The organism is Arthrobacter sp. NPDC058288 (genome assembly GCF_042880995.1).
In the GTDB taxonomy this organism is placed as follows: domain Bacteria; phylum Actinomycetota; class Actinomycetes; order Actinomycetales; family Micrococcaceae; genus Arthrobacter.
The window spans coordinates 55,870-112,749 of record NZ_JBHVYH010000006.1; the positions used below are offsets into that span (position 1 = coordinate 55,870).

The 56,880-nt window shown below is 67.5% G+C and carries 51 protein-coding genes (2 of these 51 cut by a window edge); 34 read left to right on the forward strand and 17 right to left on the reverse strand.

The window, feature by feature from the left end:
* Positions 1 to 936: the 3' end of an IucA/IucC family protein gene (locus ACFVWT_RS15765; protein WP_390249379.1), read on the forward strand. The gene continues 972 nt to the left of window position 1, outside the view; the window shows 936 of its 1,908 coding nt (coding positions 973-1,908); the start codon falls outside the window, past its left edge; it ends in the stop codon at positions 934 to 936.
* A gap of 9 nt (positions 937 to 945) precedes the next feature.
* Entirely contained in the window at positions 946 to 1,722 is a 777-nt protein-coding gene (locus tag ACFVWT_RS15770) for an SDR family NAD(P)-dependent oxidoreductase (RefSeq protein WP_390249381.1), read from the forward strand.
* Here ACFVWT_RS15770 and ACFVWT_RS15775 read toward each other — a convergent pair whose 3' ends face one another.
* The gene (locus ACFVWT_RS15775) at positions 1,723 to 2,787 is read right to left on the reverse strand and encodes an FUSC family protein (RefSeq protein WP_390249383.1); all 1,065 of its coding nucleotides are present in this window, start codon (positions 2,785 to 2,787) and stop codon (positions 1,723 to 1,725) included.
* A 153-nt stretch (positions 2,788 to 2,940) separates the two neighbouring features.
* The gene (locus ACFVWT_RS15780) at positions 2,941 to 4,533 is read right to left on the reverse strand and encodes an MFS transporter (protein ID WP_390249385.1); all 1,593 of its coding nucleotides are present in this window, start codon (positions 4,531 to 4,533) and stop codon (positions 2,941 to 2,943) included.
* A gap of 487 nt (positions 4,534 to 5,020) precedes the next feature.
* Between ACFVWT_RS15780 and ACFVWT_RS15785 the strand changes: the two genes are divergently transcribed.
* Both ACFVWT_RS15785 and ACFVWT_RS15790 read left to right on the forward strand, forming a co-directional pair.
* Positions 5,021 to 5,260: a hypothetical protein gene (locus ACFVWT_RS15785; RefSeq protein ID WP_390249387.1), complete on the forward strand. Its 240-nt coding sequence runs from the start codon at positions 5,021 to 5,023 to the stop codon at positions 5,258 to 5,260.
* A gap of 74 nt (positions 5,261 to 5,334) precedes the next feature.
* A complete protein-coding gene (locus ACFVWT_RS15790) occupies positions 5,335 to 5,589 on the forward strand; it encodes a hypothetical protein (protein WP_390249389.1) in 255 nt (84 codons plus the stop codon).
* 104 nt (positions 5,590 to 5,693) lie between these two features.
* On the opposite strand, the gene ACFVWT_RS15795 is transcribed toward ACFVWT_RS15790, so the two are convergent.
* Positions 5,694 to 8,234 (reverse strand): ATP-dependent DNA ligase, encoded by a 2,541-nt coding sequence (locus ACFVWT_RS15795; protein WP_390249391.1) that lies wholly within the window; start codon positions 8,232 to 8,234, stop codon positions 5,694 to 5,696.
* Between the two features lie 40 nt (positions 8,235 to 8,274).
* On the opposite strand from ACFVWT_RS15795, the gene ACFVWT_RS15800 reads away from it, so the two are divergent.
* On the forward strand, positions 8,275 to 9,309 hold the full coding sequence (locus ACFVWT_RS15800; protein WP_390249393.1) for a Ku protein: 1,035 nt from the start codon (positions 8,275 to 8,277) through the stop codon (positions 9,307 to 9,309).
* A 26-nt stretch (positions 9,310 to 9,335) separates the two neighbouring features.
* Here ACFVWT_RS15800 and ACFVWT_RS15805 read toward each other — a convergent pair whose 3' ends face one another.
* The 7 genes from ACFVWT_RS15805 to ACFVWT_RS15835 form a co-directional block, all read right to left on the reverse strand.
* Entirely contained in the window at positions 9,336 to 9,602 is a 267-nt protein-coding gene (locus ACFVWT_RS15805; protein ID WP_390249395.1) for a Rho termination factor N-terminal domain-containing protein, read from the reverse strand.
* 2 nt (positions 9,603 to 9,604) lie between these two features.
* The gene (locus ACFVWT_RS15810; protein ID WP_390249397.1) at positions 9,605 to 10,237 is read right to left on the reverse strand and encodes an SRPBCC family protein; all 633 of its coding nucleotides are present in this window, start codon (positions 10,235 to 10,237) and stop codon (positions 9,605 to 9,607) included.
* A 293-nt stretch (positions 10,238 to 10,530) separates the two neighbouring features.
* Positions 10,531 to 10,809 carry an HPr family phosphocarrier protein gene (locus tag ACFVWT_RS15815; protein ID WP_390249399.1) on the reverse strand — a complete coding sequence of 93 codons (279 nt, stop codon included), beginning with the start codon at positions 10,807 to 10,809 and terminating at the stop codon, positions 10,531 to 10,533.
* Between the two features lie 56 nt (positions 10,810 to 10,865).
* Complete coding sequence (locus ACFVWT_RS15820) at positions 10,866 to 12,935, reverse strand: fructose-specific PTS transporter subunit EIIC (protein WP_390249401.1); 2,070 nt, start codon at positions 12,933 to 12,935, stop codon at positions 10,866 to 10,868.
* Positions 12,936 to 12,937: 2 nt separating this feature from the next.
* A complete protein-coding gene (locus ACFVWT_RS15825; RefSeq protein ID WP_390249403.1) occupies positions 12,938 to 13,936 on the reverse strand; it encodes a 1-phosphofructokinase family hexose kinase in 999 nt (332 codons plus the stop codon).
* A complete protein-coding gene (locus ACFVWT_RS15830; protein WP_390249405.1) occupies positions 13,933 to 14,742 on the reverse strand; it encodes a DeoR/GlpR family DNA-binding transcription regulator in 810 nt (269 codons plus the stop codon). The genes ACFVWT_RS15825 and ACFVWT_RS15830 overlap by 4 nt, the downstream gene beginning before the upstream one ends.
* 349 nt (positions 14,743 to 15,091) lie before the next feature.
* The gene (locus ACFVWT_RS15835) at positions 15,092 to 15,349 is read right to left on the reverse strand and encodes a DUF6458 family protein (RefSeq protein WP_390249407.1); all 258 of its coding nucleotides are present in this window, start codon (positions 15,347 to 15,349) and stop codon (positions 15,092 to 15,094) included.
* 369 nt (positions 15,350 to 15,718) lie between these two features.
* On the opposite strand from ACFVWT_RS15835, the gene ACFVWT_RS15840 reads away from it, so the two are divergent.
* The 5 genes from ACFVWT_RS15840 (at position 15,719) to ACFVWT_RS15860 (ending at position 22,121) form a co-directional block, all read left to right on the forward strand.
* Complete coding sequence (locus tag ACFVWT_RS15840) at positions 15,719 to 16,939, forward strand: beta-ketoacyl-[acyl-carrier-protein] synthase family protein (RefSeq protein WP_390249409.1); 1,221 nt, start codon at positions 15,719 to 15,721, stop codon at positions 16,937 to 16,939.
* 29 nt (positions 16,940 to 16,968) lie between these two features.
* A complete protein-coding gene (locus ACFVWT_RS15845) occupies positions 16,969 to 17,586 on the forward strand; it encodes an alpha/beta hydrolase (protein WP_390249411.1) in 618 nt (205 codons plus the stop codon).
* Positions 17,587 to 17,761: 175 nt separating this feature from the next.
* Entirely contained in the window at positions 17,762 to 18,772 is a 1,011-nt protein-coding gene (locus ACFVWT_RS15850) for a LacI family DNA-binding transcriptional regulator (protein ID WP_390249413.1), read from the forward strand.
* Between the two features lie 175 nt (positions 18,773 to 18,947).
* On the forward strand, positions 18,948 to 19,700 hold the full coding sequence (locus tag ACFVWT_RS15855) for an HAD family hydrolase (RefSeq protein ID WP_390249415.1): 753 nt from the start codon (positions 18,948 to 18,950) through the stop codon (positions 19,698 to 19,700).
* 60 nt (positions 19,701 to 19,760) lie between these two features.
* Positions 19,761 to 22,121, forward strand: a complete 2,361-nt coding sequence (locus ACFVWT_RS15860; RefSeq protein WP_390249417.1) for a glycoside hydrolase family 65 protein — start codon at positions 19,761 to 19,763, stop codon at positions 22,119 to 22,121.
* Positions 22,122 to 22,214: 93 nt separating this feature from the next.
* Here the strand turns inward: ACFVWT_RS15860 and ACFVWT_RS15865 are convergent, their stop codons facing one another.
* Positions 22,215 to 23,513 carry an MFS transporter gene (locus tag ACFVWT_RS15865; protein WP_390249419.1) on the reverse strand — a complete coding sequence of 433 codons (1,299 nt, stop codon included), beginning with the start codon at positions 23,511 to 23,513 and terminating at the stop codon, positions 22,215 to 22,217.
* A gap of 85 nt (positions 23,514 to 23,598) precedes the next feature.
* On the opposite strand from ACFVWT_RS15865, the gene ACFVWT_RS15870 reads away from it, so the two are divergent.
* From ACFVWT_RS15870 to ACFVWT_RS15905, 8 genes are all read left to right on the forward strand, one after another.
* Positions 23,599 to 24,189, forward strand: a complete 591-nt coding sequence (locus ACFVWT_RS15870) for a hypothetical protein (RefSeq protein WP_390249422.1) — start codon at positions 23,599 to 23,601, stop codon at positions 24,187 to 24,189.
* 116 nt (positions 24,190 to 24,305) lie between these two features.
* A complete protein-coding gene (locus ACFVWT_RS15875; protein ID WP_390249424.1) occupies positions 24,306 to 25,196 on the forward strand; it encodes a hypothetical protein in 891 nt (296 codons plus the stop codon).
* Positions 25,180 to 25,929, forward strand: a complete 750-nt coding sequence (locus ACFVWT_RS15880; protein WP_390249426.1) for a LamB/YcsF family protein — start codon at positions 25,180 to 25,182, stop codon at positions 25,927 to 25,929. The genes ACFVWT_RS15875 and ACFVWT_RS15880 overlap by 17 nt, the downstream gene beginning before the upstream one ends.
* A gap of 176 nt (positions 25,930 to 26,105) precedes the next feature.
* Positions 26,106 to 29,816, forward strand: a complete 3,711-nt coding sequence (locus ACFVWT_RS15885; protein ID WP_390249428.1) for a nitrate reductase subunit alpha — start codon at positions 26,106 to 26,108, stop codon at positions 29,814 to 29,816.
* Positions 29,816 to 31,507, forward strand: coding sequence for a nitrate reductase subunit beta (narH, locus tag ACFVWT_RS15890; RefSeq protein ID WP_390249431.1), 1,692 nt, complete (start codon positions 29,816 to 29,818; stop codon positions 31,505 to 31,507). The genes ACFVWT_RS15885 and narH overlap by 1 nt, the downstream gene beginning before the upstream one ends.
* Positions 31,504 to 32,124 carry a nitrate reductase molybdenum cofactor assembly chaperone gene (narJ, locus tag ACFVWT_RS15895; RefSeq protein ID WP_390249434.1) on the forward strand — a complete coding sequence of 207 codons (621 nt, stop codon included), beginning with the start codon at positions 31,504 to 31,506 and terminating at the stop codon, positions 32,122 to 32,124. The genes narH and narJ overlap by 4 nt, the downstream gene beginning before the upstream one ends.
* A 2-nt stretch (positions 32,125 to 32,126) precedes the next feature.
* On the forward strand, positions 32,127 to 32,954 hold the full coding sequence (gene narI / locus ACFVWT_RS15900) for a respiratory nitrate reductase subunit gamma (protein ID WP_390249436.1): 828 nt from the start codon (positions 32,127 to 32,129) through the stop codon (positions 32,952 to 32,954).
* Positions 32,954 to 34,177, forward strand: coding sequence for a nitrate/nitrite transporter (locus ACFVWT_RS15905; RefSeq protein WP_390249439.1), 1,224 nt, complete (start codon positions 32,954 to 32,956; stop codon positions 34,175 to 34,177). Before narI ends, ACFVWT_RS15905 begins: the two co-directional genes overlap by 1 nt.
* 84 nt (positions 34,178 to 34,261) lie before the next feature.
* On the opposite strand, the gene ACFVWT_RS15910 is transcribed toward ACFVWT_RS15905, so the two are convergent.
* Entirely contained in the window at positions 34,262 to 35,467 is a 1,206-nt protein-coding gene (locus tag ACFVWT_RS15910) for a DUF445 domain-containing protein (RefSeq protein WP_390249819.1), read from the reverse strand.
* Between the two features lie 191 nt (positions 35,468 to 35,658).
* Here ACFVWT_RS15910 and ACFVWT_RS15915 point away from each other — a divergent pair, with 191 nt between their 5' ends.
* On the forward strand, positions 35,659 to 36,558 hold the full coding sequence (locus tag ACFVWT_RS15915) for a glycerophosphodiester phosphodiesterase family protein (protein ID WP_390249441.1): 900 nt from the start codon (positions 35,659 to 35,661) through the stop codon (positions 36,556 to 36,558).
* 74 nt (positions 36,559 to 36,632) lie between these two features.
* Here ACFVWT_RS15915 and ACFVWT_RS15920 read toward each other — a convergent pair whose 3' ends face one another.
* Entirely contained in the window at positions 36,633 to 38,270 is a 1,638-nt protein-coding gene (locus ACFVWT_RS15920) for an ABC transporter permease (protein WP_390249443.1), read from the reverse strand.
* On the reverse strand, positions 38,267 to 39,175 hold the full coding sequence (locus tag ACFVWT_RS15925) for an ATP-binding cassette domain-containing protein (RefSeq protein ID WP_390249445.1): 909 nt from the start codon (positions 39,173 to 39,175) through the stop codon (positions 38,267 to 38,269). Before ACFVWT_RS15925 ends, ACFVWT_RS15920 begins: the two co-directional genes overlap by 4 nt.
* 88 nt (positions 39,176 to 39,263) lie before the next feature.
* On the opposite strand from ACFVWT_RS15925, the gene ACFVWT_RS15930 reads away from it, so the two are divergent.
* The 7 genes from ACFVWT_RS15930 (at position 39,264) to ACFVWT_RS15960 (ending at position 43,133) form a co-directional block, all read left to right on the forward strand.
* Positions 39,264 to 39,758, forward strand: coding sequence for a hypothetical protein (locus ACFVWT_RS15930; protein WP_390249447.1), 495 nt, complete (start codon positions 39,264 to 39,266; stop codon positions 39,756 to 39,758).
* A complete protein-coding gene (locus ACFVWT_RS15935; RefSeq protein ID WP_390249449.1) occupies positions 39,755 to 40,531 on the forward strand; it encodes an AzlC family ABC transporter permease in 777 nt (258 codons plus the stop codon). Before ACFVWT_RS15930 ends, ACFVWT_RS15935 begins: the two co-directional genes overlap by 4 nt.
* Positions 40,528 to 40,839 (forward strand): AzlD domain-containing protein, encoded by a 312-nt coding sequence (locus ACFVWT_RS15940; RefSeq protein ID WP_390249451.1) that lies wholly within the window; start codon positions 40,528 to 40,530, stop codon positions 40,837 to 40,839. The genes ACFVWT_RS15935 and ACFVWT_RS15940 overlap by 4 nt, the downstream gene beginning before the upstream one ends.
* 52 nt (positions 40,840 to 40,891) lie before the next feature.
* Entirely contained in the window at positions 40,892 to 41,197 is a 306-nt protein-coding gene (locus ACFVWT_RS15945) for a hypothetical protein (protein ID WP_390249453.1), read from the forward strand.
* Between the two features lie 48 nt (positions 41,198 to 41,245).
* Positions 41,246 to 41,983, forward strand: coding sequence for an ANTAR domain-containing protein (locus tag ACFVWT_RS15950; RefSeq protein ID WP_390249456.1), 738 nt, complete (start codon positions 41,246 to 41,248; stop codon positions 41,981 to 41,983).
* A 78-nt stretch (positions 41,984 to 42,061) separates the two neighbouring features.
* Positions 42,062 to 42,781 carry a GAF and ANTAR domain-containing protein gene (locus tag ACFVWT_RS15955; protein ID WP_390249458.1) on the forward strand — a complete coding sequence of 240 codons (720 nt, stop codon included), beginning with the start codon at positions 42,062 to 42,064 and terminating at the stop codon, positions 42,779 to 42,781.
* Positions 42,782 to 42,905: 124 nt separating this feature from the next.
* Positions 42,906 to 43,133, forward strand: a complete 228-nt coding sequence (locus ACFVWT_RS15960; RefSeq protein ID WP_390249461.1) for a hypothetical protein — start codon at positions 42,906 to 42,908, stop codon at positions 43,131 to 43,133.
* Here the strand turns inward: ACFVWT_RS15960 and ACFVWT_RS15965 are convergent.
* Positions 43,116 to 43,751, reverse strand: a complete 636-nt coding sequence (locus ACFVWT_RS15965) for a TetR/AcrR family transcriptional regulator (protein ID WP_390249463.1) — start codon at positions 43,749 to 43,751, stop codon at positions 43,116 to 43,118. The two genes, ACFVWT_RS15960 and ACFVWT_RS15965, sit on opposite strands and share 18 nt — an antisense overlap.
* Before the next feature lie 100 nt (positions 43,752 to 43,851).
* Here ACFVWT_RS15965 and ACFVWT_RS15970 point away from each other — a divergent pair, with 100 nt between their 5' ends.
* From ACFVWT_RS15970 to ppsA, 8 genes are all read left to right on the forward strand, one after another.
* Positions 43,852 to 44,208, forward strand: a complete 357-nt coding sequence (locus ACFVWT_RS15970; RefSeq protein WP_390249465.1) for an MTH1187 family thiamine-binding protein — start codon at positions 43,852 to 43,854, stop codon at positions 44,206 to 44,208.
* An 84-nt stretch (positions 44,209 to 44,292) separates the two neighbouring features.
* On the forward strand, positions 44,293 to 44,970 hold the full coding sequence (locus tag ACFVWT_RS15975) for an O-methyltransferase (protein ID WP_390249467.1): 678 nt from the start codon (positions 44,293 to 44,295) through the stop codon (positions 44,968 to 44,970).
* A gap of 120 nt (positions 44,971 to 45,090) precedes the next feature.
* On the forward strand, positions 45,091 to 45,570 hold the full coding sequence (locus ACFVWT_RS15980) for a Dps family protein (protein ID WP_390249469.1): 480 nt from the start codon (positions 45,091 to 45,093) through the stop codon (positions 45,568 to 45,570).
* On the forward strand, positions 45,571 to 46,623 hold the full coding sequence (locus ACFVWT_RS15985) for an acyl-CoA dehydrogenase family protein (protein WP_390249471.1): 1,053 nt from the start codon (positions 45,571 to 45,573) through the stop codon (positions 46,621 to 46,623).
* The gene (locus tag ACFVWT_RS15990) at positions 46,617 to 47,984 is read left to right on the forward strand and encodes a PIG-L family deacetylase (RefSeq protein ID WP_390249473.1); all 1,368 of its coding nucleotides are present in this window, start codon (positions 46,617 to 46,619) and stop codon (positions 47,982 to 47,984) included. Before ACFVWT_RS15985 ends, ACFVWT_RS15990 begins: the two co-directional genes overlap by 7 nt.
* A gap of 1 nt (position 47,985) precedes the next feature.
* Entirely contained in the window at positions 47,986 to 48,807 is an 822-nt protein-coding gene (locus ACFVWT_RS15995; protein ID WP_390249475.1) for a glycosyltransferase, read from the forward strand.
* A gap of 54 nt (positions 48,808 to 48,861) precedes the next feature.
* Positions 48,862 to 51,660 (forward strand): cation-translocating P-type ATPase, encoded by a 2,799-nt coding sequence (locus ACFVWT_RS16000; RefSeq protein ID WP_390249477.1) that lies wholly within the window; start codon positions 48,862 to 48,864, stop codon positions 51,658 to 51,660.
* Positions 51,653 to 54,034, forward strand: coding sequence for a phosphoenolpyruvate synthase (gene ppsA / locus ACFVWT_RS16005; RefSeq protein ID WP_390249479.1), 2,382 nt, complete (start codon positions 51,653 to 51,655; stop codon positions 54,032 to 54,034). The genes ACFVWT_RS16000 and ppsA overlap by 8 nt, the downstream gene beginning before the upstream one ends.
* Here the strand turns inward: ppsA and ACFVWT_RS16010 are convergent.
* Together ACFVWT_RS16010 and ACFVWT_RS16015 are read right to left on the reverse strand one after the other, a co-directional pair.
* Positions 53,986 to 55,953 carry a heavy metal translocating P-type ATPase gene (locus ACFVWT_RS16010; RefSeq protein WP_390249481.1) on the reverse strand — a complete coding sequence of 656 codons (1,968 nt, stop codon included), beginning with the start codon at positions 55,951 to 55,953 and terminating at the stop codon, positions 53,986 to 53,988. The two genes, ppsA and ACFVWT_RS16010, sit on opposite strands and share 49 nt — an antisense overlap.
* A gap of 170 nt (positions 55,954 to 56,123) precedes the next feature.
* Positions 56,124 to 56,880, reverse strand: the 3' portion of a protein-coding gene (locus ACFVWT_RS16015; protein ID WP_390249483.1) for a cation diffusion facilitator family transporter. The gene runs 20 nt beyond the window's last position; only the last 757 of its 777 coding nucleotides appear in the window; its start codon lies off the right edge, out of view; it ends in the stop codon at positions 56,124 to 56,126.

Genomic DNA, 56,880 nt, shown 5'->3' on the forward strand with positions numbered 1-56,880 from the left:
TCCGTCCTGAACATGGGCTTCATGCGGGGGCTCTCGCCGCTGTACATGAAGGCCACGCCGGCAATCAATGACTGGCTTCAGGAGCTGATCGGCAGCGACGAGGCCCTGCGGGACCGGGGACTTGCCCTGATCCGCGAGGTGGCCGCCATTGGATACCACAACGGCTATTACGAGGCGGCTTCCATCAAGGATTCGCCGTACCGGAAAATGCTGTCGGCGCTGTGGCGGGAGAGCCCGCTGACGTTGCTGAAGGACGGGCAGCAGCTGGCCACCATGGCCTCGCTCCTGCACGTTGACTCGGCCGGCAAGCCCATGGTGTCCGCGCTGATCGAACAGTCCGGGCTCGAACCGGGGGAGTGGCTGCGGCGGTACTTCGAGGCCTATCTCGTCCCGCTGGTGCACTGCCTGTACCGCTACGAGCTGGCGTTCATGCCCCACGGGGAGAACGTGATCCTGGTCCTCGAAAACGGCGTGCCCGTGCGTGCGGTGATGAAGGACATTGCGGAGGAAATCGTAGTGATGGGGGACCGGCTTGAGCTGCCGGATGCCGTGTCCCGGATCAAGGTGGATATTCCCGACGGCGAGAAGGTCCTGGCCATCTTCACGGATGTGTTCGACTGCATCTTCCGGTTCCTCGGTGCCCTCCTCGAGGAAGACGGGGTGCTTGGCGGCGACGCATTCTGGCGCATCGCAGCTCAAGCCATTCGCGACTACCAGGCGGAACACCCGGAGCTCGTGGACCAGTTTGCCCGCCACGACCTGTTTGCGCCCGACTTCCAGTTCTCCTGCCTGAACAGGCTGCAGCTGCGCAACAACCAGCAGATGCTGGACCTGGCGGACCCGTCCGGGGGCCTGCAGATGGCAGGCCGGCTGGAGAACCCGCTCGCAGGGTCCGGCCGGGACGTTCCGGGGGAGGTGACCGGCTCAAGGGGCTAGGCTTCTGCCATGACGGAACAAGTTCCCGGAACCACAGCCCTGATCACCGGCGCCACCGCGGGCCTCGGCGCCGAGTTTGCCCGCCAGCTCGCCGAGCAGGGCCACCACATGGTCCTGGTCGCGCGGGACGCGGAGCGGCTGCGGGCCGCGGCGCATGAACTGGAAAACAACTACAGCATCACCGCGGAGGTGCTGTCCGCGGACCTGACGGACGACGCCGGAGTGGCCGCCGTCGTCGAACGCCTTTCCGACCCTGCGCGGCCGGTGGAAATCCTGGTCAACAACGCGGGGATCGGGTTGCTGAAGCCGTTCGACAAGAACAGCCTGGAAGAGGAACGCCGGCACCTCAGGCTGCATGTCCAGACGCCCATGGAACTGTGCCATGCGGCGCTGCAGGGCATGCTGGCGCGGGGTTCCGGCAGGATCATCAATGTGGCCAGCGTTGCCGCCTTCGCCAACCGGGGGAGCTACTCGGCGGCGAAAGCGTGGCAGGTGACCTTCAGCCGCTGGGCCAACCTGGCATATGCCGGGAGCGGGGTGAAGGTGACGGCGGTATGCCCGGGATTCACCCACACCGAATTTCACGACCGCATGGGCATGGACAAGACCGTGGCCCCGCGCTGGCTGTGGCTGAACGCTGACCGCGTGGTCCGGGAAGGACTGGCGGACAACGAACGCGGCCGCGCGGTTTCCATCCCCACCAAGCGGTACAAGATCGTCGCCGCGGCCTCAAGGATGCTGCCCGCCCGGTTCACGGCGGGGCCCCCGCGCAGGCCGGCGAAGTAGCTACAGCGATGCGCCGGTCCGGCGGCGGCGCCGGACCAGCACAATAACCAGGATGCCGATCACCGCCCCCACCACTGTTTCCACGGCGCGTTCGGTGATGAGGATGTAGGGATCAGCCGGGGCTGCGAGCTGCGTCATCAGCAGGATCACAGGGGTGAAGGACACCATGGCCAGGCCGTAGTGCCGCGTCATGAAAAGTTCGGTGGTGAACTGGAAGATGATCACTAGGAACGCCAGCACCGCGGCTTCCGCGCCCGGGAAGAACGCCAGCGGCGCCCACGGCACCGGAAGGAGTACGACGGCGACCACCACCAGCCCGAGGAAGGTCCCCATCATGCGGTGGAGGCCGCGGTGCACGCTGCTGGGCAGGTCTGCCCCCGCAAGGGGAACCGCCGCGGCCGCCATGGCCCAGTGCGGGTGGCCGCTGCCGCTGAGGACGCCGATGGCGCCGGCAGTTCCGACTGCCAGCACATACCTCGCCGCGTGGATCATTGCAGCGTAGCGCCGCAGTCCCCGCAGGGGCGCCGCGGCCCGGGCCGCTCCCGTCTGCCACCTCCGGCCCCGCACCCAGCCGCCAAAGCCGATGATGATTGAAAACGCCGCGGAGGCGGCAGCGATGAGGAGCGCCGCGAACCAGGGAACCGTTGCGGGCACTGAGGCGCAGGCACCGAGTGCAAGGATGCCGAAGAAGGGGCCATTGGGCTTCAGGTTCACCCTGTCGGAGAAAACCGAGCCGACGCCGGCGAGGAGCGCTTCCACCCCCACGAGCCACCAGGAATGCAGGTGGTTGACGGACAGGAAGACGCCAACGCCAACCCCGCTGAGCAGGACCAGTGCGGCCTGGGCCTGGTGCCTGAGGCGGAGCTGGTGGGGCTCCGAGCGCCCGTACATTCCGGTCAGGGCGCCGAACACGGCATAGATGATCAGCTCCGGGCGGCCGAGCACCAGCAGAACCAGAGAGGGCACGGCCACGCTCACGGCAACGCGCAGGGCAGACAGGTGATCACTGTTGGCCGGGCCGAGGCTGTGCAGGTCGCGGAGATGACGCCTGAGGGTGCGGGCCATGGGTACCTCCGGTCTTTCGTGCGTTCGTTTCGTTCGTTCCGTGCGTTCTTCCGCAAAAAGTCTGCCAGACGCGCGGGAGGCCTGCTTTGCACGCTGTCACAAAGGAACATCGTGCAAAGCAGGCCTCGACGGGCGGGGCGACTGACTACAAGGTCAGGTCCTCGCAGGAACCTTTTCGGTGTCCCGCAGCTCATCCTCAAACGGCATGTCGTCCAGGTCGATCAGGGGGTTCTCGTCCTGGGTGGCCACCAGCTCGCGGGCCTCCGCCTGGGTATCCACGCTAGGCATGGAGCCGGGCAGGGGACGGTTGGCGGATTCCTTCAGGAAGTAGATGGCCACTGCGCCAATGGCCGATGTGGCCATCAGGTAATACGCGGGCATCATGTCGTTGCCGGTCGCCTTGATCAGTGCCGCCACGATGAACGGCGTGGTGCCGCCGAAAATCGCTACCGAGAAGTTGTAGGCGATACCCATGGCGCTGTAACGGCTGGCCGTCGGGAACTGCGCGGGCAGCGCCGAGGCCAGGTTGGCCACATAGAACGTGACGGGGAAGGCGATCAGTGCCAGGCCGGCCAGAGTCGACCAGATCTCGCCGACGCCAATCAGCAGGAAGGCGGGAGTGGCCAGCACGATGGTGCTCACGGCACCGATCCACAGGACCGGGCGGCGTCCGATGCGGTCCGAAAGCTTTCCAGTCAGCGGAATGCACAGGCTCATGACGACCAACACCGGGATGGTCAGCAGCGTGCCGTGGACAGGGTCGTAGCCCTTGGCATCCGTGAGGTACGTCGGCATGTAGGAGGTCAGTGCGTAGCCTGCGGTGTTGGCCGCAGCCACAAGGATCATGGCCACAATAATGGGCCGCCAGTTGGCCTTGACAACGCCCACCGGGCTCTTGGAGGCAGCATCGGAGGACTTGGCAGCGTCCTTGCTGAGTTCTTCCTGGGCGTCCAGGGTGGCCTGGAACTGCGGGGATTCCTCAATCTTGCTCCGGAAGTAGACCGCGATGAGGCCCAGGGGACCGGCGAGCAGGAACGGGATGCGCCAGCCCCACTCTTCCATCGCAGCCTGGCCCATGGTCAGCTGCAGGGCTGAAACGAGGGCGGCACCCATGGCAAATCCAAGGTAGCTCCCAAGGTCAAGGAAGCTCGCGAAGAAGCCACGGCGCTTGTCCGGGGCATACTCGCTCACGAAGGTGGTGGCTCCGGCGTACTCACCGCCGGTGGAGAAGCCCTGCACGATTTTCAGCAGCACCAGCAATCCGGCCGCCCACAAACCGATCTGGGCGTAGCCGGGCAGAAGGCCGATGGCGAAGGTACTGGCCGCCATCAGCATCAGGGTTGCTGCCAGGACCTTCTGGCGGCCAACCTTGTCACCGAACCAGCCGAAGATCACGCCGCCAAGGGGACGGGCGATGAAAGTGGCGGCAAACGTGCCCAGCAGGAACAGCGTCTGCGTGGACGGGTCGGATTCGGGCAGGAACACCGGACCCATGGTGGTGATCAGGTAGCCGAACACGCCGACGTCGTACCACTCCATGGTGTTACCCACGATGGTTCCGCCGAGTGCCTTCTTGAGCATCGGCTTGTTGACGACGTTGACGTCGGAGACTTTGAGCCTGCGGCGAGGCAGCAGCCTCGGCTTCTTGGCGCCCTGGGGCGCAACGCCCTCAGGCAAAATATTGTCGGTTCCGCGGGCGTTGTTAACGCCTGCTGAAGAGTCGGTCATGCTTCGGTCTTTGGGCATTTGGGCTTCTCCCGTGGAGGTCATTTGCTTGCGACTTGTAGCTGCCCCGCTCCGGGCAGGCTTTCAATTTTACGCGAATTCCATGGAGTTTCCGAGTTCAGTGGCGTATGATCCCCGTTTCCGCGGCCAAAAGAGTGCCAAAACGAAAATTGTTTTGCGCCGTTTCGCCGTGCCAGCACTGGGAATGCTTCGATGTCACCCGTCTTTGCCAAAGCTTTTTCGATCACATGGCCAGAATGCGACCAAACGGGCCGAAAACGGGCCGGTTCACGGACGCGGCCGCCGCTTCGGGCCGGCGCCCGGAGCAGTCCGAACCGGGGGTTCCCAACCGGCCGGATTGCTGCCTAAGGTTGACCCATGGGAGGCGTACTTCCGTGTTGATCCTCCGGCCGACCCTCGTCGTCGTGACTTCTCCACCGCGATCTTGCAGCGTGTGCGTCCGCAACTCATGACCGCCACCCGATTCCGCACCACAAGGAGAACATCCGTGACTGACAAAGACACCCCCCGGAACGCCGAACAGGCGTCAGGCCCGAGTCCCGAAGCGAAGGATGCCGGAGCGCCGGATGCCGGCCAGGGCATCAAATCGCGGCTGACGGACGCGCAGCGGGAAATGCTGGCAAGCAAGTCCCGCGGCGGCGCAGGCTCGCAGAGCGTCTCGCACGGCCACAAGCCCACGCAGGCAAGCGGCAAGCAGGGCCCTGCCCAGAAAAAAGTCCGCTGGTAGGGCCTGCAGACAAGCAGTAACTGCAGTCCTACTATTGGTGGACACTTCATTTCAATGCGGAAAGGAAGAACACAATGGCTGAGAAGAATCCTGGGGAACGGCTGGAGCCGGAGCTCGCCAGTCACCTGACTGAATCAATGGACGAGGTGCCCGCGCCGGAGACTGAGCCCGTCGCAACCCCTGCCTCGGCAAACGGACCCAAATGGCCGGACGGCAGCGGGAAGCACAAGCACCCCAAGGATCGCGGCACGCTCCACGGCCGCGAACACGAGACTGCGGTGGGCGCTATCCACCGGACCAGCCGGCCACAGATTCCGCACCACGACTAGGGCCTGGAGTGCCGGATTCCGGCGCTGCAGTCACGCCAATGCCCCGGCACCCGCCTCCAACAGGCGGGTGCCGGGGCATTTCGGTGCTGTCACGCGATAACGCATTATCCGGATTCCGCCACGACGTCGTCGGCGTTCTTGTCCAGGCGCCAACCGCGCCACACCGGGTGCCGCAGTTTTCCGCCCCCGGTCCATTCGCCGAAGGTAACTTCGCCCACCAGGCCCGGGGTCACCCAGCGCGCATCGGAGGCGTCGGCGGCGGGAACCTCGGTGAAGGGAGAGGTTTTCCTGGACAGCGTGTCCACCTGCAGCCGCAGCTCCTTCAGTTCCCGGTCGCTGAATCCGCTGCCCACACGTCCCACGTAGCGCAGCTTCGTGCCGTCAGGGATCCCTACAAGCAAAGACCCCACGGAGCCTTGCCGCGACCCCTTGCCGGGGCGCCAGCCGCCCACCACCACTTCCTGGGTCCGCTCGAACTTCAGCTTCAGCCAGGACCTGCTGCGCTCTCCGCTGACATACCGGCCGTCGAGGCGCTTGGCCATGATTCCTTCGAGGCCCAGTTCCCTGGCGCTCTCCAGGATGTGCTCCACCTCGTGGTCCAGTACTTCGGACAGGTGCACGGGGCAGCCGTCCGGCCAATCCAACTGCTCCAAACGTGCCCGGCGCTTGCGGAGCGGCATCCTGCGGAGGTCCTCGCCGGCGTCGGACAGCAGGTCGAACACCATCAGGCGGACCGGAGTCACTGCCCGCGCTTTGGCGACGTCGGCCGGTTTGGTGAGCTTCATCCGCGTCTGCAGCAGCCCGAAATCGGGCCGCCCGGAGGGCCCGACGGCGACGACCTCGCCGTCGGCGGTGAAGCTCTGCTCCGGCCAGCAACTGCGGTCCGTCAGTTCCGGGTAGCTTGCGCTCATGTCGTTGCCGTTACGGCTGATGAGCCGGATCCTGTCGGCGTCGCCGATGATCAGGGCACGTATGCCGTCCCATTTCAGTTCGAACTGCCAGTCCAGGCCGCGAAGGTCGGCCGGGGTCCCGGCGCTGGCGAGCATTGGCGGGAAAACAGGCGAAACGTCCGGCGGCAGCTCGTCCTGCTTCTTTTCATTGCTTGGGGCTCTTGTGGCAGTGGGAGTGCCCGAGGCTGCCGCCGCACCGTGCCCTTTGCGGTCCATCAGATGGATGAGCCACTGGGCCTGCTCCGGCGATGTCGTGGTGTCGCCGTCCCGGCTGGTCCGGATCAGCGCGAACTTCCTGGTCCCGCCCAGGCCGCCCCCTTCGGCGCCGGTGAGGGTTGCGATGACTTCCTTGCCCGCGATCCATTTGTCGCATTCGTAGTAGCCGTGGTCCCAGATGATGACGTTTCCCGCACCGTACTGGCCCGCGGGGATGGTGCCCTCGAAATCGAGGTAGTCCATGGGGTGGTCTTCAGTCTGGACCGCAAGGTGGTTCTGCGCCCCTGATGTTGGTACGCCCTTCGGCAGCGCCCAGGACACCAGCACGCCGTCCCGCTCCAGCCGGAAGTCGTAATGCAGCCGGCTGGCGTGATGCTCCTGGATCACAAACCGCTCCCGGATGGTGCCGGCATTGGGGTCAGCCCGGTGACGGTCGGCGCTGAACGGTTCCGGGGTCCCTTCCGGATCCCGCATGGAGCGGTACTTTTCCAGCCTCGGGTCCGAGCTGCCGCCGTCGGCCGTTGTCCTGTTGCGGTGCCCGGACCCGCCGCCTGAACCGCCGCCGTCGTGGTGGGCCTGAACATGGCCGCCGCCCGCGGAGACCGCAGCGAACGGATCCTTGCCGTCCTTGATCCGCCGCATGACCTCCCGGTAGTCCAGCTGTTTCAGCGCGGGGGAGGCCAGCTCACGCCACGTCCTGGGGGCGGCCACAGTGGGGCGGAGCCGGCCGCGGAGGGAGTACGGGACGATAGTGGTCTTCGCCGCGTTGTTCTGGCTCCAGTCCACCAGCACCTTGCCCGCGCGGAGCGTCTTCTTCATGTCGCTGACAGCCAGGTCCGGGTGGTCCGATTCCAGGGCACGGGCAAGTTCGTGGGCGAACTCGGAGATCTGGTCCGAGGTCTGCGTGCCGTCGAGGCCCGCGTAGAGGTGGATGCCCTTGCTGCCACTGGTCACCGGGACGGGATCCAGGCCAACGTCCTTCAGGATGGCGCGGGCAAGCCGGGCCACTTCGACGCACTCGGCCAGCCCGGCGCCCTCGCCGGGATCCAGGTCCAGCACCAGCCGGTCCGGGTTCATCGGATTCCCGTGCGGGTCCACGCGCCACTGGGGGACGTGGATTTCCAGGGAACCCATCTGGGCCAGCCACGTCAGGGTGGCGGCGTCATTGACCAGGGGGTACTGGTTGGTGCGCTCCTTGTGGCGGATGGATGCACGCGGAATCCAGCCGGGGGTGGACTCGTCCAGGTTCTTCTGGAAAAACATCTGGCCCGGGGCCTCCGCGGTTCCCACCCCGTTGACCCACCGCTTGCGCGTGGCCGGCCGGTTCGCAGCGGCGGGGATCAGCACCGGGGCGACGGCCGCGTAGTACGCCAGGACGTCCGCCTTGGTGGTGCCCGTCTCCGGGTACATCACCTTGTCCAGGTTGGTGACCACCAGTTCGCGGCCCTGGACCCGGACACGTTCCCTACTGCCTGCCAAAGGTCTTCACCTCCGGGCAACTCTGAGGTTCACTTGATCCATGAGAGCCATCTGGAAAGGCGCTATCGCATTTGGGCTGGTCAACGTGCCGGTCAAGGTCTACAGCGCCACCGAGGACCACGACATCGGGCTCCACCAGGTCCACAATGCCGACGGCGGCCGCATCCGCTACCAGCGCCGCTGCGAAGTGTGCGGCGAGATTGTGGACTACGCGGACATCGACAAGGCTTACGAGGAGGACGGCCGCACGGTGATCCTCACCCGTGACGAACTCAAGTCCATCCCGGCGGAAAGCAGCCACGAGATTGAAGTGGTCCAGTTTGTCCCGTCCGAGCAGCTCGACCCCATCATGTTCGAGAAGAGCTATTACCTCGAGCCCGATTCCAAGTCCCCCAAGGCCTATGTGCTCCTGCGCCGTGCGCTCGAGGACACTGACCGGGTGGCGGTGGTGCAGTTCGCCCTCCGCGAGAAGACCCGGCTGGGTGCTTTGCGGATCCGGGACGACGTCCTGGTGCTGCAGTCCCTGCTGTGGGCCGACGAGGTGCGGGAAGCGGCGTTCCCTGCCCTGGAAACCGCCGTCCGCATATCCGCCCAGGAACGGGAGATGTCCGCGGCCCTGGTGGACTCCATGGCCGGGGACTTTGAGCCCGGCCAGTTCACGGATGACTACCAGGTGCAGCTCCGCAAGCTCATCGACGCCAAGATCGAGCAGGGTGAGTCCCTGGATACGGAACAGACGTTCGGCGCCGAGGCTGCCGAAGCGGGCAGCGGCGAAGTGATCGACCTGATGGAGGCCCTCAAGCGAAGCTTGGAAAAGAAGCGGGGCGGCGGCGGCGCGGCGCAGGCCGACGACGAAGGGAAGGCTCCCGCCAAGGCCTCCCGGCCTTCTGCCTCGGGCCGGTCCGCAGCGTCGAAAGGCGCGGGTGCCAAGACGACCGCGGCCCGCTCGACGGCTTCCAAGGCAACGGCTTCCAAGGACTCTGCCGCCAAGGCTCCCGCCAAGACCGCCGGCAAGGCAGCAGCAACGGAGCCGGTCGCCAAGGAGCCGGCCAAGAGCCGGCGAAAAGGAGCCTGAGGTACGGTAACCCATCGCTGCGGCGGTCAGGAGTTTCTGAGCGCTGAAATGAGCTCGCTTTTCTTCTTGCTGGAGTAACCGGTCAGTCCGATTTCCTTGGCTTTGGCCTTCAGCCGGGCCACCGTCCAGTCTTCATAGTCGCCGCTCTTGCCGCCCTTGCGGCCCACAGCGGAGCGTCCCCTGCTGGCGGCGGCATTGGAAATGCGGGCGGCTTTCTGCTTGGAGGCGCCGTCTTCGCGGAGTTCTTCGTACAGCTCCGGGTCCTTGAGGCTTGGGTTCTTCTTCTCAGGCATGGTCAGCTCGGATCGGATGGTTCAGCGTCGTCAATGAAAGGGTCCATTCCTGCCGGACGCCGCGGCGAAGGGGCGGGCGTGTGCGGCGGTTGCGCCGAGGATGCGTGTGCGGCGGACGCGTGGGCGTGGTGCGTCGGGGCGTTCGCCGCGAAGCCTGCCTCTTCCCGGGTTTCCTCGACTTCTCCGTTGTCCACGGCCGAACGCCAAGCGCCTGTCTCAATCCCGCGCGATTCGATGAATTGCTTGAACCGCTTGAGGTCGGCGCTGATCTGGTGGCTGTCCGCTCCCACCGCCGTGCCGGCTTTCTCCAGCAGTCCCTCGGGCTCCCATTCCAGAGCCACGGTGACCCGGGTCTGATCCGGGCCGAGGGGTTCGAAGGAGACCTCACCGGCGTTGCGCGGCTTGTCCGTGCTGACCCAGGTGATGCGCCGGTCGGGGATCTGCTCGGTGATCTGCGCGCTGTATTCGCGCTTGACTCCCGCGATGTCCGTCCGGAAATGCAGCGACGTCTCGTCGATCTGTTCGACGGACTCCACGCCCCTCATGAACTCCGGGAAGGACTCGAACTGGGTCCATTGGTTGTAGGCGGTGGACACGGGAACGTCCACCTCGATGGTTTCCTGCACGGTAGCCACTGTTTCATCCTCTTTCCGCTGGGAAATGTGCCCCCGATTGCGGGTCTGTTGATCGGCGTGTCGCCACAATGCCACGCTAATCGGGCCGCCAGGCAAACACAAGGATTTACTAAGGCTGCTTAGTTCAAGCGCCCGCGAGTCAAAAACCGCGAGTCAAAAACCGCGGGTCAAAAACCGCGAGTTAAAACGCAGCGGCCGGCCCGTGCGCCGTCTTCCCTGAACAAGGGAGGTGGCGCAGCGGGCCGGCCGCTGGCTGCCGTACCGGAGGCGGACTGTACTAGCCCGCCGTGCCGCTACTCGGCGTCGTGATCGGTTTCCAGGATCTGGACCAGGTGGTCCAGCGCGGTGTCGGCGCCGTCGCCTTCGGCACGGAGGACCACAACGTCGCCGTGCGAGGCGCCCAGGCTCATGAGGGACAGGATGCTGGCGGCGTCCATGGCCTCGTCGGCCGGTTCGCCCTGGCGGGCAATGGTGATCTCGTGCGGGTACTCGCCGGCTGCCTCGGCAAAGATGGCGGCGGGGCGGGCGTGCAGGCCCACGCGGCTGGCGATGGTGGCGGTGCGTTCGTACATGTGTGCTCCTTGGATATCAGGTCGGGACAGGTGGTTTGGAAGACGTCCGAACCGGGTTAGACAGTTACTGGAACCGGCTCCACGGTATCAACGGACTTGCGGACGGCCCAGCGCTTGAGGGCGATTACTGCCAGGGCGGTGACGACGGTACCGACAAGGATCGAAACAACGAACATCAGGAAGTTGTCGATGGCGAAGAAGACGAAGATTCCGCCGTGCGGGGCCTTCGAGCCCACGCCCGCCGCCATGGAGATGGCACCGGTCACGGCACCGCCGAGCATGCTGGCGGGGATGACGCGGAGCGGGTCGGCCGCGGCGAACGGGATGGCGCCTTCGGAGATGAAGGATGCCCCCAGCAGCCACGCGGCCTTGCCGTTTTCACGCTCGGCCAGGCTGAAACGCTTCTTGTCCAGGACGGTGGAGGCGAGGGCCATGGCCAGCGGCGGAACCATGCCCGAGGCCATGACGGCTGCCATGATCTGCCACGGTGCCTGGTTGTCCAGGGTGGCGGCACCCAGGCCGGCGACGGCGAACGAGTAGGCAACCTTGTTGACCGGACCGCCGAGGTCGAAGCACATCATGAGGCCCAGGATGACGCCCAGTGCGATGGCGCTGGCACCGGTGAGCCCGGAGAGCCAGCCGTTCAGGCCCTTGGTGATGGCGACGATCGGGGCGCCCAGGATCAGGAACATGAGGCCGGAAGCCACGAGGGAGGCCACCAGCGGAATGATCACCACGGGCATCAGGCCGCGCAGCCAGCGGGCCACCTGGATCTTGCTGATGGAATGGGCGATGTAACCGGCCAGGAGGCCGCCCACGATGCCGCCGAGGAAGCCTGCACCCATGAACCCTGCCACGGCGCCTGCCACGAAGCCCGGTGCGATGCCCGGGCGGTCCGCGATGCCGTAGGCGATGTAGCCGGCCAGTGCGGGGACCAGGAAGCCGAGAGACAGGGCACCGATCTTGAAGAGCACGGCGCCGAGGTAGGCGCCGAGCGGACCCCAGGCGTTCTCAGGGTATTCGGTGGGCAGGTTGAAGATGCTGTTGTCCACCACAATGGTGTCCGCGAACTGGGTGATCAGGTAGCCGCCCATCAGGAAGCCCAGGGCGATCAGGAGGCCGCCACCTGCCACGAACGGGATCATGTAGCTGACGCCGGTGAGGAGGGCCTTCTTCAGCTTCTGGCCGATGTGCTCGCCCTTTTCGGTGGCCTCGGCTTCAGCCTGCTCCTCCGCGCCGTAATGCGGGACCCGGCGGGCGTTGGGATTGTCCGCGGCGGCTAGTGCCTCCTGGACCATCTTGTCCGGTTCGTCAATGCCGCGCTTGACCGGAGCGTTGATGACCGGCATGCCGGCGAAGCGCTCCTTGCCGCGGACGTCCACGTCCACCGCGAAGATCACGGCATCAGCGGCTGCGATCACCGCAGGGTCCAGCGGCTTGGCGCCGGAGGAGCCCTGGGTTTCCACCTGCAGGTCCACTCCTACTTCCTTGGCTGCGGCAACCAGTGAATCGGCGGCCATGTAGGTGTGGGCGATGCCCGTGGGGCAGGCCGTCACGGCCACGAGGCGCTTGGGGCCGGACCTGGCGCCGGTGGCTGCGCCGGCGGACGGTGCTGCGGCTGCGCTTGCCCCGGCTGTTGCGCCTGCTGCTGCGGGTTCTGCGGCAGCAGCGGGCTTGTCGGCAAGGGCGCCTTCCACCAGTTCAACAATGTCTGCCTGCGTGGTTGCTGCGCGGAGCGCCGCGGTGAAGTCCTTCTTGATCAGCGAGCGGGCCAGCTTGGACAGGAGCTTCAGGTGCTCCTGGTCCGCGCCTTCGGGGGCTGCGATGAAGAAGATCAGGTCCGCCGGGCCGTCCTTGGCGCCGAAGTCCACAGGCTGCGAGAGCCGGGCCATGGCCAGGGTGGGCACCGTCACCGCCGTGGAGCGGCAGTGCGGGATGGCAATTCCGCCGGGCACGCCCGTGGCGGTCTTGGATTCGCGGGCAAACGCGTCCGTGAAGAGGCCTTCCGCCTCGGTGGCGCGTCCCGTGGCGGCAACCCTGCCAGCCAGATGGCGGATCACGTCCTCGGGCGAGTTGCCCAGGTTCTGGTCTAGCTCGACCAGATCAGTAGTAATGAGCTGAGTCACTGTCAGTCCTTCCGGAGGGCCGTGATGGTTACGGCATCAGGGGTGGTTTGGTGGACCGCCGGAACTGTGGAGCCCGGCAGGGAGGCGGCAGCGGCACCATGTGCCACGGCCTGACGGAGGCAGTCGGCCGGGGCGGCGCCCTGGCTGGAGGCGAGCAGGTAGCCGGCAAGGGATGAATCTCCCGCGCCGACCGTGCTGACCGCTTTGACCGGCGGGTGCGTGGCCAGCCACGCGCCGTCGGACGTCACAAGTACCGCACCCTTGGAACCGAGCGTTGCCAGCACGGCACCTACACCGGAACGCACGACGGCGGCGGCGGCTGCCGCGGCAGCCTCCGGATCCGCTTCCAGTTCGTCAGCGGTGGACGCCGTGGCGAAACCGGCTGCGGCAGCCAGTTCAGCCAATTCTTCGGCGTTGGGCTTCAGGAGGTCCGGCATGCCTGACGCGTCGCCGGAGAGGGCGGCGGCGAGGGGAGCGCCGGACGAATCGACGGCGATGAGCGGCGTCGACTGTTGGGTGCCGTTGCCGGCGTGGGTGGAGCGAAGCCGCCGGGTGACGGTGGCATAGAAGTCCGCCGGAACTCCGGGTGGGAGCGAACCGGCGAGGACAACCCAGCTGGCACCGCGGGAACGCTCCAGCAGCAGCCCGATCAGGGCTTCCTGCTGGTCTTCGCTCAGTACCGGGCCGGGTTCGTTGATCTTGGTGGTGACCCCGTCCGGCTCCGTCAACGCCACGTTGGTGCGCAGCGGCTCGTGGATGGCAAGGGCGGCGAAGGGGACTCCGCTCTCACGGAGGCCCGCCAGCACGGGATCGGAGTCGCCGCCCGGCAGGACGGCCACTGTTTCCAGTCCGGAGGCCACCAGGGCGCGGGAGACGTTGACTCCTTTGCCGCCCGATTCCTGGCTGACGGAGATGGCGCGCTGCACTTCCCCGCGGAGCAGGGGCGAGGGGAGTCCAACGGTACGGTCCAGGCTCGGGTTCGCGGTCAGGGTGACAATCATGCGATCACCACGTCAACGCCGGCGTCCGCAAGCGCCGCTGCTAGTTCCGGGCTGGGTTCACTGTCTGTAATCAAGGTGTCCAGATCTTTCAACGAGGCGAACTGGACCAGCGTTTCCGCATCCAGCTTGGACGAATCGGCCAGCACCACAATGCGGCGTGCCGATTGGACGAAGGCAGCCTTGACGGCGGCTTCTTCAGGATCGGGCGTGCTCAGCCCGAAGGCCGAGTGGACTCCGTTGGCGCCGATGAAGGCGATGTCCGGACGGATTCGGTGGGCAGCATCCACGGTGGACTGCCCGACGGCAGCCTGGGTGAGGCCGCGGACCCTGCCGCCCAGGAGGTGGAGGGCGATGCCCGGTTCGCCGGCCAGTTTCGCGGCGATGGGGATCGCATGGGTGATGACCACCAGTTCGTTTTCCGAGCCGGCGGACGGGGAAGCGGAGGGGTCTGCCAGGCGCAGGGCGATCAGGTCCGCCAGGGCTTCCGTGGTGGAGCCTGCGTCCACGAGGATGCTGCCGGCCGGGCTTTGCGGGATGAATGCCAGGGCGGCCTCGGCAATGCGCAGCTTCTCCGGCTGCCGCTGGATGGTCCGCTCGAGGATGCTTTCCTCGGTGGTGCTGATGCGGTCCGGGGCGACGGCGCCGCCGTGGACCCGGCGGACGGTGCCGGCTGATTCCAGGGCGGCGAGGTCGCGCCGGACGGTTTCGGTGGTGATGTTGAAGCGTTCGGCAAGGGCGGTCACGCTGGCACGGCCGCTTTCAGCGACTAGACCTGCGATCAGCTGCTGGCGCTCCTCGGCGAACACTTACCCTCCATTGCGTAAATACTGCTGGTCCCTCAGTGCCCGGCGGTCCGTGACTGCCATCACACGATGTTGAATTGCTTGACTTTATCTTTGTTCTTGTTGGTTTGTCAATGAAAACAACACGAACAAAGATTCCGGCGGGGAGTTTTTGTCCAGATCGGGGGAGTTCGAGGCCTCCGAAGTCGCGATAAGTGGACAAAAACTCCGGTGCCGGGCGGGGCGGGTCCCTCTCAAGACGGCGGAAGCCGGGCCGGACCGTGGTGGTCTGGCCCGGCTTCCGGGGTGTTCGCAGTGCAGTGCGCCGGTGTCCGTCGGCTCTTCGTGGACAACGGCGGCCGGCTGGGCATGGTTACAGGCCGCCGTCCCGGCTCTCATTGCGGACAATGCGCTCGCCCGTGTTCGGGTCCACCACTGACCTGGTTTCACTCACCCTGCGGGTGCGCCCCGGCGATGCCAGGACCAGCGAGGCGATCAGGCCTATGACGCCAACGGCCATCAGGATGTAGCCGATCAGGGTCTGGTCCACATACGGGACCAGACCCGGGGTGATGGCCCAGGCCAGGATGGCGCCGAGGGCGATAAGGAAAATGGAGGAACCGATTCTCATGACTTGCTCCTAGTTGTCCGGGGGACGTGCGGGCAAAACTTGATCAGCTTGCTGTCTAGCGACACGCTACAGGCCGCCCCCGGCTGTTTCAATGAGGCGGACGCTGCACGCCGCGGCCGTGTCCGAGTCGTTATTCCGGCGGATTCTACGCACGGGATATGCCCATCCGCGGAGGCCGTCGACTTCGAACTGACAGTGGGAACCGGTGCAGCCGATGCGCGCCCTGAAGTAACACCGGCAACCAGCGGTGCGGCCCGCGTACTGTGGATTGCGCACGCATTCTCCGGCTAGCCGGGGGATGCGTCCGCGATGAACAACGCGCACCGTCAGCGGATCCGGCGTCAACAATTCCCAGGAGCAGTGTTACCCATGTCTGAACCATTCCCCGCGGTTGTAGTCACCGGCCTGGGAGCAGTGACTCCCGTCGGCTCAACCGCCGGCGAAACGTGGGACTCGCTCCTGGCGGGCCGCTCCGGAATTGCGCCCCTCGACGACGAATGGGTTGCCGGGCTCCCTGTGCGCATCGCGGGGCGCGTCACCGCGGACGTTCCGTCGCTGCTCTCCACCTTGGAATACAAGAGAATGGACCGCTGCGGCCACCTGGCACTCATCGCCGCCCGCGAAGCCTGGGCCCACGCCGGGCGGCCTGATACTGACCCGGAACGGCTCGCCGTCGTGATCGGCTCCGGCTACGGCGGGCTGGATACCACGCTGGAGCAGGCCCGGACCCTGGACGCAAAGGGGCCCCGCCGGGTTTCGCCGCACACCCTCACCCGGATCATGGTCAACGGCCCCGCCGCCTGGGTCTCGATCGACGTGGGAGCCCGCGGCGGGGCGCGGACCCCCGTCAGCGCCTGTGCCTCCGGGGCTGAAGCGATTTCGCAGGCGGCCGACATGATCCGGAGCGGCGCCGCGGACATCGTGATCGCCGGCGGGGTGGACTCCTGCATCAACGGCCTGACCATCAGCGGGTTCTCGCAGATCCGGGCGCTCTCCACCCGCAACGACAGCCCGCAGGCCGCCTCCCGGCCCTTCGACCGCGACCGGGACGGCTTTGTCATGGCCGAGGGTGCCGGGATCGTGGTCTTGGAACGCGAAGACCACGCCCGCGCCCGAGGAGCGGAGGTGCTCGGAGTCATCGCAGGAAGCGCCATCACCTCCGACGCCGTGGACATCGTTGCGGCCGACCCCGCCATGCAGCGCCGCGTCCTGCAGAAAGCCATTGCCGCTGCCGGCCTCACCGGAGATGACATCGGCTTCGTCCATGCCCACGCCACCTCCACCCCGGTGGGGGACCGGCTCGAAGCGGAAGCCATCGGCGCCGTCGTCGGACATTCCGTTCCGGTGACCTCCACAAAGTCCCTCACGGGGCACTTGCTGGGCGGGGCCGGGGCGCTTGGTGCCATCGCCACCATCCAAGCGCTGCGCACCGGCGCCATCCCTGGCACCCTCAACCTCGACAACACGGACCCGGACGTCCACCTCAACATCGTCTCGAAGACAACCCATGGGCTTTCGGCGAAGGCAGGCATTTCCAATGCGTTCGGGTTCGGCGGCCACAGCGCCTCACTGGTGATCACCGCGGGCTGAGGGCCTCCTTGGAAAGTTAGGCTGATGCGATGGAGACAGTTGTATGGTCCAGGCCGGAGGACCAGCGTGCCGGCACACCGCTGCTGGTCATGATGCACGGCTACGGAACGGACGAGGTCCGCATGTCGGACCTCTTCGGCCAGTTGCCCGCGGAGTTCACCTGTGCGGCGCTGCGCGCGCCCAAGGTCATCGGCGATGACTACGGCTGGTTCCTGCTGGACTACTTCCTGACCCATGACTTCGCTGACGTCATTTCCGTCAGCAACAAGGTGTTCGACTGGATCAACTCAGTCCGGGCACAGCACAGCAGCGTAAGCCTGCTGGGTTTCTCCCAGGGCATGGCCATGGCCAGCACGCTGCTGCGGCTGCGGCCGCACGACTTCCGGGCGGTGGTAGGGCTGTCCGGATTCGTCCTGGACAACGAGCTGCTGGCCATGAGCGAATCGTTCGACGCCAGGCCGCCGTTCTTTTGGGGGCGGGACAAAGCCGACCTGGTGATCAACGACGCCGCCGTGGAGCACACCGAGGAGTGGCTCAACCGGAACACGCAGCTGACTGCACGGACCTATCCGGGGATGGGCCACACGATTTCCACGCCGGAAATGGTTGACGTGAGCGCCTTCCTGCGCCACTACGTCCTCCGCTGAGGGCCGCAGGACCGCCCCCGCTGCTTCCGGAAACCCGCAACATTCCGCGACCGTGGGAAAAACCAGTTGCGCGCTAAATTTGTAAGCGCTTACACTCTTCTTCGGCCATGTACCGGGCCCAGGACTTCAGGAGAAGAAAGGGCTGAGCCCGTGTTGCATGGCTAGAGCACCGCGCGTGACCATCCAGGACGTAGCCGCATTGTCGGGGCTGTCCATCTGCACCGTTTCCCGTGCGCTGCGCGGGCTGCCCAACGTTTCGGAAACGGCCCACCTCAAAGTGGCGGACGCTGCCACCAAACTCGGTTACAAAGCATCATCGGCGGCATCGCGCCTTGCCGGCGGCACCACCGGGTCCGTGGCCATCATCGCGCCCACCGCGACCGCGTGGTTTTTCGCCCAGGCCGTAGAGGCTGCCGAGGAAGTCTTCGCCGACAGCGGCTTCGACACCGTGCTCATCAGCCTGCGCAACACGCCCAGCGTCCACCGCAGGGTTTTCGGCGACCTGGATGCCCTGGCCCAGCGCGTGGACGGCGTCCTGCTGCTCAACATCGCCCTGAGCGACGCTGAAATCGACGCCCTGGCCTCCTCCGGACTCGCGGTCGCGAGCGTTGGCATGCACAACGTCCCCTGGGACAACGTGGGAATCGACAACGAGGACGCGGCCTGGAAGGCAACCAACCACCTGCTCGGCCTGGGGCACTGGGACCTGGCCATCCTCTCAGGACGCGAACCGGGGGAGCGCACCGTGGCCACGGCCACGGACCGGCTCAAAGGTTTCCAGCGGGCGCTTGCCGAGCACCACCTAACCGTGGACCCGGACCTGGTGATGGACGCCGGTTCGAGCATCGAAGGCGGCCGCCGGGCCATGACGGAGCTCATCGAAAACCGCCGGATGCCCTCGGCGATCTTCGCCGGCTGCGACGAGACGGCCTTCGGCGCGCTGATGGCCCTGCGCGAGCTCGGTTTGTCAGCACCGAAAAACGTGTCCATCATAGGAATAGACGATCATCAGATGAGCTGGTTCCTGGGACTGAGCACAATCGCCCAGCCGGTAGCCGACCAAGGCGCCTTTGCCGCCAACCTGCTGATCGAAGGACTCCAACGTCCGGGGCCGTTGAGTGCCCCTGCCAGCCACGTGCTGGATACCAAACTGATCGAACGCAAAACCGCGCGGCGGAAACGTTGAGTGAAAACGGTCAGTGGAAATGCTGAGCGAACAACGCTGAGCGTAAACGCCAGATCCGGCCGCCGACGCCCGACTCCACCGGGCCGGCCCCCGGGCCCGATGGTTCCGGCCCGCACCAAACCTGCAGTATCCACGCACTTCCCCTGCCGCCGTCTGAAAGGACATCGAGTACCGCATGACTGAGCTTTCCCAGAGCGCCACCGGCAACAGCACCACCTCCAGCTGGTCCGCCGCGTCCGCCATCCTTTTCGACCTCGACGGCGTGCTCACGCCCACGGCGATCGTCCACGAACGCGCCTGGCAGGAGCTTTTCGACGGCTACCTCCAGGACGTTCCCGAAGCAGACGGCTACCGCGAAAGCGACTACTTCGACCATATTGACGGCAAGCCGCGGTTCGACGGCGTCAGGGACTTCCTTGCCTCACGCAGCATCGTGCTGCCCGAGGGCCCGGCGGACGACGACCCCGCCAACAACACGGTCCACGGCCTCGGGAACCGCAAGAACAAGGTTTTCAACGACATTGTCGAAGCAGGCGGCGTAGCACCCTACGAGGGCTCGGTGCGCTTCCTGGAAGCCGTTCTCGCGCTGGGACTCAAGGTCGCCGTCGTCTCTTCCTCCCGCAACGCGCCGGCCGTGCTTCAAGCCGCGGGACTCGCACACCACTTCCCGGTGGTGGTGGACGGCGTCGCCGCCGCTGCCGCGGGACTGCCCGGAAAACCCAGCCCGGCCACCTACGAACACGCGGCGCAACTGCTGGGCCTCCCCAGCGAGGAGTGCGTGGTGGTGGAAGACGCCGTGTCCGGCGTCCAGGCCGGTAACGCAGGCACCTTCCACTCGGTAATCGGAGTGGACCGGGGAGCCGGCCGGCAGACGCTCCTGGACGCCGGCGCCACCCTGGTGGTCGAGGACCTGAACGAACTCCTCTAGACCGACGAGAAGCCCCCCCAACCTGCACCTGCACCAACGCCAAAAGGAACCCCAACAGCCATGGCACTCATCACCTCTGACCGTGCTCGTTTCCCGAACGACCCCTGGCAGCTCGTGGAGACCGTCCACCTTCCCGGCAACGCCGGAACCCTGGAAACGCTCTTCAGCCTGGGTAACGGCCATCTGGGCATCCGCGGCGCGCACTGGGCCTCCGCGGACGCCGACCTGCCCGGAAGCTTCATCAACGGCTTCCACGAAACCTGGGACATCAAGCACGCGGAGAACGCCTACGGCTTCGCCCGCACGGGCCAGCGGATCCTCTACATCCCGGATGTCAACAACTTCACGGTGATCATCGACGGTGAAACGCTGACCCTTAGCGAGTCAACGGTGCTGGACTACCGCCGCTCCGTTGACTTCGCCACGGGCATCTACGAATGCCGGATCACGTGGCAGTGCCGGTCCGGCGCCACCGTGACAACCACCGAGCGCCGGGCCGTGGGCTACCAGTCCCGCGGCACCCTGGGCATCAGCCTCGACGTGGCCGCGGACCGGGACGTCTATGCCGACGTCACATCCTCCGTCATCAACCGCCAGGACCAGCCCGTGGAGGACCACTCCACCCACGATCCGCGCCGGGCCGGGCGGCACGCCGGCCGCGTCCTGCTGCCCGTAAGGCTCGACGGCGGGGACGGCTCGCTGCGCCTCTCCTGGGAAGCAGCCGAATCCCGGCAGCGCGTTGGCCTGGCCGTGGACCACTGGACCTCTGCCGACGTGCAGCCGTTCGAGACCCTGGTGGACCAGGACGACAGCAGCGTCCGTTACGTCCTCGCAGTGGGAGCGGACCAGCCCTTCCGCCTCGAGAAGAGCGCCAGCTACGCCGTGGCGCGTGCCTTCCGCGAGGGCGCCGTGGACGGCGGTTCCCCGCAGGACCCGTCCGAAGCAGCGGAGGGCGCCCTGCAGCCCGTCAGCGCGATCTTCGCCGAGAGCGAGGCGCACTACCGGGACTACTGGGCCACCACGGACATTGTGGTGGGCGGCCAGCCCGAACTGCAGCAGGCCATCCGCTGGAACCTCTTCCAGCTGGCCCAGGCCACCGCCCGCGCGGACGTTGCCGGCATCCCGGCCAAGGGCGTCAGCGGTTCCGGCTACGAGGGACACTACTTCTGGGACCAGGAGGTGTACCTGCTGCCTTACCTGACTTACACCAGCCCGGACAACGCGCGCCAGGTGCTGGAGTTCCGGCACGAGATGCTCCCGGACGCCAAGGTCCGGGCCAAGGAACTGAGCGTGGACGGCGCACTGTTCCCGTGGCGCACCATCAACGGGCTCGAAGCCAGCGCGTATTACGCCGCCGGCACCGCGCAGTTCCACATTGCTGCCGCCGTCGCCTTCGCCACCAACAGGTACATGTGGGCCAGCGGCGACGAGGACTTCAAGCATGGCATGGGCGCGGAGCTGCTGATCGAAACTGCCCGGATGTGGGTCTCCCTCGGCTTCTTCGGCAAGGACGGGCTCTTCCACATCCACGGCGTCACCGGCCCGGACGAGTACACGGCCGTGGTGAACGACAACCTCTACACCAACGTCATGGCGCGGTTCAACCTCCGCACCGCGGCGGCCCTGGACCACCCGGAAATCGACGACGCCGAACGCGAACTCTGGGAACAGGCCGCCACCCGGATGCAGCTGCCCTACGACGAAGACCTCGAAGTGTATTCGCAGGACAACGACTTCATGACCCTGGAGCCTTGGGACTGGAGCACGCCCCGGTCCAAGTACCCGCTGCTGCTGAACTTCCACCCGCTGGTGATCTACCGCCACCAGGTCCTCAAGCAGGCGGACACCGTGCTGGCGATGTTCCTGCAGTGGCAGGACTTCACGGCTGAGGAAAAGCGCCGGGCATTCGACTTCTACGATCCGATCACCACCGGCGACTCCACCCTGTCCGCCTGTGTCCAGGGGATCATGGCCGCCGAGGTAGGCTACGGCAAGGCCGCGCTGGACCACTTCACCCACGCGCTGTACATCGACCTTGACGACACCCACGGCAACACGATCGACGGCGTGCACATTGCCTCCACCGGCGGAGTCTGGAGCTCGCTGGTCAGCGGCTTCGCGGGCCTGCGCGACCAGGGCGACGTTCCGTTCTTCGATCCGCGGCTGCCGGCCGAATGGGAGGGCCTGACCTTCCACCTCAAGGTGCGGGGCCGCCTGCTCTTCGTGGAGCTGGACCAGCGATCCATCAGCCTCAGCATCCGGGACGGCGAACCGCTGGACGTCAACGTCCGCGGTGAAGTGCTCACCGTCGGCAACGACGTTGCCCGGGTGCCGCTGGCCCCGGTCGGCGCGCCGGAGCCCACCATCTTCCCGAGCGGACTTCCGACGGCGTCCATCCCGATTGTGCGCGCCCGCAGCTAAGCGCACCGGCCGCCAAGCACGCCCGCCAGACGGCGGGATCAACCCAACTGTTGATCCCGCCGTCGTGCTGGCCCGCGGCGCCGGGAGCCTGGCCTAGGGGCTGTCCGCTGACTCCCGGTCTTCGGCACTGCGGTCCAGCGGGTGTGCCAGCTCGTCGGCCGTCATCCGGGCCACCACCATTGCCACTGCCGCCATCACGGGGCACACGCCGCCGGCCACCAGGAAAATCACCCACGTGGGCACCATTGCCGCGGCGGGTCCGGCCAGCGCCATGGAGACGGGCATCAAGGCCAGCGATACAAAGAAGTCCAGGCTGGAGACACGGCCCAGCAGGTGGGCAGGAACGCGGCGCTGCAGGAGCGTCCCCCAGATGACCATGCCGATGCCTCCGGTCGCGCCGAAGATGAACAGCGCCGCGGCAACCATCCAGAAGCTGTCCATGATTCCAACGGCAGCGAGGGGAAGGCTGCCGGCACCCCAGGAAACCATCATCACCGTGAGATAGCGGCGCGGCAGCGCAAAGGATGCGGTGGCCAGGGAAGCGGCCGCCCCGCCCACGCCCATCACGGCCAGCAGGAAACCGAACATGCGCGAATCGCCGCCCAGCTGGTCGCGGACAACGAACGGCAGCAGCACCTCGATGGGTCCGATCAGGAACAGCACCGAGATGCAGGCCCAAAGCAGCGTCCACAGCAGCCACGGCGTCCGCACCGTGTAGCTGACACCCTCGCGGAGGTCGTGGAAGAAGGACGTTTTGCCCCTTTCGACGGCGGGATCGCCGTCGGCGCCGGCGGCTTCGAGGGTGTGCTGGCCGAGGAAGTTGAGGATGATGAAGGCAAGCAGGTGGCAGGCCGCCACGCCCGTGACGGCGTGCGAGGGCGATAACGCTGCCACCAGGATGCCGGCGACGGCGGGACCGGCCGCCTGTTGCAGGATGGGGCGCATCGTCCCTTCCATGCCGTTGGCCGCCAGCAGGTCCTCTGCCGGCAGGATCCGGGGCAGGATGGCCGAATAGGCCGGGAAGAAGAACGCCGCTCCCACACCCAGCACAAACGCGCCCACGGCAAGGTGCCACAGCTGCAGCCAGCCCGCCAGCGCCAGTCCGCTGACGGCGGCGATCACGGCGAGGTTGGTGCCTTCCACCGCGATGATCAGGAGCCGCTGCGGCACCCGGTCCGCGGCGATCCCCCCGGCCAGGACGAACGCCACGAGCCCTACGCTGCCGGCGGTGGCAACAAGCGAGAGCTGAAGCGGTCCGCCGCCCAGGTGGATCACCTGGTAGACCATGGCCACGGCCCACATGCCGGAGCCGAAAATCGAGACGGCCAGCGCCGCAATCAGCACCCGGTATTCCCGGTGCACGAAGGGCCTGAGAGCTCTGGGGGCGGGCATATGGCCAGTCTAGGCCTGCTTTTCCAGCCGCGCCGCCGCGCGCCTGCCGGCACCATTTTCGCCACTGCCCCGTTAGGCTCAACCCATGGGGAACAGTCCGGCAGGCACCTGGCGCCGCAGCATGGCATTCATCGGCAGCAACCCGGGACTTGCCCTGCATCCGGTGGACCGCCACGGCGTCCACATCCCCGGAGAACCCGCCAGCTGCTTCGCCTCCTTCTGGATTGCCGAATGGTCCAAATGGGGCACTGGAAACGCCCTGCTGATCGCCACCCGCCAGGGCTGGCGCAGCTACGGTTCCAACGGCTACTTCGCCGAGACCCTGGCCAATGAACTGACCCGCTACTTTCCGGAAGCAGCCCGGTTCCCGCTGGCCGAAATCACTCACACCCAGGACGAGTTCGACGTCGAACTCGACATAGAGCGCGGCTTCCGGGCCGTCGGAGGCAAGGCGGAGCTGGAAATCAGCGGCATCCTGGACCGCCGCCAGTTCCTGGCGCCCGATTTCCAGCTCGGCGGGAGCAGCGCGGCACTGAGCAACGTATACCTGCCATGCAGCACGGGGCGGTTGTCGGAGTTCGGGGTGGAATGGCCCGGTGCGCCCACGGTGTATCCCGGACCCCGGGGTCCGTCGTCGTCCGCGTATGTTGCGGTGGCCGAGTCATGGGCCATGTAGCAAGGTGGCTTAGTGTTAAGGATGAGTGGCAGCCGCGAGCTGTCCCCGCACGGAGTGACCACGGTTGCCAACCACGGTTGCACCGGCGGCTTGTTCCGGATCCAGGAAAGGTGACGATGGCCATGCGGAAAAAACCGGCAATGAGAATTGCACAAAAGACCGCGCACAAGGCGGTGTTCGACTCCGAGGGAAAGCCAAAGCCCGGGTTGCACAACATGATGCTGCGCGCGGTCGAAATCCAGCGCCCGCTGGTGCTCGCCAACCTGCGGCGGCTCCAGCGCAGGCACCCGCGTGCCACGGCCGCGCAGCTGGCTGACAAGCTGGAACGCGACTACCTGCTGGCCGTGACCGGAGGCGGCGCACTGGTGGGCGGTTCCGCCGTCATCCCCGGCGTCGGCACCGTCGCCGCGCTGGGACTCTCGGCCGCTGCCACCGTCGGTTTCCTGGAAGCCACCGCCCTGTACGCAACGTCCCTGGCCGAGCTGCACGGCATCCGCATGGTCGACCCCGAAAAAGCCGGCCTCATGGTCATGGCCATCATGCTGGGCGAAGAAGGCACTGCCCTCCTCGGAAGCCTCAGCGGCCAGGCCGCGGGCCGCAGCAAGGGTCCCACCGACGCCTGGGGTTCCGTGTTCGCCCGCAAGACGTCCTTCCCCGGCTTCGGTTCGGTGCGGGACCGGATCCAGCGTGCGTTCCTCCGCAACCTCCTGCAGCGGCAGGGAACCGCACTCCTGGGCCGGGCACTGCCGTTCGGCGTCGGAGCCGTGGTGGGCGGCGTGGGCAACCGCGTGATGGGACGCGCCGTCGTCGCAAGCGCCAAGGAGGCCTTTGGGCCCATGCCGGACACGATTCCCGGCGAACTGGCTGCCGGCACGCCCGGCAGTGGCACAACCGGCAGCAGGGCCGCTGGCCCGGCCGCCCTTGACTCCGCCGCGGGGAACTTCGCCGCGGACACCCCCGGTGGGGACTCAACTTTGAAAGGCGGATTCATTGGATCTGAACGCTGACCTGGGGGAGTCCTTCGGCTCCTGGACCATGGGGGACGACGCCGCCATGTTCCCGCTCATCACCAGCGCCAGCGTGGCCTGCGGGCTGCACGCCGGGGACCCCGTCACCATGCTGGACACCTGCCGGGCGGCCTATGAGCTGGACGTCCGCGTGGGCGCCCACGTTGGCTACCCGGATCTCCCCGGCTTTGGCCTGCGGTCCATCGACATGACCTTCGACGACCTTTTCGGCGCCGTGCTGTACCAGCTCGGCGCGCTCGACGGCGTGGCGCACGCCGTGGGGGCGTCCGTGGACTTCGTCAAGGCCCACGGCGCACTGTATGACCGCACGGTGCAGGACGCCGAGCAGGCCGCCGCCGTGATCGCCGCCGTCCAGGCCTACGATCCCGGGCTGCCCATCCTGGGCCAGCAGGGGTCCGCGCTCCTGTCCGCCGCCGCGGAAGCCGGGCACCCCGTGTTCAACGAGGCATTCGCTGACCGCGCCTACTTCCCGGACGGAACACTGGTGCCTCGCTCCCAGGAAGGAGCGCTGCTGGAGGACGCCGGACAGATTGCCGAACGTGCCGTCCGCCTCGCCGTGCACGGTGAGGTGGAGGCCGTGGACGGGACCGTGATCAGGCTCCAGCCGCATTCGCTGTGCCTGCACGGCGACACTCCGGGCTCGGTGGAAACGGCAACCGCCGTGCGCAAAGCACTGGAAGCAGCCGGCGTGGAGATCGAACCCTTCGCCTGACCCTAACCCCCCGCTCCTCTGAGGAAACCCCGCTCCTCTGAGCAAACCTATGAGCGCGAACGGACACTTGAGGCCCTTCTGAAGGGTGCTTAAGTGTCCGTTCGCGCTCAGAGTGGCGCGTGGCCAGTGCCGTTCGACCCTATCGGGCGCTTGAACCTGCCACCTAGCTTGAGGGCATGGCTTCCGGACCCCATGCGGGGTTAGATGGACCCGCATCAGATGCAATGTTGAAGCTGGGCCGATTCTTCACGAAATGGGACCAGACCGACGACGGCAGGGCGGTGTTCAGGGAGGGCGGCCGCAAGGGCGACATCTTCTACCGCGACCGGTGGAGCCACGACAAAGTGGTCCGCTCCACGCACGGGGTGAACTGCACCGGCTCCTGTTCCTGGAAGGTGTACGTCAAGGACGGCATCATCACCTGGGAATCCCAGCAGACTGACTATCCCTCGGTGGGTCCTGACAGCCCGGAGTACGAACCCAGGGGCTGTCCGCGAGGGGCGGCCTTTTCCTGGTATACCTACTCACCCACCCGGGTCCGGTTCCCTTACGCCCGCGGCGTCCTCGTGGAGATGTACCGCGAGGCCAAGGCCCGCCTGGGCGACCCGGTGCTGGCCTTCGCCGAGATCGCGGCGGACCCCGAGCGCCGCCGCCGCTACCAGCAGGCGCGCGGCAAGGGCGGCCTGGTCCGTGTCTCCTGGCAGGAAGCCATCGAGATCGCGGCCGCCGCCCACGTGAACACGATCAAGACCTACGGCCCGGACCGCTGCGCCGGCTTCTCGCCCATCCCTGCGATGTCCATGGTCTCGCACGCCGTGGGAACCCGCTTCATCCAGCTGATCGGCGGGGTGATGACGTCCTTCTACGACTGGTACGCGGACCTGCCCGTGGCCAGCCCGCAGGTGTTCGGGGACCAGACCGACGTCCCGGAATCCGGGGACTGGTGGGACGCCCGGTACCTCATGATGTGGGGTTCCAACGTCCCGGTCACCCGGACCCCGGACGCGCACTGGATGGCCGAGGTCCGCTACCGCGGCACCAAGGTGGTCACGGTCAGCCCGGATTACGCGGACAACACCAAGTTCGCCGACGAATGGCTCCCCGCCCAGGCCGGGACGGACGCCGCGCTGGCCATGGCCATGGGACACGTCATGCTCAAGGAATTCTTCGTGGACCGCGAAGTCCCCTTTTTCTCCGACTACGTCCGGCAGTACACGGACCTTCCGTTCCTGGTCCGGCTGGTGACGAACGACGACGGCGCGCTGACGCCGTCGAAGTTCCTTACCGCCAAGGACCTCCCCGCCGAAGCCGGGGCCGAGGACGCTGCGTTCCGCACCGTGCTGTTCGACAAGAAGACCGGACGGACCGCCGTGCCCAACGGCTCGATGGGCTTCCGTTATTCGGACAGCGGCGAGGGTAAGTGGAACCTGGACCTCGAAGGGATCGAGCCCGCGCTGTCGCTGCGCGAGGTGTCCGGGGACAGCGCTGAGATCCTGCTTCCGTGCTTCGAGGACGCCGGCGGCGCGGGAAGCGTACTGCGCCGCGGCGTGCCCGTCATCGAGGTGGAAGGGCAGCTGGTCACCACCGTGTTCGACCTGATGCTGGCCCAGTACGGCGTGGGCCGGGACGGGCTCCCGGGGGAGTGGGCCACCGGCTACGACGACGCGTCCACGCCCTATACCCCGGCCTGGCAGGAGGAGATCACCAGCGTCCCCGCGCAGGCCTGCATCCGGGTGGCGCGGGAGTTCGCCCGGAACGCCGAGCAGTCCAGGGGCCGGTCCATGATCATCATGGGCGCCGGGATCTGCCAGTGGTTCCACGGCGACACCACCTACCGTGCCGTGCTGGCGCTGGTGATGCTGACAGGCTGCATGGGACGCAACGGAGGCGGCTGGGCGCATTACGTGGGGCAGGAAAAGACCCGCCCGGCCACCGGCTGGGTCTCGCTGGCCAACGCCCTGGACTGGTCACGGCCGCCGCGGACCATGATCGGCACCGGCTACTGGTACATGCACACGGACCAGTGGCGGCAGGACGGCTACTCCGCGGACGCGCTGAAGTCACCGCTGTCCACCGGGGCCCTGGACGGCATGCACACCGCGGATGCGCTGGCCCAGTCGGCCCGGCTGGGCTGGATGCCGTTCTACCCGCAGTTCGACCGCAACCCGCTGGACCTCGCCGACGAGGCGGAGGCCGCCGTCGCCGCCGGAACCGCGGAAGACACCCCCAGCTACATCGCGGACGCTCTCAAGAACCGCACCCTGAACCCGGCAATCGAGGATGTCGACGCCCCGGAGAACTGGCCGCGGACGCTGGTGCTGTGGCGCTCCAACCTGTTCGGCTCCTCGGCCAAGGGCAACGAGTACTTCCTGCGGAACCTGCTGGGCACGCACAATAACGTCCTGGGCAAGGACCACGCCGAAGGGCTCAAGCCCCGGGACGTGAAATGGCACGAGCACGCGCCGGAAGGAAAGCTGGACCTGCTGGTGTCAGCCGACTTCCGGATGACCTCCACCACGCTGCTCTCCGACGTCGTGTTCCCGGCAGCCACTTGGTATGAGAAGCATGACCTGTCCTCCACGGACATGCACCCGTTTGTGCACGCCTTCACGCCGGCGATCGACCCGCCGTGGGAAACCAAGACCGACTTCGACATGTTCCACCTGCTGGCCCGGGAGTTCTCCCGGCAGGCCAAGACCCACCTGGGCGTTCGCCGGGACCTGGTCAGCGTGCCGCTGCAGCACGACACCCCGGGCCAGCTCGCCCAGCCCGGCGGGATCGTGCGGGACTGGCGTGACACCTCCATCCCCGCGGTGCCCGGGCAGAACATGCCCGTCTTCGCCGTAGTGGAGCGGGACTACACGGCCATCGCGGACAAGCTCGCCGCCGTCGGGCCGTTGGCTGACAAACTGGGCTTCACGGTCAAGAACGTCACCTACAGGCTCGCCGGCCCGTTGGAGCGGCTCAGCCGTTCCAACGGCGTGATGCTCGGCGGCGCGGCGGACGGCCGGCCGGCGATCGACACCGACGCGAAAATGGCCGAGGCCATCCTGGCCTTCTCCGGCACCACCAACGGCGCGCTGTCCGTGCAGGGCTTCAAGGACCTGGAAGTCCGCACCGGCCGGAAACTGGCGGACCTGTCCGAGGGCTCCGAGGAAAAGTTCATCACCTTCGCCCAGACCCAGGCCGGCCCGGTCCCCGTAATCACCTCGCCGGAATGGTCCGGCTCCGAGACGGGCGGCCGGCGTTACGCCCCGTTCACCATCAATGTGGAGCGTCTCAAGCCTTGGCACACCCTGACCGGGCGGATGCATTTCTTCCTGGACCACGACTGGATGATCGACATCGGCGAGGCCCTGCCGATCTACCGGCCGCCGCTGGACATGCACCGGCTCTTCGGAGAACCCAAACTCGGCCGGGACGGGGCCATGGAGGTGGTGGTCCGGTACCTTACCCCGCACTCAAAATGGTCCATCCACTCCGAATACCAGGACAACCTGCTGATGCTCTCGCTCTCCCGCGGCGGGCCCACGGTCTGGATGAGCCCTGCCGACGCCGACGCGATCCAGGTCAAGGACAACGACTGGGTGGAGTGCCTGAACATCAACGGGGTCCTGGTGGCCCGCGCGATCGTCAGCCACCGGATGCCGGCCGGCGTGGTCTACGTCCACCACGCCCAGGAACGCACCATCGACGTGCCGAAGTCGGAAGCCACGGGAAGGCGTGGCGGCATCCACAACTCGGTGACCCGGCTGCTGGTCAAACCGTCGCACCTGATCGGCGGCTACGCACAGCTGGCCTACGCGTTCAACTACCTCGGCCCCACCGGTAACCAGCGCGACATGGTTGCCACCGTCCGCCGTCGTTCCCAGGAGGTGCAGTACTGATGCGAGTCATGGCTCAAATGGGCATGGTCATGAACCTGGACAAATGCATCGGCTGCCACACCTGTTCCGTGACCTGCAAGCAGGCCTGGACCAACCGTGCGGGCACCGAGTACGTCTGGTTCAACAACGTGGAAACCCGGCCCGGCCAGGGCTACCCGCGCCGCTACGAGGACCAGGAGCGGTGGCACGGGGGCTGGGTGCTGAACAAGCGCGGCAAGCTGGTGCTCAAGGCCGGCGGCCGGGTGAAGAAGCTCCTGGGGATCTTCGCCAGCCCCGTCCAGCCTGAGCTCAAGGACTACTACGAGCCGTGGACCTACGACTACAAGACCCTCGTGGACGCGCCGCTGGGCGACGACTTCCCGGTGGCCCGGCCCAAGTCCCTGATCACCGGCAAGGACACGAAGATCACCTGGTCCGCGAACTGGGACGACGACCTGGGCGGATCCGTCGAAAACGGCCACCTGGACCCCATCGTGGAGAAGGTCCGGCGCGAGTCCGAGGACAAGATCAAGTTCGCCTACGAGCAGACCTTCATGTTCTACCTGCCGCGGATCTGCGAGCACTGCCTGAACCCGTCCTGCATGGCCTCCTGCCCCTCCGGCGCGATCTACAAGCGCGTGGAGGACGGGATCGTCCTGGTGGACCAGGACAAATGCCGCGGCTGGCGGCAGTGCGTCACCGGCTGCCCGTACAAGAAGATCTACTTCAACCACAAGACCGGCAAGGCCGAGAAGTGCACCTTCTGTTACCCGCGGGTGGAGGTGGGGCTGCCGACGGTCTGCTCGGAGACCTGCGTGGGCCGGCTGCGGTACCTGGGGCTGTTCCTGTACGACGCCGACGCCGTCACCGCGGCGGCGGCCGTCACCGACCCGAAGGAACTCTACGACGCCCAGATGGACGTGCTCCTGGACCCCAACGACCCCGCCGTCCAGGCCGACGCGCGGGCCCAGGGCATCCCGGAAGACTGGATCGACGCCGCCCGGCGCTCGCCCGTGTACGCCCTGGCCAAGGTCTACAAGGTCGCCCTGCCGCTGCATCCGGAATACCGCACCATGCCGATGGTCTGGTACGTGCCGCCGCTGTCGCCTGTGGTGGACCTCCTGCGGGACCAGGGGCACGACGGCGAGGATACCGGCAACCTGTTCGGCGCCATTGACGCGCTGCGCATCCCGGTGGAATACCTCGCGGAACTCTTCACCGCCGGGGACGCCGACCGGGTCACCGCCGTCCTGAAGAAGCTCGCTGCCATGCGTTCCTACATGCGCGGCATCAGCCTGGGCAACGACCCCGACGACTCCATTCCCGAGGCCGTGGGCATGGACGGGCAGACGATGTACGAGATGTACCGGCTGATGGCGATCGCAAAGTACGACGAGCGCTACGTGATTCCCAAGGCGCACGTGGAGCAGGCCCATGACCTGGAGGAGATGGGCTGCTCGCTGGACTTCGACGGCGGCCCCGGCATGCAGGATTCCTCCCCGTTCGGCGAGGCCAGCGGCCGGCCCGTTCCGGTAGCGGTGGAAACTTTCAACGCCCTGAAGGACCGCCAGACATCCGAGTCCGCGCCCGGGGAAACGACCCTCCGGGGAAGGGTGAACCTGCTCAACTGGGACGGCACAGGCGCGCCGCCGGGACTCTTCCCGGAAAAAGCGCTGTTGCCGGAAGAACACACTGCGGGGGAGAAGCCGTGAGCCGGCGCCAGCAGGTGGTCTACCTCGCGGCTGCCTGGTGCCTGTCCTATCCGGATGAGGAACTGACCGGCAGGGTGCCGCTCATGCGGGACGCCCTGGGCGAGTTCCCGGGGGCCGTGGCTGACTTCGACGGGGTGCTGGAGCTGCTGGAATCCACGCCCCTCATGGAAGCGCAGGCCCACTACGTTCGCGAATTCGACCTCGGAAAACGCCACGCCCTTCACCTCAGCTACTGGACGGACGGGGACACCCGCCGACGCGGCGAGGTGCTGGGCAACTTTAAGAAGACGTACCGGCAAAGTGACATCCTGGTGGACACCCACGGCGAACTGCCCGACTACCTGCCGATGGTGCTGGAATTCGCCGCGGTGGTGGACCTGGCGGCGGGACGGGAACTGCTGACCCGTTTCCGCGCGAGCCTGGAGATGCTCCGATTCGGGCTGCTGCGGGACGATCTGCCGCACGCCCGGATCCTGCAGGCCGTCTGCGCCACCCTGCCGGGAAAGTCACCCGCGGACGAGCAGGCCGTGATGCGGATGGCCGGCTACGGTCCGCCCACCGAAGCCGTTGGCCTGGACCCTTACGATCCCCGACTCCTGCCCGTGAAGGGGGCCTGACCATGCCGGCATTCGAAGTTGAGCCCGGAGCCGCCGTCGAAATCTCCGCACTGGACACTGTGCTCTGGGGCGTCCTGCCGTACGTCATGGTGGTGGTACTGGTGGGCGGCCTGGTATGGCGGTACAAGTATGACCAGTTCGGCTGGACCACCAGGTCCTCGCAGCTGTACGAATCGAAGCTGCTCAGGATAGCCTCGCCACTGTTCCACTTCGGGCTGCTCGCCGTGATTGCCGGGCACTTCTTCGGCCTGGTGATCCCGATGGCGTGGACGCAGGCAGTGGGAATGAGCCAGGACTTCTACCACTTCAACGCGCTGTTTGTCGGCGGCATCGCGGGAGTGGGGACACTCGGCGGCATCATCCTGCTGATCTACCGGCGCCGCACCACCGGGCCCGTGTTCATGGCCACCACCACGAACGACAAGACCATGTACGTGGTGCTGACCGCTGCCATCGTGTTCGGCCTGTGGACCACCCTGGCCAGTGTTTTCGAGGGGGAGCACGGCCACAACTACCGCGAGACCGTGGCGCCCTGGTTCCGCTCGCTGTTCATCCTCCAGCCGGACGTCGCGGCCATGGCCGGGGCACCGTTCTCCTTCCACCTGCACACCCTGGTGGGGATGGCCCTGTTCGTCATCTGGCCGTTTACCCGGCTGGTCCACGCCTTCACCGCGCCCCTGCACTACCTCTTCCGCCCCTACATCGTCTACCGCTCGCGGGACCGGGACCGTCAAACCACGGGCGCAGCCACCCCAGGGACCACAGGCACGGCAGCCCGACGCGGCTGGTCCGCCGTCGGTACCCGCGACCGGGACACGAGGAACCGCTGATGGCCGGATCCGTGCTTCCCCCAACCTCCGCGCCCGCCGGCCAGACCCGGAACCTGATCCTGGCGACCGCGGCATCCGTGGCAGGCTTCTGGGCGTGGAACTCCGTGGCCACCCTCGGGGCCTTCTATACGCAGAACCTGCAACTCAACCCGGCCACCACGGGCGTCCTGGTCGCCATGCCGGTGTTCGTCGGCTCACTCGGGCGGATCGTCGTCGGCACCCTGACGGACAAGTACGGCGGCCGGGCAATGTTCACCTTCGTGCTGCTCGCCTCCATCCTGCCGATCCTGCTCGTGTCCCTCGGCGGCACCTTGCGCTCCTTCCCGCTGGTGCTGGGCGCCGGCCTGCTGCTCGGCGTCGCCGGTACCGTGTTCGCCGTCGGAATCCCGTTCGTCAGTGCTTGGTACCAGCCGTCCCGGCGTGGCTTCGCCACCGGCGTTTTTGGTGCCGGCATGGGCGGAACGGCGCTGGCCGCCTTCCTGAATCCCCGGCTCGTCGCCGGAATCGGATACTTCCCCACGCACCTGCTGATCGCCGGAGTCCTCGCCGTGATGGCGGCCCTGGTCTGGTTCCTGATGAAGGAATCCCCGGGCTGGACCCGCAGCAATGCGCCCGTGCTGCCCAAGCTCCTGGACGCCGCCAGGACTCCGATCACGTGGAAGATGTGCTTCCTCTACGCCGTGGTCTTCGGCGGCTTCGTCTCGTTTGCCACCTACCTCCCCACCTACCTGCGGGACGTGTACAGCTTCGATCCCAGCGGCGCCGGCGCCCGCACGGCAGGGTTCGCCTTGGCGGCCGTGCTGGCGCGCCCGGTGGGCGGTGTGCTCGCGGACAAGCTCGGGCCCAAGCCGGTGGTGATTACCTCGCTCACCGCCGTCGCCGTCCTCGCCTGGGTGGTGAACCTGCAGCCCGACGGCGAGGTCCCGGCCGGCCTGACCTTCGTCGCCATAGCGGCGGCCCTGGGACTGGGGACGGGCGGGGTGTTCGCCTGGGTGGGCGTTCTTGCACCGCACGGGAAAGTGGGCAGCATCAGTGGGGTGGTGAGTGCGGCCGGCGGCCTGGGCGGCTACTTTCCGCCCCTGGTGATGGGCGCGACGTACGACGCCGCCACGCACAGCTATTCGATCGGCCTGCTCCTGTTGGTGGTCACGGCGATCGTGGCACTGGCCTTCACGGTATTCGCCGTGCAGGGCCGGGCCAGGACAAAGGCCGTGCCTGCGTAGCGTCGCTCCCACTCGAGCGCGAACGGACACTTGCGGCCCTTCGGAAGGGTGCTCAAGTGTCCGTTCGCGCTCAGGGGGTGGGGGTCAGCCGAAGGCCAGGTGCGCCACCGTGAAGATCGCCAGCCCGGCCAGGGCGCCCACCACGGTGCCGTTGATCCGGATGAACTGCAGGTCCTTGCCCACCTGCAGCTCGATCTTCTGGGAGGTTTCCTCGGCATCCCAGCGTGCCACCGTATCCGTGATCACGCCTGCAATGTCCGAGCGGTACGTCTTCACGAGGTAGCCGGCGGCGTCCCCGATCCACGCGTTGACCTTGCCCGCCAGTTCGGGGTCCACCACCAGGCGGGTGCCGAAGTCGTGCACGGCCGCCTTGAACTTGACGGTCAGTTCGCTGTGCGGATCGTCGACGGCGCCAAGCAGTGCCGCTTTGATGGTGCCCCAGGTGCGGGACGCGAGTTCCCGTACCTCGGGATCCCCCAGCACCTGGGCCTTGATGCCTTCGGCCCGGGCGATCATCACCGGGTCGTGCTGCAGGTCCTTCGCGAGCGAGGAAAGGTAGGTGTCGATGGACTGCCGCACCTGGTGCTGCGGGTCGGCCTGCACGGCCTTGGTGAACTTGAGGATTTCCACGTACACCTTGTCGCCCACCAGCCCGTCCACGAACTGCGGAACCCACTGCGGGGACCGGTCCGAGACCAGCCTGCTAACGGTTTCATGGTTGTCCCGGACCCAGTCCACGGTGCGGTCAACCAGCAGGTCCACCAGGGTGTGATGGTGCCCGTCGGCGAAGATCCGCTCGGCGAGCCTGCCCACCGGAGGCCCCCACGGCGGAGTGAGCAGGTGCTTGCGGACCATTGACTCGATCACTGCCTGGACGTCGTCGTCGTTCAATACCTTGAACGCGCCGCGGATGACGGCGGCGCCCTCCTTGGCCACGCGCTCGGCGCCGCCAGGCCCGGACAACCACGCGCCGGCCTTCCGGGCGATGTCCACCGAGGCGAGTTTTTCCTGCACGACCTGTTCGGACAGGAAATTCGTCTCCACGAACTCGCCCAGCGACGCCCCGATCTGGTCCTTGCGGCGCGGGATGATGGCCGTATGCGGGATCTTGATCCCCATGGGGTACTTGAACAGGGCGGTCACCGCGAACCAATCCGCCAGGGCGCCCACCATGCCGCCCTCGGCAGCGGCCCGCACGTATTCCAGCCACGGATACTGCTTCTGCAGGGCGAAGGCAACGACGAAAATCACCGCCATCACGATCAGCAGACCGAGCGCCAGGAGTTTCATTTTCCGCAGCGCGGCAGCTTTTTCGGCATCACTGCCGGGACGGGGAGGTGCGACGGCGGCACCGGAACCGGCGCCGGGTGCGCCGGCATCCGGGGGTCGGGTTGCAGCGGGACGGGTGGTTTGTTCACTGTTCACCTGCATGTGCCCAGCCTAGCCCCGCATCCGCCGCGGGTGTCCGCTAACGTGTCACCATGACTACCGACGAGTCCGTCTCCTCCCGGCCGCTGGTCTACGCCCACCGGGGAGCCAGCGCCGCCTTCGCCGAGCACACCCGGGCCGCCTACCTCCAGGCCATCGCGGACGGTGCCGACGGCGTGGAATGCGACGTCCACCTCAGCCGGGACCAGCACGTGGTCCTGCTGCATGACGCGAACCTGGACCGCACCTCGGACGGCACCGGCCCTGTGGCCGACCGGACCCTCGATGAACTGCGGCTGCTGGATTTTTCTTCGTGGAAGGGAGCCCGCATCCCCCTCGAATACGGCGGAAAGTCCGATCAGCTCCTGACGCTGCCGGAGCTTCTGGACATCCTCCGGGAGGCGGGCCGGGACATAGGGCTTGCCATTGAACTCAAGCACCCCAGCCCTTACCTGCTGCAGCTGGAGGACCGGGTGCTGGAGGTGCTGGAGTCCGAAGGCTGGGATCCCGCCACCTCGAAGGTGGACAACATCAGTGTCTCCTTCATGAGCTTCAGCCCGGACTCCGTGAAGCACCTCCTCAAGGTTGTTCCGGCCGAGTTCGTCTGCCAGTTGGTGGATGACGTCAACACGGAGGAAATCCGCGAGGAACTGGGCCTTGGAGTCATCACGGGCGGGGCATTGGCGAACGTGATGCGTGCTGCCCAGGTGGAAGGCGAACGGATCCTGAACGAGTGCGAAGTCCGGCTGGCCGGACCGGGCATCGACTACGTCCGCGAGCACGCCCGAACCGTGAAACGCTGGATGGATTCCGGCCGCAGGTTCAGGGTATGGACCGTGGACTCAGACCGGGACGTTGACCTGTGCCGGGAGCTGGGAATCCACGAGATCACTAGCAACCGGCCGGCGCAGGTGCTGGCCCGGCTGTCCGAAAGCAGGCACACCGTCAGCTGACGGCTCGCGCCTGCGCACCGTTCATCCTGCGCCGCCGCAGCGTTGCGCCGCAGCGTGCATGAGGCAGGGGCGCGTCAGGGGGCGAGGTCGCGGCGCCGCCAGCCGGCGAAGCCCAGCGCACCGAGTAGTGCCGCCGCCGCCATGAGGGCCACCAGCGCCGGGACCCCGTCGGCGTCCACCGGGAGCAGCGGGCTATGCCGGAACGGCGAGAGATCCATCAGCCATTCCGGGGCGTTCCAGAGCACTCCGAATTCACCCAGCGCAATCAGTCCCAGCAGGAGCACCCAGGCGGCCGCTGTCAGCCGGGGCGCCCAGCCGAACACAGCCAGTGCGGCACTCGTCAGCACCCAGGCCGCCGGAATCTGGGCCAGGGCAGCCACGGTGCACTTGGCCACGAGGTCGGCGTCGTTGACGGTGGCCGCGGCCCCGATACCGATGGAGACGCCGGTCAACAGTTGCAGCAGCCCGACGCCTGCCAGTGCCACGGCGTAGTGGCTGCCCGCCCAGCGGATGCGGGTGGTGGCGGTGCCCAGCAGGGCCTCGGTGTGCCCGGCCGATTCCTCGCTGCGGAGGTGGTTGGCGGCGGAGATGCCGTAGGCCGCCGCGAGGACCCCCATGATGCTGATCTCGGCGGCGAGGAACGCGTCGGTGAGTGCCTGCGGGCCGCCCAGCGCCCGCAGCAGGTCCTGGGCGCCCGGGGACGCCAGGAAGTCCGCCACGTTGCCGACGAGCGAACCAATCACCACCCCGAAGAGGGCAAAAGCCACAGCCCAGGCCACCAGGACGCGGTACTGCAGGCGCACGGCAAGGCCCAGGACGCCGGAGAGGTGTCCGCGCGCGGGGCCGGGCCGCTCATCCCGCAGCCCGGCACCGAGGTCGCGCCGGGCCCGCAGGAGGAAGGCGACAGGAACAAGGGCTGCGCAGAGGGCAAGAGGCAACGACAGCACCCACCAGTGGTCGCCGGCATAGGCCCGGATCTGCTGGTTCCACCCGATGGGCGAGAGCCAGGACCACATGGAGGGGCCGGGTTCGGCGAGATCGCCTACCGCGCGCAGCCCGTAGGTCACGGCAATGACGCCGATGCTGAATCCGGTGGCGGCCCGGGCGCTTGCCGTCACCTGCGCCGCCACCGCTGCCACGGTGCTGTAGGCCATTCCGGTGGCAGCCCAGCCCAGTCCGAAGGCCAGTGACCCGCTGCCGGGCAGGCCTCCGGCGGCGAGTGCGGCCGCCGAGAGCAGCCCGGTGAGGATGCTGGTGGCAAAGCTGATGGCCAGCGCGGACACCAGCGGCGCGTCGCGTCCAAGCCTTCCGCCGCCGAGGAGTTCCAGCCTCCCGCTTTCCTCATCCCCCCGTGTGTGCCGGATGGTGAGGATGGCCATGAGCACGGCCAGGATGGCGGTCATGAAAGCGGTGTATTTGATGAGGGACAGGGCGCCGAGCGAGGCCGGATCATAGATCCGCCCAAAGAGCGCAACCATTGACGCCGTGGCGTTCAAGGCGGTGGCGGCTGCCACCCGGCTGGGCTCATCCGGATACAGCTCGGCCCCGGCCGCCGCGGTCGAGTAGGCAATGAGGGCGAAGCCCAGGATCCATAGCGGCAACATCCAGCGGTCACGCCGGAGGGCGAGCCGGACCATAACGCCGGTGCCGGCCAGCGTGCCGGTCGTTGCGTGGCGGATCCTCACCGTGCCGGCCGTGGCGGTGCGGCTCACCGCCGTGCCGATTCGAGCGAGCCGGCCGGGCCGTAGTGGCGCAGGAACAGATCCTCCAGCGTGGGCGGCTGGCTGGTCAGTGCGTGCAGCCCCGCGGCCGTCACGGCCTGCAGGAACGGGCCCAGCCCTGCGGGCTCCACCTGGGCGCTCACCCGGTGGTTCGTCACCACAACGTCGTGGACGCCGGGCAGGAGATCCAGGCCGGCGGGCACGCGCGCGACGTCGGCCGTGACAGACGTGCGGGTCAGGTGCCGCAGCTGCTCGAGCGGGCCGGACTCCACGACCCTGCCCGCGCGGATGATGCTGACCCTGTCCGAGAGGGCCTCGGCCTCGCTCAGGATGTGGCTGCTGAGCAGGACCGTGCGGCCCTGGCCGCGCAGCTCACGCACGCACCCGCGGAAGGCGTCCTCCATCAGCGGGTCCAGCCCGCTGGTGGGCTCATCCAGGAGGAAGAGCTCGGCGTCGGTGGCCAGGGCGGCCACCAGGGCAACTTTTTGCCGGTTCCCCTTGGAATACGTGCGCGACTTCTTGGTGGGGTCGAGGTCGAATGTCTGCAGCAGCCGGTCCCTCCGGGTACGGTCCTGTCCGCCCTGGAGCCGTCCCAGCAGATCGATCACCTCGCCGCCGGTGAGGTTTGGCCAGAGGGCAACGTCCCCGGGCACATATGCCAGGCGGCGGTGCAGCGCGGCAACGTCCTGCCAGGGATCAAGGCCCAGCACGCGGATCGAGCCCGAGTTGGCACGCAGCATGCCGAGCAGAAGCCGCAGCGTGGTGGACTTGCCAGACCCGTTCGGACCCAGGAAGCCGTGAACCTCGCCTGCCGCCACGTTGAAGTCGAGCCCGTCGAGGGCACTTACCGTTCCAAAGCGCTTGACGACGCCGGTCATTTCCACCACGCTGCTCATGGACAACACGCTACGCCGCGCTGTGGCTCCTGACAGGGGCGGAAAGTCCCGTTTACCGGGCGGTCCGCAGCTGTGGTTGCATGGATCCATGCCAATCACCTGGTCCGCCCGGGCCACCCAGACCATCTCCGCGGCTGCCATGAGCGCCCTGTTGCTGGCCAGCGCCATGAAGCACTTCCGCGAGCCCGCGTTCTTCCACCAGGTGGTTCCGGAATTCCTGTGCCGTGACGATTCCGGCACCCGCCCCAACGGCCCGTGCGCCGTGATGACCCGCGATGAATGGGTGGCGGTCAGCGGGCTGATCGAGGCCGGTGCCGCCGTCGGACTCCTGGTCCCGGCCACCCGCAAAGCTGCCGCGGTGGGCATCACCGCGATGTTCACCGCGTTCCTTGCCGGGCACGTCGACGCCCTGCGCCGTGCCTATGGGCCGGCCGGAACGCCGGCGCAGCGGCAGGTGCACACGGCGCGCCTGCCGCTGCAGGTGCCGCTGATCATCTGGGCCTGGAGCCTGCGAAAGCCTGCCCCGCGGAGCCACACCCTGCGAAGGGCCGCCGGTGGGCCTGTTGCCGGCCTGCCCGCATGAAGCTGCTTCAATCCCCGGCCGTGCGTGTGGGGCTGTCCATCAGCATTGCCACCGGACTATACGGAATATCCTTCGGGGCGCTGGGCGTGACGTCCGGGCTGGACTTCTGGCAGACCATGGCGCTGAGCCTGCTGCTGTTCAGCGGCGGTTCGCAGTTTGCGTTCATCGGCGTGGTGGCAGGCGGCGGATCCGGAGTGGCCGCCATGGGCGCGGCCACACTCCTGGGCATGCGGAACGGCATCTACGGCATGCAGCTCAACGCCCTGCTGCAGCCGCGTGGCTGGCGCAAGTATGCCGCCGCCCACGTCACCATCGACGAATCAACCGCCACCAGCACCGGGCAGACTGACCCTGAGGAGCAGCAGCGCGGATTTTGGACGGCAGGCATCGGCATCTTCGTGCTGTGGAATGTGTTCACTGCCGTGGGGGCGCTGGCGGGCGCAGCCCTGGGGGATCCCAAACAATGGGGCCTCGACGGGGCCGCGGTGGCGGCCTTCCTGGGCCTTCTCTGGCCCCGGCTCAAGGGCCGCGAGCCGCTTGCGATCGCCGTCGTGTGCGCCCTGGCCACGGTGTTGGCGGTGCCGTTCGTGCCCGCGGGAGTTCCCATCCTGATAGCTGCTTTCGTGGCCGCGGCGATCGGCTGGTTCAGCCACGGACCGAGCGACGAAGGCCTGGAGCCTGATGTGGACCCCTATGCCGAACACCACCACGGGCAGCGGGACGAAGGCTCACACCCGCGGCGGCACCCCCACGCGGGAGGTGCCGCGACATGAATCTTTGGCTGTGGCTGTTGCTGGCCTGCCTCCTTGGCTACGCCTGGAAGCTTCTGGGCTATCTGGTCCCTGCGAGCCTCCTGCGCAACCCGCGGATGTCCCGGATCGCAGGCACCATGACTATCGGCCTGCTGGCATCGCTCACCATAGTTAACGCGGTGGCATCGGGCCAGGCGCTGGCTTTTGACGCCCGGATTGGCGCCCTGGCCGCAGCCGGAATTGCGCTGTGGTTCCGGGCGCCCTTCCTGGTGGTGGTCCTGGCCGGGGCTGGCGCCGCGGCCGGGCTCAGGTTGCTCGGCTGGAGTTAGGGATGGCCATTAGGCCCTAGTAGCGCCCTGCATGCTGTGGAAGGATGCCACCATGAGCGAAGAACAAGCGCCCTTGGTTCCTGCTGCCGAAAGAGACCCCAAATCCAGGCCCTACGTGCCGTCGCCGGGATCCGAGTCCACCCGTGAAATGCGTGAGATGTCCCGCCGCCGCAGGGAAGCAGAGGAGAAGCTCCAGCAGCATCTCCAGGAAGCGGACCACCTGCACGAGGAACACATGAAGGCCCACCAACGGGAGGCAGAGTCCGCCCGGGAAGGCGAGGCGGCGCCCGGCGGCGACGCGGCCACAGACGGGAAAGCCCCGGACGAAGGCTCGGCCGGCAACCGAACGGCGGAGTGACGCGGGTTAAGCCGTGCCAGCCGAATCTGCACCAGTGAGACGCCGGAGATGACCCGCGCCCGACTGGGCCAGTACCTGGCGGAACGGCTGCAGGACCTGGTTCTGGAGAGCGCCGATGTGCAGGACTTCCTGCAGGAGTTGAGCGTGTTTTCGGCAGGCTTCATCGGCAAGACAACCGGGCTGCCTGTGCTCTGCGGAGTCACCCTGGTCCGGTCCAGGCGGTCCGTGGCATCCGCCGGAAGCGCGCCTGGCGCGCGGCTGCTCGAGGAAATCCAGCGGGCCACCGGCCTCGGCCCGTCGCTGGCTGCCCTGGAGTCCGGGGCTGCGGTATCCGTACCCGATGCCCGGGCCGACTCCCGCTGGCCGCGCTACGACCGTGCCGTGGTGAAGGCGGGCCAGCTCAGTCTCCTGGCCCTCCCTTTGCCGCTGGATCCGGGCGGCGCTGCGGCCATAGCGTTCTTCGCACCCGAGGCGGGGGCGTTCGACGACGAGGCAATCGTGATTTGTGAAGCTTTTGCCGCCCGTGCCGCCAAGGCCGTGCGGCTGGCAGTGCGCATCGGGGCCTTGAATGACCTCAACGACGACCTCCTCGAGGCCCTGAATTCGCGCACCAGCATCAACCTTGCCTCGGGAATTGTGATGGGCCAAAGGCGGTGCTCCCAGGCCGAGGCGTTTGCGATCCTGAGCAGGGTCTCCAGTAACCGCAACATCAAGGTCCGCGTCGTGGCGGAGGACCTGCTGCGCAGCTTTAACACCTCGCCTGGAGCCGCCCACTTCAAGCGCTGACAGAGATCACTGAGGCTATGCTTTTAACAGTTCCAGTCAACGCGCGAAGGGCGGCATAGCAGTGGAATCGGTGCGGCCATGGCGGTGAAGCTACCCCTTGCGGACGAACTCGCGGCCATCTTTGCCCGCGCCTCCGAACTCCTGCTGACGGAGGAGACGGTATCCAGGGCCCTCGAGCTCATCACCGCGGCCGCGGAATTGGCCGTGCCCGGCGCCGCAGGCGCAGGCGTCACCCTGATTGACACTGACGGCCGGAAACATACAGCGAGTGCTTCCAACGGTATGGTCCAGGTTGCCGACGAATGCCAGTACCGGCTGGGCCAGGGGCCCTGCCTCCTCGCCTGGGCCAGCGGCGAACCCGTGCTGGTCAGCGACGCCCTGCACGATGCGCGCTGGCCTGAGTGGGCCCGTGCCGCGGCCGGGCTGGGACTGCGGTCTTCCGTCAGTGCTCCGTTGCTCGCCGGAGAGTCCGCCCTGGGCTCCGTGAAGATCTACGGCCGCCCGGAGAACAGCTTCGACCACACCACGGTGCGCCTACTGGAGCTCTTCGCGGCGCAGGCAACCATCTTCCTGATCAACGTGCAGGCGCGTGAGAGCGCCCGGACGCTGAGTGAGGATCTCCGAGACGCACTGGCCCACCGCGAGATCATCGCCGTGGCCAAGGGAATACTCATGGCCCGGTACGGCCTGGACGAGGACACCGCCATGCAAGACCTCCTGATGGAGTCGCGGCGGGCCAGGAGGTCGCTGCGTGACGTGTCCGCCGAGCTGGTGTCCTCCACCCAGCCGCCCCGGTGAGCGGAGGTGCGCTTTGGCCCTGGGCAAGGACGAAGATGAGCAAAGGCTTCGCTTTGAGGAGATGCTCCGGAATGCTGACATCACCATTGAAGAACTATGGCTGAGGTATTTCAGCATTGGCGGCATGGCAGGTCAGTTTGAAGTCGAGGCCTACATCCACGGTGCCATCGCGCTGCCGCCCTTGCAGCGGGACATTCTGGCCCATGCCCTGAACGAGCGGCTGGACGAGATCAATGCCCCGGACGGCAGGGCCTCCTACAGCCGCGGGTCCGAGGACGCCGGCCGGCTGCACGATGACCGGCCGCATGGCGACACGGAGCTGCCGGAGGGCGAATCAGGCCAGGACGATTGAATCGAAGGCCGTGCCCGGCAGCGGGGACTGCGCCGGCAGCGGCCGGCTGGGCCGCTCGGTGCGGATGGCGTCCTCCACCAGCGCCACGGGGCGCCGCCAGGCGTCGGATCCAGGTTCCATGGTGTCCACGACGCCTATCAGCATCGCAAGCAGGCGGATGACGTCCGTCATGGAGATGTCGGTCCGCAGGGTCCCTTGGGCCTGGCCGCGGCCCAGCAGGACAGCCACCGACTCAAAGAGGCTGCCGGTGATGCCGGTCAGCAGGCCACGGCGTCCGGCTACGGCTCCGAGCAGGTTGGCATCCTCGCTGGCAGCTGCCATCAGCGCATCGATCACACGGAACAGTCCGGCCGCGGCGTCAGGGCCGGCCAGGGCGTCGTCGATCACCGGGTCAACCATCAGGCGGAGCTGGCGGTTGAGTGCGGCGAGGACCAGCTGCTCCTTGTCCGCGAAGTTCCGGAACAAGGTGGCGGGTCCGACGCCGGCCGTCACGGCGATGGTCTGAAGCGGCACTTCCGGGCCGTACTCACGGAAGCACTTCCGGGCGGCGGTGATGATCTTGTCCACATTGCGCGCAGCATCCGCACGAAGGGGCTTGCGTTCCACTGCGAGGTTCATTTTTCAAGGTTAGCAACGCTGGCGCTGAGCGCCCGGGTTACTGATTGGTAGCGGCGAATGTACTCCTATATGACGTTCACCGCTGTGGCAGACTTGGTCCATGTTGCTCGCATTCTCCGTTGCACCCTCCGGCCAGCCGGCCCGCCTGGACCCCGCCGCTGATTCTCCCGCCGGGGCGGGCGCGGCCTCCGCAGACGCTTCGGTGCACGACGCCGTCGCTGCCGCCGTCAAAGTAGTCAGGGATTCCGGGCTGCCCAACCATACGGATTCCATGTTCACCACCATCGAAGGTGAGTGGGATGAGGTGTTTGCCGTGGTGAAGAAGGCTACGGAAGCCGTTGGCCGATTTGGCAGCCGGGTATCCCTGGTCATCAAGGCGGACATCCGGCCCGGCTACTCGGGTGAGCTCACCGCCAAGGTGGAACGGCTGGAAACAGCCATCGCCGACGCAGGCTAAATTCAGCCTCCCTTCCTGCATCAGATTTCCCGTTGACCTTCCGTTGCCCTTCCCGGGGGCCGCGGCAACTGCCAGACTGGCCCCATGGTTGAGCACAGGCCCGAGCCCCGGTGGGTGGCTGTGGAGGATTTCCTGACGGACGTCGTGGTCCGTCCCGGCAGCCCGCTCATGCGGGCCGTGACGTCCGCCGTGGACGCCGGCATGCCGCCCATTGAAGTGGCTCCGAACGCAGGCAAGCTGCTCAAGCTGCTGGTGCAGCTTTCCGGTGCCCGGCGTGTCCTGGAGATCGGTACGCTGGCCGGATTCAGCACCATCTGGATGGCCCAGGGACTGCCCGACGACGGTGAACTCGTCACGTGTGAATACCTCCCCAAACACGCCCGTGTGGCGCGCGCGAACGTGGACGCCGCGGGGGTGGGGCACAAGGTGGACATCCGGGTGGGAGCTGCGCTGGACACCCTTCCGGGGCTGAAGGACGACGGCCGCGGCCCCTTCGATTTTGTGTTCATCGATGCGGACAAGGAAAACAACCCGAAGTACCTCGACTGGGCCATCAGGCTGGGCCGCCCGGGTACCGCGATCGTGATGGACAACGTGGTCTGGGAGGGGGCGCTGCTCGATCCCTCCATGGACGATGTCAACGCGCCGGGAATCATCAGCGCCCTGGAAATGATGGGCGAGGACCCGCGTCTGGACGGGACGGTCATGCAAACCGTGGGCTCGAAAGGCTGGGACGGTTTCGCACTGGCCGTGGTGCGCTGAGTGCACCGGACGGGATTCCTGCGGCCGCCGAAAGGCCGTACTCCGGCGAAATGCTAAGTATGCTTAGAATAAGCTAGTGCGGGACGACCCTGTTCCGCATCGCCTGCACCGGAGGAAGAAATGAAGGCTTCACCGACCCTTGCCAGCAATCTCCAGATGGTCCTGACGGACCTGATCGAACTCCACGTCCAGTGCAAGCAGGCGCACTGGAACATCGTGGGGACCAACTTCCGCGACCTCCACCTGCAGCTCGACGAAATCGTCACCAGCGTGCGGCTGTTCGCGGACGAAACAGCCGAGCGCATGCGCGCCCTGCACGCCCTTCCCGACGGCCGGAGCACCACGGTGGCGGCCGACACCCGGCTGGAACAGTTCCCCGAGGGGCTCACCGCCACCAAGGATGCCGTCAAACTGATCACCGCCCGGCTGGAACGAACCGTTAAGACCATGCGTGACGTCCATGACGAGGTGGACGAGGAAGATCCCACCAGCGCCGACCTGCTCCACGCCGGGATCTCGCGCCTGGAGCAGCTGGCCTGGATGGTCAACGCCGAGACCATGTCGGCGAAGGCCCGGGTCACAGTGCCGGACGAAGACTGAATGCAGTCAGAAGTGCAGGCGGTGCGGATCAGTTCGACGCCGCAACGGCTTGAGGCGATGGCGCCGCTGCTTGAGGCCGTGAGCCACGCAGCGGGAGATGTGCCGGCACTGCTGGCACTGGCGCGTGACGTGGGGCGGACAGCGCCCCGCCCGGGCGATGGCGGCACGGCGCAGCTGTGGGAACTGCTGGCGTCCGTCACTGCCGTGGACGTGGCCGCCGGCCGTGTGCTGGAACCGCACCTTGACGCCGTCGCCATTCTCGCCCAGGCCTCCGTCGAACCTGCGGACGGGGCCTGGGGCGTGTTTGCCGCAGAGGGCCCCGGGCTGCGGCTCGACGCCACGGCCGACGGCACCGGAAAATACGTCCTGAACGGTTCCAAGCCCTGGTGTTCGCTCGCTGCCCGGCTGGACGGTGCGGTGCTGACCGCGCACCTTGCCGACGGCGCCAGGGCCGCTTTTGCCGTCGACCTGCATGCCCCCGGGGTTTCCTGCGAGACCCCGCAGTGGACCAGCCGGGGCCTGCGCGAAATTCCCAGCGGCACCGTGCACTTTGACGGCGTCAGCGCCGTGCCGGTGGGCGGACCGAACTGGTACTTCCAGCGTCCGGGCTTTGCCTGGGGAGGCATGGGCGTGGCGGCCTGCTGGTTCGGCGGAGCCGTTGCCGTGGCCCGCGATTTCAGCTCCGCGCTGGCCGCCGCCGCGGACAACGGGCGTGAACCGGACCAGATAGCCCTGGCCCACCTGGGTGAAACCGACCGCATCATCACCTCCCTGGCCGGCTACCTGGCCCGGACGGCCGGGCGGATCGACGCCGGGGAACTGTCCGGCTCCGGCGCGTGGAGCGAGGCGCTGCGTGTCCGCGGAGCCGTTGCCGCCGGCGTCGAACGCGTCCAGACGGTGGTGGCCCAGAACCTGGGCCCGGGCCCCCTGGCCTTTAATGAAGCGTACGGAAAGCGAATGGCCGACCTGTCGCTGTACATCCGGCAGCACCACGCCATGCGCGACGACGCCCAGCTTGGTGCCCTGACCTTGAAAGGGGACCGCTCATGGTGACCTTCTCGCACGCGGACACCGGCACCGCCGAGTCCGAATGGGAGGCCAGCGGCCTGTCCATCCTTCCCGAGCTTCCCCTGGACCCGGGCGAACTCGCCGCCATGACGTTCATTGTGCTGGCGGCCCATCCGGACGATGAGACCCTTGGCGCCGGAGGATTCCTGTCCAGGCTGCACGCCGCCGGCGCGGCTGTGGACGTGCTGCTGTGTACGGCCGGGGAGGCATCGCACCCGGATTCCCCGACTACGACGCCGGACCAGCTGGCCGCGGTCCGGCTGAGTGAGTTTCGGGCGGCTGTGTCCGGGCTGGCCCCTGGAGCGACCCGGCAGTTCCTGCACTTCCGGGACGGACACCTTGACGCCGACCGGGACCGCATCGCTGCCGCGGTCCGGGAAACGGTCGAAGCGTCCGGCCGTCCGGCGAACCAGGTAGTGATCGTGGCGCCTTACCGCAACGACGGCCACACGGACCACGACATCCTGGGCGCCGTGGCCGCCGACGTCGCGGCGCAGGGCGGCCACGGGCTGCTGGAGTACCCGGTCTGGTACTGGTTGTGGGCATCACCGGAGGACCATGCCTGGCAGTCCTGGGTCCGCGTGCCGCTCACTCCGGACGAGCAGCGGGCCAAAGGGGCGGCCCTCCTGGCGCACGCCTCGCAGACACAACCGCTGTCCGACCAGCCCGGCGACGAGGCACTCCTTGCCGGGAGCTTCCTGGATCACTTCTCCCGCGCCTGGGAAACATTCGCGTGGCACCGGCCCGCCGGCGGGACCAACAGCGCGGTCGACGCCGAGCAGATCTTCGACGCCGTGCACAGCGGCAACGCCGACCCCTGGAGCTACACCACCAGCTGGTACGAACGGCGGAAGCGGGCGCTCACCCTGGCCATCCTGCCGGAGGCCTCCTACGATTCGGGACTGGAAATCGGCTGCTCCATCGGCACGCTCAGCGTGGAACTGGCGGCCCGCTGCCGGGAGTTCGTGGCGGTTGACGCGAGCAGCGCCGCCCTCGCCCGGGCGGCGGAGCGCCTCGACGGCCATCCCTCCGCGCGGACCCTGCACCTCACCGTTCCGCAGCAGTGGCCTGAAGGGCGCTTCGACCTGGTGGTGGTGTCCGAAACGGGATACTACCTGGCCGCGGAGGAACTGGCGGAACTGTTCGAGCGGGTGCGGGGCGCGCTCAACCCCGGCGGGACCCTGGTGCTCTGCCACTGGCGGCACCCGGTATCAGGTTGGGAACTCGACGGGGACGCCGTCCATGCCATCGCGCGGCAGCAGCTCGGCTGGCCCACCGAAGGGCTGTACCGGGAAAAGGACTTCGTGCTGGAAGTCCTTACTGCCCCGGCCGGAATCCAACAGTGAGATGACAGGCGAGATGACGGAGCTGGCAGCCGGTGCTCCGGCCGTGGCGGCCGGAGCCGGTCAGCGCATCGACCGGGTGGAGGTGGTGGTGCCCGCCCACAACGAGGACCTGCACCTTGACCGCGCCCTGGCTGCGCTCCGTTCCGCCGCCGACGCGCTGCAGGAAGAATGCCCCGGCGTGCAGACGGCCATCACCGTGGTGCTGGACAGCTGCACCGACGGTTCCGCGGACATCGCCGCCAGCTATGTTGCCTCGGACCGGCGGTTTTCGGCCGTGCCTGTGCTGCTGGGAAGCACCGGGGCAAGCCGCGCCGCCGGAGTGCTGGCTGCCGGAATCACCCCCGGGCTGTGGGGCGGACGCATCTGGCTGGCCAACACCGACGCCGACTCTGCCGTTCCGAGCAATTGGCTGGCGCGCCAGGTTGAACTGGCCAATGCCGGTGCCGACGCCGTCCTGGGATCGGTAGAGCCGGACCCGGCCGGAACAGAGCCGGCGATCCTGCGCCGGTGGCTGGAGCGGCACCCGTTCAGGGAGGACCACCCGCATATCTACGGAGCCAACTTTGGCGTCCGTGCCTCGGCCTACCTCGCGGCCGGCGGGTTTCCCCGCAGACAAGCCCACGAGGACCGGATCCTGGTGGAGAACCTGCGCAAACAGGCTTATGCAGTGCAGGCCACCGACACCATCCGGGTGCTGACGTCGGGCCGCACTCATGCCCGTGCCCCGCAGGGGTTCGGTGCCTACCTCAGGGCGCTGGCACTGGAGCTGCCGGCGCGGGACGTGCGCTCAGTGGATGCGCCCCGCGACAGTGGTGACCTTTGACCCTAGGAGCCTGACCACCAAGACCGCATCCTCGATCCATGGGATTCCCCGTGAATGCCGTGGTTCCGTGTGTCCGGTGCTGCCCGTGACTGGCAGGCTGCGGCTGTGATCGCGGGCGCCGGCTCCGGTGCCGGTGCGTTGCCGAGGGCCGCCGGACTTAGCTCCGAGGAGGCTGCCCTCCGGTTGCGGAAGGTCGGGCCCAACCGGCTGCCGCAGGCCCGTACAGTCCCGGGCTGGCGCCGGCTGCTGGCCGAAATGACCCACTTTTTCGCCATCATGCTCTGGTGCGCAGCCGTGCTGGCCTACATCGCCGGGATGCCCCAGCTGGCCGTGGCGATCGTGCTGGTGGTGGTGGTGAACGGGGTGTTCGCCTACATCCAGCAGGAGCGGGCACAGCATGCTGCCTCCAAGCTCCGGGAGCTGCTGCCGGCCATGGTGTCGGTCCGCCGGGACAACCGCATCGTCAAGGTCCACACCACCGAGCTGGTGCCCGACGACGCCGTGGTGTTGGTGGCGGGTGACCGCGTCCCGGCGGATCTTCGGCTGGCGCTGGCCGCAGGGTGCTCCGTGGACGAGTCAATGCTCACCGGCGAAAGCGAACCCCTGGCCAAGTCCCCCGGGGACACCGTGTTCGGCGGGACCTTCCTGGTCAACGGCGAGGCGGAGGGCGTCGTCCTGGTCACCGGAGGCAACACCCGGCTCGCGGAAATCGCCGCCCTCACCGGGCAGGTCAAGGCGCCCCCCACCCCGCTGGCCCAGGAACTGCAACGCATTGTCCGGATCACCGCCACGATGGCCCTGGGCATCGGCGTGCTGTTTTTTGTGCTCTCACTGCTGGTCGGCATTTCCTGGCGGGACGCGTTCCTGTTCGCGATCGGGGTGGCCGTGGCGCTCGTGCCCGAAGGACTGCTGCCCACGGTCACGCTGTCCCTGGCAGTCGGGGCGCAGCGGATGGCACAACGCAACGCCCTGGTCCGGAACCTGGAAGCGGTGGAAACGCTCGGCTCCACCACCTTCATTTGCACGGACAAGACCGGCACGCTGACCCAGAACCGGATGAACGCCGTCGAGGTCTGGACCCCAGAAGGGGTGCTCAGCATCATCGGCGCAGGGTACGGGCCCGAGGCCGAGGTCACCGGGAGCGGAACCGGGGAAGCCCGGCACCTCAGCATCGCTGCGCTGGCCGCCTCCGTGGGCCGTGCCGTGCTCCACGAGGGCAAGTGGATCGCCGAGGGCGACCCGATGGAGGCCGCCATTGATGCGCTCGCCACCCGGCTGGCACCACCGGGGCAAAAACCCGACGAGCCCGAAGTCTCGCACCGTTTTGCCTTTGACCCCCGACGGCTGCGGGAGTCCGCCATCGTGGGTACAACCCTGTATGTCAAGGGTGCGCCGGAGTCCGTGATTCCGCTGTGCGGCCCGGAAGGCGCCGACCGGGCCCGGGAGATGGTGGACCGGATGGCTTCCCACGGACTGCGGGTGCTGGCCGTAGCGGAGCGGAGCCTGCCGGGCCTGCCGGGCGCCAGTTTCAAGCTGGAGGCGGTTGAGCAGGATCTGACCCTCTTGGGCCTGATCGGCCTGCATGACCCGCCGCGGGCTGAAGTCCGCCTCGCACTCGAGGCCGCCCGCGACGCGGGAATCAAGGTGGCCATGGTCACCGGCGACCACGCCTTCACCGCCGCTGCCATCGCCCGGGAAACCGGGCTGATCGGATCACCCGAGCTGGTGCTGGAGGGACACACCCTGCCGGAGGACGACGCCGTCCTGACCGCCCTGCTGGACCGCGACGGCGTGGTGGTCAGCCGGGTCACGCCTGAACAGAAACTCCGGGTGGCCCGCCTGCTCCAGCGCAGGGGCCACGTGGTGGCCATGACGGGCGACGGCGTCAACGACGGCCCGGCCCTGCAGCAGGCGGACATCGGCGTGGCCATGGGGCTGAGCGGGACGGACGTGGCCCGCGAGGCGGCGGACCTGGTGCTCCTGGATGACGACTTCGCCACCATCATCGCGGCAGTGGAGCAGGGCCGCGCGACGTATGCGAATATCCGGCGGTTCCTGACGTACCACCTGACGGACAACGTCGCCGAGCTGACTCCTTTCGTTATCTGGGCGCTCTCCGGCGGCCGCTTCCCGCTGGCGCTGAGCGTGCTGCAGATCCTGGCCCTGGACATTGGCACGGACCTGCTCCCGGCGCTGGCCCTGGGCAGCGAAGCCCCCAGCAAGGGTGCGCTCAAACGGCCGCCGGAGCGGCGGCACCTGATGGACCGTGCCTTGATATTCCGGGTGTTCGGGTTGCTGGGACCGGTGGAAGCCCTCTTCGAGATGACCGCGTACACCGCCGTGCTCCTGGGGGCGGGATGGCGCCCCGGCGCGGATCTGCCGGCGTCGGACGTGCTGATGGCCGGATCGGGCGCCGCGTTCACCACTGTGGTCCTGGCACAGCTCGCCAACGCCTTCGCCTGCCGCAGCGCCTCGGCGCCGCCGTGGCGGCTGGGATGGTTCAGCAACCGGCTGCTGCTCTGGGCCGTGCTGGCGGAGCTGGGACTCCTGGCTGTGTTCCTGTTCATCGGGCCCGTGGCCGCCCTGCTGGGCCACGCGCCGCCGTCGCCCGGGGGCCTGGCCGTGGCACTCGCCGCCATGCCCGCCGTCATCGTCGCGGACTGGATCTACAAGATGCTTCGGCGCCGCAGGCCTGGCCCCGGCGCTCGGGACCGGCCCCCGGTCCCGCCGGCCGGGCGGCCGGCACTCCCGCCGGCCGACCAGCGGCAGGTGAGGCCGAAAGCCTCTGACCCGCAGGAGACGGGCAAACGAGGATCAATCCATGGAGCAAGCGGCGGGAGCAGTCATGACTGAAAGCCATGTGGTGTGGTTCGACGAGATCGGCATGGAGCATGTGCCCCAGGTGGGCGGCAAAAACGCCTCGCTGGGGGAGATGACGCGTTCGCTGAAGTCCCGCGGAGTGCGGGTGCCGGACGGCTTTGCCACTACGGCGGCCGCCTACCGCACGTTCATCGAAGCCAACGGCATCGACGCCGCCATGCGCGCGCGAATCGCGGAGTACCGGGCCGGCGAGACGACGCTGCGGTCCACGGGCGAGGCCATCCGGGAACTGTTCCTGGACAGCGAATTCCCGGAGGACATCGCCGAGTCCATCCGCAGCCATTACCGCACCCTCGCCGAACGGGCCGGACTGGACCGGCTCTCCGTTGCCGTCCGCAGCAGCGCCACGGCGGAGGACCTGCCGGACGCCAGCTTCGCCGGACAGCAGGAGACGTTCCTGAACATTTCCGGTGAACGCGAACTCCTGGACGCCTGCCGACGCTGCTACGCGTCACTCTTCACGGACCGCGCCATCAGTTACCGGGAGGTCAAGGGATTCGACCACCTGGAAGTGGCACTTTCCATCGGCGTGCAGCGGATGGTGAGGTCCGACGTCGGCGCTTCAGGTGTGATGTTTTCCATCGACACCGATTCGGGCTTCCCCCGTGCGGCCGTGATCAGCGCCGCCTGGGGCCTTGGTGAAACGGTGGTCCAGGGCAGCATCAACCCGGACAAATATGTGGTGTTCAAGCCTCTCCTGGCGGACCGGGGCCTGGCCCCGATTATCGAGAAGACCCTCGGCTCCAAAGCCCGCAAGATGGTCTACAGCCGGGGCGGCCACGCGCGGACCCGGACCGTGGAAACGTCCGCGGAGGAGCGGAGCTCGTTCGTGCTGGGCGACGCCGAGATCCTGGACCTGGCGCGCTGGGCGGTGACGGTGGAAGACCATTACGGCCGCCCCATGGACATGGAGTGGGCCCGCGACGGCGCCACCGGGGAGCTGTTCATGGTGCAGGCGCGGCCCGAAACCGTGCAGGCGCTCAAGAGCGGGACGCGCTTCACCATCCACCACCTCCGCGGCACGGGCAAAGTCCTGGCCTCCGGCGCCGCGATCGGGGATTCGATAGCGCAGGGCACTGCGTGCGTCATCCGTAGCACCCGGGACATCGACTCCTTTCGCGACGGCGCCATCCTGGTCACCGAGATGACGGACCCGGACTGGGTGCCGGTCATGAAACGGGCCTCGGGGATTGTCACGGACCACGGCGGGACCACCAGCCACGCGGCGATCGTGAGCCGCGAACTGGGCGTTCCCGCCGTCGTCGGAACCGGAAACGGAACCAGCGTCCTGGGCGAGGGCCAGGCGGTGACGCTCAGCTGCGCGGAAGGGGACCAGGGCCGGGTGTACGAGGGCACCGTCCCGTTCGATACCGAGGACGTGGACCTGGGCGCCCTTCCCGCCACGCGCACCGCCGTGATGGTGAACATCGCCAGCCCGGGGGCTTCGTTCCAGTGGTGGCGGCTGCCGGCGGCGGGGGTGGGCCTGGCCCGGATGGAGTTCATCATCAGCAACCTGATCCGGGTCCATCCGATGGCGCTGGTCCATCCGGAGCGCGTCACGGACGCCGACGAAGCCCGCCAGATCAAAGAACTGACCAGTGGCTACGCGGACCCGCGGGAGTACTTCGTGGAAGCCCTGGCACTGGGCATCGCCAAAATCGCGGCGCCGTACCACCCGCATCCGGTGATCGTCAGGCTCAGTGACTTCAAGACCAACGAGTACGCACACCTGATCGGCGGCAGCTCCTTCGAACAGCCCGAAGAAAACCCCATGCTGGGCTTCCGCGGCGCGTCCCGGTACTACGACGAGCGCTACCGGGAGGGGTTCGCGCTCGAGTGCGCCGCCCTCAAACGGGTGCGGGAAACCATCGGCTTCGGCAACGTGATTGTCATGATCCCGTTCTGCCGCACCCCGGACGAAGCGGACCGCGTGCTGGCCGTCATGGCGGCGAACGGCCTGGTCCGCGGCGAAAACGGCCTGCAGGTGTACATGATGTGCGAGATCCCCTCCAACGTTGTCCTGGCCGAGAAGTTCGCCCCGAAATTCGACGGCTTCTCCATCGGTTCCAACGACCTCACGCAACTGGTCCTGGGCGTGGACCGGGACTCCGAGCAGCTGGCCGCCCTGTTCGATGAACGCGACGAGGCCGTCACTGCCATGATCAGCGAGGCCATCCGCAAGGCGCACGCAGCCGGAATCAAGATTGGAATCTGCGGCCAGGGACCCAGCAACCATCCGGACTTCGCGGCCTTCCTGGTGGGCGAAGGCATCGACTCCATCTCGCTCAACCCGGACAGCTACCTCAAGACCGTGCGGGTGATCGCGGACGTGGAGGCGTCGGCCTGACCTGTGGTCGCCGCCGTGCGCCGTCCCGGGCTCAGCGCGCGCAGCGCATTGAGGATGGTGGCCAGGTCCACCAGTTCCTGCGACAGGGCGCCGGCTATGGCCGGCACGTAGCCCGCAGCCGCGGCCACCATGAGCCCCACGCTCAGCACGATGCCGATCCAGATGCTTTGCATCGCCACCCGGACAGTGCGTTGCCCGATCCGCACCGCATGCGCCGCCTTGGACAGGTCGTCAAGGATGATCACGACGTCGGCAGACTCGCCGGCCGCGGTGGAACCGCGCGCGCCCATCGCGATTCCGACGTCGGCCACCGCCAGGACGGGGGCATCATTGACGCCGTCGCCCACCATCATCACGGGACGGAGCGGAAGGGACTTCACCGCTTCCACCTTGTCCGGCGGCAGGCACTCGGCACGGACGTCGGTGAGGCCCACTTCGGCGGCGATGTGTTGGGCCGTGGCCAGGGCGTCGCCGGTCAGCATCACCGTTTCGGTGACCCCCAGCGCGGTCAGCTCAGCCAGCGTCCGGCGGGCCTCGGCCCGCAGCGGGTCGCTCATGACCAGGGCCCCGACGTACACCCCGCCGACACCGACGTAGATGGCCAGCTGGCCGCTGACCAGTTCCGTTTCCACGACGCCGGGCGCATACTCTGCCACGAAGGCGGGCTTGCCCACCACGACTTCGCGGCCGTCGAACACTGCCCGCACGCCATGCGTGGCATGTTCCAGCGCCTCGCTGGCGGTCTCGAACCGGAGGTCGCGCGAGGTGGCGGCCTCCATCACGGATGCGGCCAGGACGTGGGAGGAGTACTGTTCCGCGGAGCCCGCCAGCCGGAGCAGTTCGTCCTGGTCCATGGAGTCGGCCGTCACGATGGCCACCAGCGAGGGCCTGCCGTAGGTGAGGGTTCCGGTCTTGTCGAAGGCGGCCGTGCGGACCTTGCCGAGCTGCTCCAGGACCCCGGCGAACTTGACGATGATGCCGGACTTGGCCGCTTGGCTCATGCCGCCCAGGAACGCCACCGGCGCGGCGATGAGCAGCGGGCAGGGAGTGGCCACCACCAGGACTTCGGCGAACCGGGTGGGGCTGCCGCTGATAATCCAGGCGATGGCGCCCAGCACATACGCGAACGCTGTGAAGGGGATGGCGTAGCGGTCGGCCAGGCGCACCATGGGGGCGCGGCTCTCCGATGCCTCCTTCACCAGTTCAACGATCCGGCTGTACTGCGAGTCCGCCATGACGGCCGTGACGCGCATCCGGACGGCGGCCTCGCCGTTGACAGAGCCGCTCATGATGCCCTCGCCGGCCGAGCGTTCCACCGGCAGGCTTTCGCCGGTGAGGGAGGATTCGTCGAACGTGCCGGCGTCGGAAAGCAGCACGCCGTCCAGCGGTACCACCTCGCCGGGCTTGACCAGCAGGATGTCTCCCACCCGGACGTCGGTGGCCGCCACGTCCTCGTGGGCGCCGTTTTCGGCGACGCCGTTGGTAGCCGCGCCGTTGCCGGCGACGCCGTTGGGGGCGCCAGCGTTTTCGGGGGCGCCGTTACCGCCGCCGTTCCGCTCCCGGTGCGCTGTCTGCGGGACGCGCGCCAGCAACGCGGTGAGCTCGCTCTTCGCCCTGCCGGCCGCATAATCCTCAAGGGCCGTGCCGCCGGCCATCATCAGCACGATGATCATGGAGGCAATGAATTCGCCCACCAGCACTGTGCTGACAATGGCCGTCACAGCCAGGATGTCGATGCCCCAGTGCCCTTGGCGCAGCCGCCGCAGCATTCCGACGGAGAGATAAGCAGCCACCGCCAGGGCGTAGCCGCTGGCGGCAAACCGGGCGATCTCCGGTTGCCCGGACGTCACCAAAACGGCGACAGCAAGCAATGCGAGCACTGTGCCCGCAACGAGCGGATACCGGAGAACAAGTTTCACAGGTGGATCCCGCCTTTGTCTGGATCGCTGGCACGCCGGGGCACACCGGGCCTGGGCAGACCTATGGGTAACAATCCATTGAACCCGGGCTGCGAAGGTAGGGGAATAGGTCCCTGAAGCGTTACGGTGTGATGCTGCCCGCGGTTCCGTGCGGTGCGCACGTTCGGCGGCTAGGCCTGGGGCCGCCGATCAGCCGGTTTCGTCCCGAGCGCCACGACGAGGGGCGTGGAGTTGTTCTCCGGTGCGCAACCGGCGCAGCAGGCGTCGTCGCTTTCGGCTGGGGTGGCAGCGGCGATTTCGGCAGGGCCGGTGCCGGCGGAAGGGATGGCGCAGCAGGATTCGCCACGCCAGGCATCGATGCCCTCCCGGACCGCGATGCCGGCGATGACCAAGGCGGCCCCGGCGTCCGCCCACCACCAGCCCAGGGTGCTGTTCAGTACCAAGCCGACCAGCAGCACCGCCGAAAGGTAGGTGCACAGCAGCGTCTGTTTGGAATCGGCCACGGCTGTCCGGGAACCGAGCTCCCGGCCGGCGCGGCGCTGTGCCCAGGACAGCACGGGCATGATCATCAGGCTCAGCGCCGCGATCACGATGCCCGGCGCCGAGTGCCGCGGCTCGTCCCCGCCGGTCAGTGCACGGACGGCGTCCGTGGTGACGAACGCGGCGAGGGCAAAGAAGGAGACGGCGATGATCCGCAGGGTCAGGTGCTCACGCCGTTCCGGGTCTTTGGCGGAAAACTGCCAGGACAACGCCAAGGCGGAGCTGACTTCAATGACCGAGTCCAGGCCGAAACCGATCAGCGCCGACGAATCGGCGGCCCCGCCGGCCCAGAGCGCCACCACGGCTTCAATGAGGTTGTAGGTGATGGTGGCGGCCGCGAACAGCCGGATCCTCAGGCTCAGTACGGCGCGGCGTTCCGGGCTTGGT

Bases quoted from the DNA above. Each gene is read 5' to 3' on its own strand.
- ACFVWT_RS15845 (WP_390249411.1), top strand. From the start codon at position 16,969: ATGGAGACAGTTGTATGGTCCAGGCCGGAGGACCAGCGTGCCGGCACA.
- ACFVWT_RS15995 (WP_390249475.1), top strand. From the start codon at position 47,986: ATGACAGGCGAGATGACGGAGCTGGCAGCCGGTGCTCCGGCCGTGGCG.
- ACFVWT_RS15980 (WP_390249469.1), top strand. From the start codon at position 45,091: ATGAAGGCTTCACCGACCCTTGCCAGCAATCTCCAGATGGTCCTGACG.
- narI (WP_390249436.1), top strand. From the start codon at position 32,127: ATGCCGGCATTCGAAGTTGAGCCCGGAGCCGCCGTCGAAATCTCCGCA.
- ACFVWT_RS15790 (WP_390249389.1), top strand. From the start codon at position 5,335: ATGGCTGAGAAGAATCCTGGGGAACGGCTGGAGCCGGAGCTCGCCAGT.
- ACFVWT_RS15990 (WP_390249473.1), top strand. From the start codon at position 46,617: ATGGTGACCTTCTCGCACGCGGACACCGGCACCGCCGAGTCCGAATGG.
- ACFVWT_RS15840 (WP_390249409.1), top strand. From the start codon at position 15,719: ATGTCTGAACCATTCCCCGCGGTTGTAGTCACCGGCCTGGGAGCAGTG.
- ppsA (WP_390249479.1), top strand. From the start codon at position 51,653: ATGACTGAAAGCCATGTGGTGTGGTTCGACGAGATCGGCATGGAGCAT.
- narH (WP_390249431.1), top strand. From the start codon at position 29,816: ATGCGAGTCATGGCTCAAATGGGCATGGTCATGAACCTGGACAAATGC.
- ACFVWT_RS15775 (WP_390249383.1), bottom strand. From the start codon at position 2,787: ATGGCCCGCACCCTCAGGCGTCATCTCCGCGACCTGCACAGCCTCGGC.
- ACFVWT_RS15960 (WP_390249461.1), top strand. From the start codon at position 42,906: ATGGCAGGTCAGTTTGAAGTCGAGGCCTACATCCACGGTGCCATCGCG.
- ACFVWT_RS15885 (WP_390249428.1), top strand. From the start codon at position 26,106: ATGGCTTCCGGACCCCATGCGGGGTTAGATGGACCCGCATCAGATGCA.
- ACFVWT_RS15805 (WP_390249395.1), bottom strand. From the start codon at position 9,602: ATGCCTGAGAAGAAGAACCCAAGCCTCAAGGACCCGGAGCTGTACGAA.
- ACFVWT_RS15975 (WP_390249467.1), top strand. From the start codon at position 44,293: ATGGTTGAGCACAGGCCCGAGCCCCGGTGGGTGGCTGTGGAGGATTTC.
- ACFVWT_RS15875 (WP_390249424.1), top strand. From the start codon at position 24,306: ATGGCCATGCGGAAAAAACCGGCAATGAGAATTGCACAAAAGACCGCG.
- ACFVWT_RS15905 (WP_390249439.1), top strand. From the start codon at position 32,954: ATGGCCGGATCCGTGCTTCCCCCAACCTCCGCGCCCGCCGGCCAGACC.
- ACFVWT_RS15955 (WP_390249458.1), top strand. From the start codon at position 42,062: ATGGCGGTGAAGCTACCCCTTGCGGACGAACTCGCGGCCATCTTTGCC.
- ACFVWT_RS15825 (WP_390249403.1), bottom strand. From the start codon at position 13,936: ATGATTGTCACCCTGACCGCGAACCCGAGCCTGGACCGTACCGTTGGA.
- ACFVWT_RS15910 (WP_390249819.1), bottom strand. From the start codon at position 35,467: ATGAAACTCCTGGCGCTCGGTCTGCTGATCGTGATGGCGGTGATTTTC.
- ACFVWT_RS15945 (WP_390249453.1), top strand. From the start codon at position 40,892: ATGAGCGAAGAACAAGCGCCCTTGGTTCCTGCTGCCGAAAGAGACCCC.
- ACFVWT_RS15865 (WP_390249419.1), bottom strand. From the start codon at position 23,513: ATGCCCGCCCCCAGAGCTCTCAGGCCCTTCGTGCACCGGGAATACCGG.
- ACFVWT_RS15835 (WP_390249407.1), bottom strand. From the start codon at position 15,349: ATGAGAATCGGTTCCTCCATTTTCCTTATCGCCCTCGGCGCCATCCTG.
- ACFVWT_RS15935 (WP_390249449.1), top strand. From the start codon at position 39,755: ATGAAGCTGCTTCAATCCCCGGCCGTGCGTGTGGGGCTGTCCATCAGC.
- ACFVWT_RS15985 (WP_390249471.1), top strand. From the start codon at position 45,571: ATGCAGTCAGAAGTGCAGGCGGTGCGGATCAGTTCGACGCCGCAACGG.
- ACFVWT_RS15915 (WP_390249441.1), top strand. From the start codon at position 35,659: ATGACTACCGACGAGTCCGTCTCCTCCCGGCCGCTGGTCTACGCCCAC.
- ACFVWT_RS15855 (WP_390249415.1), top strand. From the start codon at position 18,948: ATGACTGAGCTTTCCCAGAGCGCCACCGGCAACAGCACCACCTCCAGC.
- ACFVWT_RS15800 (WP_390249393.1), top strand. From the start codon at position 8,275: ATGAGAGCCATCTGGAAAGGCGCTATCGCATTTGGGCTGGTCAACGTG.
- ACFVWT_RS15770 (WP_390249381.1), top strand. From the start codon at position 946: ATGACGGAACAAGTTCCCGGAACCACAGCCCTGATCACCGGCGCCACC.
- ACFVWT_RS15860 (WP_390249417.1), top strand. From the start codon at position 19,761: ATGGCACTCATCACCTCTGACCGTGCTCGTTTCCCGAACGACCCCTGG.
- ACFVWT_RS16000 (WP_390249477.1), top strand. From the start codon at position 48,862: ATGCCGTGGTTCCGTGTGTCCGGTGCTGCCCGTGACTGGCAGGCTGCG.
- ACFVWT_RS15780 (WP_390249385.1), bottom strand. From the start codon at position 4,533: ATGCCCAAAGACCGAAGCATGACCGACTCTTCAGCAGGCGTTAACAAC.
- ACFVWT_RS15965 (WP_390249463.1), bottom strand. From the start codon at position 43,751: ATGAACCTCGCAGTGGAACGCAAGCCCCTTCGTGCGGATGCTGCGCGC.
- ACFVWT_RS15940 (WP_390249451.1), top strand. From the start codon at position 40,528: ATGAATCTTTGGCTGTGGCTGTTGCTGGCCTGCCTCCTTGGCTACGCC.
- ACFVWT_RS15870 (WP_390249422.1), top strand. From the start codon at position 23,599: ATGGGGAACAGTCCGGCAGGCACCTGGCGCCGCAGCATGGCATTCATC.
- ACFVWT_RS15925 (WP_390249445.1), bottom strand. From the start codon at position 39,175: ATGAGCAGCGTGGTGGAAATGACCGGCGTCGTCAAGCGCTTTGGAACG.
- ACFVWT_RS15950 (WP_390249456.1), top strand. From the start codon at position 41,246: ATGACCCGCGCCCGACTGGGCCAGTACCTGGCGGAACGGCTGCAGGAC.
- ACFVWT_RS15930 (WP_390249447.1), top strand. From the start codon at position 39,264: ATGCCAATCACCTGGTCCGCCCGGGCCACCCAGACCATCTCCGCGGCT.
- ACFVWT_RS15970 (WP_390249465.1), top strand. From the start codon at position 43,852: ATGTTGCTCGCATTCTCCGTTGCACCCTCCGGCCAGCCGGCCCGCCTG.
- ACFVWT_RS15815 (WP_390249399.1), bottom strand. From the start codon at position 10,809: ATGTACGAACGCACCGCCACCATCGCCAGCCGCGTGGGCCTGCACGCC.